The 57,079-nt window shown below is 69.0% G+C and carries 49 protein-coding genes and 1 pseudogene (1 of these 50 cut by a window edge); 34 read left to right on the top strand and 16 right to left on the bottom strand.

Annotated features, from left to right (window positions below):
• The 5 genes from dnaB to rpsF all read right to left on the bottom strand — a co-directional run.
• Positions 1-635 carry the 5' portion of a replicative DNA helicase gene (gene dnaB / locus TBU01S_RS04065; RefSeq protein ID WP_174524505.1) on the bottom strand. It extends 763 nt beyond the left edge of the window, so only the first 635 of its 1,398 coding nucleotides appear in the window; its start codon is at positions 633-635; its stop codon lies off the left edge, out of view.
• A 175-nt stretch (positions 636-810) separates the two neighbouring features.
• A complete protein-coding gene (rplI, locus tag TBU01S_RS04060; protein ID WP_068635351.1) occupies positions 811-1,263 on the bottom strand; it encodes a 50S ribosomal protein L9 in 453 nt (150 codons plus the stop codon).
• Between the two features lie 15 nt (positions 1,264-1,278).
• Complete coding sequence (rpsR, locus tag TBU01S_RS04055; protein ID WP_002933051.1) at positions 1,279-1,554, bottom strand: 30S ribosomal protein S18; 276 nt, start codon at positions 1,552-1,554, stop codon at positions 1,279-1,281.
• A gap of 1 nt (position 1,555) precedes the next feature.
• A complete protein-coding gene (gene priB / locus TBU01S_RS04050; RefSeq protein ID WP_068635350.1) occupies positions 1,556-1,870 on the bottom strand; it encodes a primosomal replication protein N in 315 nt (104 codons plus the stop codon).
• Between the two features lies 1 nt (position 1,871).
• Positions 1,872-2,258 carry a 30S ribosomal protein S6 gene (gene rpsF / locus TBU01S_RS04045; protein ID WP_068635349.1) on the bottom strand — a complete coding sequence of 129 codons (387 nt, stop codon included), beginning with the start codon at positions 2,256-2,258 and terminating at the stop codon, positions 1,872-1,874.
• Positions 2,259-2,479: 221 nt separating this feature from the next.
• Here rpsF and TBU01S_RS04040 point away from each other — a divergent pair, with 221 nt between their 5' ends.
• Positions 2,480-2,815, top strand: a complete 336-nt coding sequence (locus TBU01S_RS04040; RefSeq protein ID WP_068635348.1) for a hypothetical protein — start codon at positions 2,480-2,482, stop codon at positions 2,813-2,815.
• Between the two features lie 21 nt (positions 2,816-2,836).
• Here TBU01S_RS04040 and hrpA read toward each other — a convergent pair whose 3' ends face one another.
• Positions 2,837-7,075, bottom strand: coding sequence for an ATP-dependent RNA helicase HrpA (gene hrpA, locus TBU01S_RS04035; RefSeq protein WP_083953455.1), 4,239 nt, complete (start codon positions 7,073-7,075; stop codon positions 2,837-2,839).
• 112 nt (positions 7,076-7,187) lie between these two features.
• Between hrpA and TBU01S_RS04030 the strand changes: the two genes are divergently transcribed.
• From TBU01S_RS04030 to TBU01S_RS03980, 11 genes are all read left to right on the top strand, one after another.
• A complete protein-coding gene (locus TBU01S_RS04030) occupies positions 7,188-7,709 on the top strand; it encodes a DUF2478 domain-containing protein (protein ID WP_068635347.1) in 522 nt (173 codons plus the stop codon).
• 1 nt (position 7,710) lies between these two features.
• Positions 7,711-7,965, top strand: coding sequence for a YkgJ family cysteine cluster protein (locus TBU01S_RS04025; protein WP_068635346.1), 255 nt, complete (start codon positions 7,711-7,713; stop codon positions 7,963-7,965).
• 69 nt (positions 7,966-8,034) lie between these two features.
• Positions 8,035-8,859, top strand: coding sequence for an undecaprenyl-diphosphate phosphatase (locus TBU01S_RS04020; RefSeq protein ID WP_068635345.1), 825 nt, complete (start codon positions 8,035-8,037; stop codon positions 8,857-8,859).
• Between the two features lie 13 nt (positions 8,860-8,872).
• On the top strand, positions 8,873-9,460 hold the full coding sequence (locus TBU01S_RS04015) for a YqiA/YcfP family alpha/beta fold hydrolase (RefSeq protein ID WP_068635344.1): 588 nt from the start codon (positions 8,873-8,875) through the stop codon (positions 9,458-9,460).
• A 144-nt stretch (positions 9,461-9,604) separates the two neighbouring features.
• Positions 9,605-10,471: an EamA family transporter RarD gene (gene rarD, locus TBU01S_RS04010; RefSeq protein ID WP_068635363.1), complete on the top strand. Its 867-nt coding sequence runs from the start codon at positions 9,605-9,607 to the stop codon at positions 10,469-10,471.
• Between the two features lie 104 nt (positions 10,472-10,575).
• The gene (locus TBU01S_RS04005) at positions 10,576-12,489 is read left to right on the top strand and encodes a ribonuclease catalytic domain-containing protein (protein ID WP_068635343.1); all 1,914 of its coding nucleotides are present in this window, start codon (positions 10,576-10,578) and stop codon (positions 12,487-12,489) included.
• Positions 12,490-12,498: 9 nt separating this feature from the next.
• Entirely contained in the window at positions 12,499-13,389 is an 891-nt protein-coding gene (locus tag TBU01S_RS04000) for an energy transducer TonB (RefSeq protein ID WP_068635342.1), read from the top strand.
• Between the two features lie 10 nt (positions 13,390-13,399).
• Positions 13,400-14,233, top strand: a complete 834-nt coding sequence (gene aroE, locus TBU01S_RS03995; protein WP_068635341.1) for a shikimate dehydrogenase — start codon at positions 13,400-13,402, stop codon at positions 14,231-14,233.
• Between the two features lie 7 nt (positions 14,234-14,240).
• Positions 14,241-14,942, top strand: coding sequence for a monofunctional biosynthetic peptidoglycan transglycosylase (gene mtgA / locus TBU01S_RS03990; protein ID WP_068635340.1), 702 nt, complete (start codon positions 14,241-14,243; stop codon positions 14,940-14,942).
• Positions 14,943-15,068: 126 nt separating this feature from the next.
• On the top strand, positions 15,069-16,511 hold the full coding sequence (mgtE, locus tag TBU01S_RS03985) for a magnesium transporter (RefSeq protein ID WP_068635339.1): 1,443 nt from the start codon (positions 15,069-15,071) through the stop codon (positions 16,509-16,511).
• An 86-nt stretch (positions 16,512-16,597) separates the two neighbouring features.
• On the top strand, positions 16,598-17,014 hold the full coding sequence (locus TBU01S_RS03980) for a PAS domain S-box protein (RefSeq protein ID WP_068635338.1): 417 nt from the start codon (positions 16,598-16,600) through the stop codon (positions 17,012-17,014).
• Here TBU01S_RS03980 and hemL read toward each other — a convergent pair.
• The 3 genes from hemL to thiD form a co-directional block, all read right to left on the bottom strand.
• Complete coding sequence (gene hemL, locus TBU01S_RS03975; protein ID WP_068635337.1) at positions 17,011-18,294, bottom strand: glutamate-1-semialdehyde 2,1-aminomutase; 1,284 nt, start codon at positions 18,292-18,294, stop codon at positions 17,011-17,013. The genes TBU01S_RS03980 and hemL overlap by 4 nt on opposite strands.
• Positions 18,295-18,454: 160 nt before the next feature.
• Positions 18,455-19,087 (bottom strand): thiamine phosphate synthase, encoded by a 633-nt coding sequence (gene thiE, locus TBU01S_RS03970; RefSeq protein ID WP_068635336.1) that lies wholly within the window; start codon positions 19,085-19,087, stop codon positions 18,455-18,457.
• Positions 19,080-19,937 (bottom strand): bifunctional hydroxymethylpyrimidine kinase/phosphomethylpyrimidine kinase, encoded by an 858-nt coding sequence (gene thiD, locus TBU01S_RS03965; protein WP_174524504.1) that lies wholly within the window; start codon positions 19,935-19,937, stop codon positions 19,080-19,082. Before thiD ends, thiE begins: the two co-directional genes overlap by 8 nt.
• A 113-nt stretch (positions 19,938-20,050) precedes the next feature.
• On the opposite strand from thiD, the gene TBU01S_RS03960 reads away from it, so the two are divergent.
• The 7 genes from TBU01S_RS03960 (at position 20,051) to TBU01S_RS03930 (ending at position 35,272) form a co-directional block, all read left to right on the top strand.
• Entirely contained in the window at positions 20,051-20,203 is a 153-nt protein-coding gene (locus TBU01S_RS03960) for a rubredoxin (RefSeq protein ID WP_439654539.1), read from the top strand.
• A 43-nt stretch (positions 20,204-20,246) separates the two neighbouring features.
• Positions 20,247-20,636, top strand: coding sequence for a twitching motility response regulator PilG (pilG, locus tag TBU01S_RS03955; protein WP_068635334.1), 390 nt, complete (start codon positions 20,247-20,249; stop codon positions 20,634-20,636).
• Between the two features lie 25 nt (positions 20,637-20,661).
• The gene (locus TBU01S_RS03950; RefSeq protein ID WP_068635333.1) at positions 20,662-21,027 is read left to right on the top strand and encodes a response regulator; all 366 of its coding nucleotides are present in this window, start codon (positions 20,662-20,664) and stop codon (positions 21,025-21,027) included.
• Between the two features lie 7 nt (positions 21,028-21,034).
• Positions 21,035-21,547, top strand: a complete 513-nt coding sequence (locus TBU01S_RS03945) for a chemotaxis protein CheW (protein ID WP_068635332.1) — start codon at positions 21,035-21,037, stop codon at positions 21,545-21,547.
• A 58-nt stretch (positions 21,548-21,605) separates the two neighbouring features.
• On the top strand, positions 21,606-23,687 hold the full coding sequence (locus TBU01S_RS03940; RefSeq protein ID WP_068635331.1) for a methyl-accepting chemotaxis protein: 2,082 nt from the start codon (positions 21,606-21,608) through the stop codon (positions 23,685-23,687).
• Positions 23,688-23,721: 34 nt separating this feature from the next.
• Positions 23,722-29,349, top strand: a complete 5,628-nt coding sequence (locus TBU01S_RS03935; protein ID WP_068635330.1) for a hybrid sensor histidine kinase/response regulator — start codon at positions 23,722-23,724, stop codon at positions 29,347-29,349.
• A 202-nt stretch (positions 29,350-29,551) separates the two neighbouring features.
• A complete protein-coding gene (locus TBU01S_RS03930; RefSeq protein WP_068635329.1) occupies positions 29,552-35,272 on the top strand; it encodes a DUF7379 domain-containing protein in 5,721 nt (1,906 codons plus the stop codon).
• A 16-nt stretch (positions 35,273-35,288) separates the two neighbouring features.
• Here TBU01S_RS03930 and TBU01S_RS03925 read toward each other — a convergent pair whose 3' ends face one another.
• Together TBU01S_RS03925 and TBU01S_RS03920 are read right to left on the bottom strand one after the other, a co-directional pair.
• Entirely contained in the window at positions 35,289-36,464 is a 1,176-nt protein-coding gene (locus TBU01S_RS03925; RefSeq protein ID WP_068635361.1) for a MalY/PatB family protein, read from the bottom strand.
• A 68-nt stretch (positions 36,465-36,532) separates the two neighbouring features.
• The gene (locus tag TBU01S_RS03920) at positions 36,533-37,972 is read right to left on the bottom strand and encodes a cryptochrome/photolyase family protein (protein WP_068635360.1); all 1,440 of its coding nucleotides are present in this window, start codon (positions 37,970-37,972) and stop codon (positions 36,533-36,535) included.
• 133 nt (positions 37,973-38,105) lie between these two features.
• On the opposite strand from TBU01S_RS03920, the gene TBU01S_RS03915 reads away from it, so the two are divergent.
• The 6 genes from TBU01S_RS03915 to TBU01S_RS03890 all read left to right on the top strand — a co-directional run bounded on the left by TBU01S_RS03915 (position 38,106) and on the right by TBU01S_RS03890 (position 42,698).
• Positions 38,106-38,681, top strand: coding sequence for a YqgE/AlgH family protein (locus TBU01S_RS03915; RefSeq protein ID WP_068635359.1), 576 nt, complete (start codon positions 38,106-38,108; stop codon positions 38,679-38,681).
• A complete protein-coding gene (ruvX, locus tag TBU01S_RS03910; protein WP_068635328.1) occupies positions 38,674-39,150 on the top strand; it encodes a Holliday junction resolvase RuvX in 477 nt (158 codons plus the stop codon). Before TBU01S_RS03915 ends, ruvX begins: the two co-directional genes overlap by 8 nt.
• Entirely contained in the window at positions 39,131-39,634 is a 504-nt protein-coding gene (pyrR, locus tag TBU01S_RS03905; protein WP_068635327.1) for a bifunctional pyr operon transcriptional regulator/uracil phosphoribosyltransferase PyrR, read from the top strand. The genes ruvX and pyrR overlap by 20 nt, the downstream gene beginning before the upstream one ends.
• A gap of 71 nt (positions 39,635-39,705) precedes the next feature.
• Positions 39,706-40,665, top strand: a complete 960-nt coding sequence (locus TBU01S_RS03900; RefSeq protein WP_068635326.1) for an aspartate carbamoyltransferase catalytic subunit — start codon at positions 39,706-39,708, stop codon at positions 40,663-40,665.
• 32 nt (positions 40,666-40,697) lie between these two features.
• Positions 40,698-41,975, top strand: coding sequence for a dihydroorotase (locus tag TBU01S_RS03895; RefSeq protein ID WP_068635325.1), 1,278 nt, complete (start codon positions 40,698-40,700; stop codon positions 41,973-41,975).
• 141 nt (positions 41,976-42,116) lie between these two features.
• Positions 42,117-42,698, top strand: coding sequence for a Uma2 family endonuclease (locus TBU01S_RS03890; RefSeq protein WP_068635324.1), 582 nt, complete (start codon positions 42,117-42,119; stop codon positions 42,696-42,698).
• Between the two features lie 13 nt (positions 42,699-42,711).
• Here the strand turns inward: TBU01S_RS03890 and TBU01S_RS03885 are convergent, their stop codons facing one another.
• The 3 genes from TBU01S_RS03885 to TBU01S_RS03875 form a co-directional block, all read right to left on the bottom strand.
• The gene (locus TBU01S_RS03885; RefSeq protein WP_068635323.1) at positions 42,712-43,293 is read right to left on the bottom strand and encodes a YggT family protein; all 582 of its coding nucleotides are present in this window, start codon (positions 43,291-43,293) and stop codon (positions 42,712-42,714) included.
• A 6-nt stretch (positions 43,294-43,299) separates the two neighbouring features.
• Complete coding sequence (proC, locus tag TBU01S_RS03880) at positions 43,300-44,124, bottom strand: pyrroline-5-carboxylate reductase (protein ID WP_068635322.1); 825 nt, start codon at positions 44,122-44,124, stop codon at positions 43,300-43,302.
• A gap of 67 nt (positions 44,125-44,191) precedes the next feature.
• On the bottom strand, positions 44,192-44,917 hold the full coding sequence (locus TBU01S_RS03875; protein ID WP_068635321.1) for a YggS family pyridoxal phosphate-dependent enzyme: 726 nt from the start codon (positions 44,915-44,917) through the stop codon (positions 44,192-44,194).
• A 92-nt stretch (positions 44,918-45,009) separates the two neighbouring features.
• On the opposite strand from TBU01S_RS03875, the gene TBU01S_RS03870 reads away from it, so the two are divergent.
• The gene (locus tag TBU01S_RS03870; RefSeq protein WP_068635320.1) at positions 45,010-46,053 is read left to right on the top strand and encodes a type IV pilus twitching motility protein PilT; all 1,044 of its coding nucleotides are present in this window, start codon (positions 45,010-45,012) and stop codon (positions 46,051-46,053) included.
• A gap of 76 nt (positions 46,054-46,129) precedes the next feature.
• Positions 46,130-47,263, top strand: coding sequence for a PilT/PilU family type 4a pilus ATPase (locus tag TBU01S_RS03865; RefSeq protein WP_068635319.1), 1,134 nt, complete (start codon positions 46,130-46,132; stop codon positions 47,261-47,263).
• 3 nt (positions 47,264-47,266) lie between these two features.
• Here TBU01S_RS03865 and TBU01S_RS03860 read toward each other — a convergent pair whose 3' ends face one another.
• Entirely contained in the window at positions 47,267-48,436 is a 1,170-nt protein-coding gene (locus TBU01S_RS03860) for a THUMP domain-containing class I SAM-dependent RNA methyltransferase (RefSeq protein WP_068635318.1), read from the bottom strand.
• A gap of 267 nt (positions 48,437-48,703) precedes the next feature.
• Here TBU01S_RS03860 and TBU01S_RS03855 point away from each other — a divergent pair, with 267 nt between their 5' ends.
• From TBU01S_RS03855 to TBU01S_RS03835, 5 genes and pseudogenes are all read left to right on the top strand, one after another.
• Positions 48,704-50,311 (top strand): FecR domain-containing protein, encoded by a 1,608-nt coding sequence (locus tag TBU01S_RS03855; protein ID WP_088178832.1) that lies wholly within the window; start codon positions 48,704-48,706, stop codon positions 50,309-50,311.
• Positions 50,312-50,455: 144 nt separating this feature from the next.
• Positions 50,456-53,332 (top strand): EAL domain-containing protein, encoded by a 2,877-nt coding sequence (locus TBU01S_RS03850; protein ID WP_245650845.1) that lies wholly within the window; start codon positions 50,456-50,458, stop codon positions 53,330-53,332.
• 81 nt (positions 53,333-53,413) lie between these two features.
• Positions 53,414-54,073 (top strand): molybdenum cofactor guanylyltransferase MobA, encoded by a 660-nt coding sequence (gene mobA / locus TBU01S_RS03845; RefSeq protein ID WP_068635316.1) that lies wholly within the window; start codon positions 53,414-53,416, stop codon positions 54,071-54,073.
• Positions 54,070-55,410, top strand: a complete 1,341-nt coding sequence (gene gorA / locus TBU01S_RS03840; RefSeq protein WP_068635315.1) for a glutathione-disulfide reductase — start codon at positions 54,070-54,072, stop codon at positions 55,408-55,410. Before mobA ends, gorA begins: the two co-directional genes overlap by 4 nt.
• A 13-nt stretch (positions 55,411-55,423) precedes the next feature.
• Positions 55,424-55,627, top strand: a pseudogene (locus tag TBU01S_RS03835) (hypothetical protein); the annotation flags it as partial.
• Between the two features lie 155 nt (positions 55,628-55,782).
• Here TBU01S_RS03835 and TBU01S_RS03830 read toward each other — a convergent pair.
• Complete coding sequence (locus TBU01S_RS03830; RefSeq protein WP_068635313.1) at positions 55,783-56,016, bottom strand: thioredoxin family protein; 234 nt, start codon at positions 56,014-56,016, stop codon at positions 55,783-55,785.
• A gap of 121 nt (positions 56,017-56,137) precedes the next feature.
• Between TBU01S_RS03830 and TBU01S_RS03825 the strand changes: the two genes are divergently transcribed.
• Complete coding sequence (locus TBU01S_RS03825) at positions 56,138-56,686, top strand: MarR family winged helix-turn-helix transcriptional regulator (protein ID WP_068635312.1); 549 nt, start codon at positions 56,138-56,140, stop codon at positions 56,684-56,686.
• Positions 56,668-56,901, top strand: coding sequence for a type II toxin-antitoxin system VapB family antitoxin (gene vapB, locus TBU01S_RS03820; protein WP_068635311.1), 234 nt, complete (start codon positions 56,668-56,670; stop codon positions 56,899-56,901). Before TBU01S_RS03825 ends, vapB begins: the two co-directional genes overlap by 19 nt.
• The last annotated feature ends 178 nt before the right edge of the window (positions 56,902-57,079 follow it).

Below are 57,079 nucleotides of genomic sequence, written 5' to 3'. Positions count from 1 at the left end.
TCCAGATCCACCAGCCCGGTCGGCACCCCGGTGACTTCGGACGGATTGTCGCGATCGTAGAGCTCCTGCACCCGATCGACGACCTGCTTGAGGATGGGCTGGATCGACACGAAACCGCTGGCATGGCGCGCGCCGGCTTCGGCGATCTCGAACACCTTGGCCTCGGCCTCGTCGAGCAGGGCCTTGGCATCCTTGCCCGACGGGCTCAGCGCGCTCGCGGCGATCTCGTCCCCCACCGCCACCAGCTTGCGCAGGATCGCCCGCTCGCGGACGATCTCGGCATAGCGCCGGATATTCGCTGCCGACGGCGTGTTGTTGGCGATTTCCGCGAGATAGGCGAGCCCACCCGCCTGCTCGGCCTCGCCGCTCTTTTCCAGCGACTCGTAGACCGTGACGACGTCGGCCGGCCGACCCTGATCGATCAGCCTGGTGATGTGCCGATAGATGCGGCGATGGTCGTCCCGGTAGAAATCCGCCTCGTTCGCCAGGTCGGCGACGCGCTCCCAGGCCTGGTTGTCGAGCAGGATGCCGCCAATCAGCGACTGCTCCGCCTCGAGCGAATGGGGCGGAAGCTTGATGTGCGCGATCTGGGGATCGGGCAGGTAATCAGGGAAACCGGAAGACGAAGAACTCATCACGAACACCCTTGGGGAGCAGCATCCCGCATTCTAGTTAGAAGGGGCATACGGTGCTGCGCCCACATTGGAGCCCGGTGCCGCAGCAGCACCAGGCACAAACACTGCACCAGGAAGCAAAAAGGGCCGCCTCGGAAGGCAGCCCTTTTCATCTGCGTACGAAAACTCGCAGGAATTACTGCTGGTCGCCGACCACTGCAACGGTGATGGTGGCCACGACGTCGGCGTGCAGGCCGACTTCGAGCTGGACTTCACCGACTTGCTTCAGCGGGCCTTCCGGCATGCGGATGGAGGCACGATCGATTTCGAAACCCTGGGTGCCCAGCGCTTCGGCGACGTCGGCGTTGCCGACCGAACCGAACAGGCGGCCGTCCATGCCGGCCTTGCGGGTGACCTGGACCGACACGCCTTCCAGCTTGCCGGCCAGTTCCTGGGCGGCGGCCAGCTTTTCGGCCTGGACGCGCTCGAGTTCGGCGCGGCGGGCTTCGAACTCGGCCATGTTGGCTTCGGTGGCGCGCTTGGCCTTGCCTTGCGGAATCAGGTAGTTGCGGGCGTAGCCGTCCTTGACCTTGACCACGTCACCCAGGGCACCGAGGTTGACGACCTTTTCGAGAAGAATGATCTGCATGTGTTCGCTCCTCTCTTACTGGTGCAGGTCGGTGTAAGGCATCAGGGCCAGGAAGCGGGCACGCTTGACGGCGACCGACAGCTGGCGCTGGTAGCCCGCCTTGGTGCCAGTGATGCGCGCCGGCATGATCTTGGCGTTTTCGGTGATGAAGTCTTTCAGGATATCCACATCCTTGTAGTCGACTTCTTCGATCTTCTCGGCGGTGAAGCGGCAGAACTTGCGGCGCTTGAACAGACCACGGCCGCCGCGATCATCCTTCTTCTTGAACTTGGACTTGGGCTTGAAAGCCATTTCAGTTTCCTTCCAGAAATTCGATTGTATTCAGGTGCAGCACCGGGCTTCGACTGCGCAGGCTCCTCGCCGCGAGGAAGCCGCTGATCCGCACCGCCGCCCCGGGTTTCGCCGCTGCCAGCACGCCGGCGAGATCGCCGACCGCCACCGCCTGCATCTCGACCGAAACGTCGCGGGCCAGGCCCGCCTCGATCTGCTTCGATTCATGTGCCAGCACACAGCTTGCAACCGGCACACCTGCAGGGGTTCGACGCAAGGGCAGCAACTCTGCCAGACGCGCGTCGAGGCGCAGTTCGTTCAACCCGGGATCAGGCAACTCAGGCGGCAGCCGCTTCGCTGTCGGCCGGCTTGGCTTCTTCGGTCGAAGTGGTCAGCGAGCGCGACTTTTCTTCCTTCATCATCGGCGAAGGCGTGGTGACGGCCTTCTTCATCTTGATGATGAGGTGGCGCAGCACGGCATCGTTGAACTTGAAGGCGTGCTCGAGTTCGGCCAGCGTTTCGCCGTCGCACTCGATGTTCATCAGCACGTAGTGGGCCTTGTGCACCTTCTGGATCGGGTAGGCCATCTGGCGGCGGCCCCAGTCTTCCAGGCGGTGGATCTGGCCGTTGCGGCCGGTCACGAGCGTCTTGTAGCGCTCGACCATCGCCGGCACCTGCTCGGACTGGTCCGGGTGGACGATGAAGACGATTTCATAATGTCGCATGCAAACTCCTTGCGGTTGGTTGTTGCAGCTCCCCGGCATGCGGTCCGGTGGAGCAAGGAAAGCCCGGCAGTCTAACAAGAACGTCTGAAAAATCAAAGCCCGGATGCCATTCCTTCCTCGCAAGACTGCTTACACTCTGCCGCAGCGCACGAATCGCCGCCTCGACTAGCATCCGGTCATCGAACGACATCATTCACGCAAGGGCACAGACGAGGCAGACCATGAATCCCACTCCCTTCACTCGCAGGATCCTTGCCGCCCTGATCTGTGGCGGCATTCTCGCCGCTGCGGCACCGGCGATGGCAGGCGGCCACGATCGCGGCTGGCACCAGAAGAAGCATCACCACGCGCAGCATCGCGGCTGGGACAAGCGCACCGTGTATCGCGAGAAGGTCATCATCCGCGAACGCCCGCGCCATTTCCGCGAACGCGAGGTGCACCACCACCATCACTACGCGCCGCCCTACCGCGAACGCAGCTATGGCTATGCCTACGGCCGTGCGCCCGCGGTGGTGATCGGCTTCGACGTTCCGCCGATCGTCATCCCGCTGCGCTGAGGGCACGCCGGCCGGCCCCGTTCAGCGCGGCCGGCTGTCCCAGATCTTCTGCAGGCGCTTGACCGATACCGGCATCGGCGTGCGCAATTCCTGCGCGTACAAGCCCACGCGCAGTTCTTCCAGCAGCCAGCGGAACTCCTCCTGCGCCGGGTCTTCCACACCGGCGCGGCGGCGCGCCTGGCGCTCCCGCTCCCAGGCCTGCGCCAGGCCTTTCCATTCGGCCATCGACTGCGCGTCACGCGCCGGATTGTTGCGGAGTTTGTCCAGCCGCACCGAAGCGCCTTTCAGATAGCGCGGGAAATGCGCCAGCCGCTCCCACGGGAACGCCAGCAGGAAATCCTTCGGCAGCAGCGCCGCCAGTTGCGCCTGGATGTCCGCCACCGCGTCGGGGAAGGTCTTCAAACCTGCCAGACGCTTCTGCAAGGCCGCGTGTTCGGCCAGCAATTGCCCGGTCAGGCGCATGAACTCCTGCGCGACCAGGCTGACACGGGGCTTGGCCTCGGCGCAGCGCCGCGTGAAGCCATCGGCACTGGCCGGCAAGGGTTCGAGCAGGCAGCAGCGGGCCAGCGTCGCTTCGACCAGGCGCGCCTTCAATTCGTTTTCGGTGCCGAAATTCATGTATTGCAAAGCCAGCTCGCGCAGCCCGGGCAGGCGCTCGACCGCCTTCACCTGATCCTTCAGGTTGAGCGCGAACAGCCGCGCCAGGCCGCGCCGATGCACGCGCGCCGCTTCCTCCGGAGTGTCGTAGGGGCGCAGCGACACGCTGTCGCCGTCGTCGTACAGGGCAGGGAAACCGATCACTTCCCGCCCGGCGACGCGCACCTCCAGCAACTCGGGCAGATCACCGAAAGACCAGGCGGTGAAGCCGGAGAGGCTTGGCACCGGGGTTTCGGCCACCGGCACAGAGCTCTCCTGCCCGGCGCGCCCCTGCTCCTCCGTCTTGCCCACCCGATCCTTCGCTGACGCAGCCGTTCGCGCCTCGCCGCCCGTCCGGCCAGCCGCAACATGCTGTGCAGTTTTTCCGCCCCCGGCCATGCCCGCCCCGGATAGCGCCTCCGCCATCGCGCCGCCGATCCTCGCCGCCGAAAACCGTGCCGCCACCTGGTCGCGGAAGCGCGCACGCAGTTCCATCAGGTTGCGCGACTGCCCCATCACCCGGCCGTGCTCATCGACGACGCGGAAGTTCATGAAGCAGTGCGGCTTCAGGTTCTCCGGCCGGAAGCTCTCGAGCGGCAGCTTCAACTGCACGCGCTCCTCGACGAAACGCTGCAGCATCTTCAGCAAGGGCTCGCCGGTATCGAACTCGCCCGCTTCGCAGGCCGCCATGAAGGCCGCCGCGCTGTCGGCCACCGGCTGCAGGCGGTGGCGGTGCTTCTGCGGCACGGTCTTCATCAGCGCCGCGACCTTTTCCTCCAGCAGGCCGGGCACCAGCCATTCGCAGCGGCTGGCGGGAATCTGGTTCAGCATCGCCAGCGGCACCGTCAGCGTCACGCCGTCGTCGGCCTCGCCCGGCTGGTGCAGATAGGCCAGCTTGAGCTTCTGGCCGAGCACTTCCATCGCCGCCGGGAAGCGGTCGGTGGTGACGCCTTCGGCTTCGTGCCGCATCAACTGCTCGCGCGACAGGTGCAGCAGCTTCGGCTCGGCCTTCTCCGCTTTCTTGCGCCAGGCTTCGAAACCGGCGACGTCGCAGACTTCCCCCGGCAGCTTGCTGTCGTAGAAAGCTTCGATCAGCGCCTCATCCACCAGCACGTCGGGACGGCGCGACTTGTGTTCCAGGCGCTCGATTTCCGCCACCAGGCGCTGGTTGTGGGCCAGGAAAGCCATGCTGCGCGCGGCGCCGTCGGCGATCTCGCCCTGCACCAGGCCTTCGCGGATGAAGAATTCGCGGCACAGCGCCGGGTCGATGTCGCGGTAGGCGATGACGCGGCGCGGATAGATCACCAGGCCGTACAGCGTGCCGCGCTCCCAGGCCCGCACCGCGCCGGAGGTCTTCGACCAGTGCGGCTCGAACACCTGCCGCCGCAGCAAGTGGGCACCGACCTCCTCGACCCATTCCGGCTCGATGCGGGCGATGCAGCGGCCGAACAGGCGCGAGGTCTCGACCTGCTCCGCCGCCATGATCCACTTGCCGGCCTTCTTCGCCAGCGCCGAGCCGGGATGCGGCCAGAACTTGATGCCGCGCGCACCGAGATAGGCGCCGGCCTGTTGCCCCGAAGCATCCTCGATCCGGCAGCCGACGTTGCCGAGCAGGCCGGCGAGCAGCGCCTTGTGGATGGCTTCGTAATTGGCCGGCTGGTCGTTTTCCTTCCAGCCGTGCTCGGCGCCCAGCGCATGCAGCTGGGCGAACACGTCGCGCCACTCGCGCATCCGCATGGGGTTCAGGAAGTGCTTCTTGCACCAGGCTTTCTGCTTGCTGGACGATTCGTGGCGCTGCACTTCGTCCCAGGCCTTCCACAGCTGCCAGTACCACAGGAACTCGGACTTCTGGTCCTGCTCGCCGCCGCGGAAACGGGCATGGGCCTGGTCGGCCGCGCCTGGGCTGTCCTGCGGGCGCTCGCGCGGGTCCTGCACCGACAGCGCGGCGGCGATCACCAGCACTTCGGCCAGCGCGCCGCGGTCGCGCGCGGCCAGGATCATGCGGCCGATGCGCGGATCGAGCGGCAGCTTCGCCAGCTCGATGCCGCTCGGCGTCAGCCTGCGTTCATCGTCGTCGGTGACCGCACCGAGTTCGGCGAGCAGCGCGTAACCGTCGCCGATCAGGCGCGAGCCGGGCGCGTCGATGAAGGGGAAATCCTCCACCGCGCCGAGCTTCAGCGATTTCATGCGCAGGATCACGCCGGCCAGCGAGGAACGCAGGATCTCGGGATCGGTGTGCGCTTGGCGGCGCTTGAAGTCGTCCTCGTCGTAGAGGCGGAAGCAGATGCCGTCCATGACCCGGCCGCAGCGGCCGGCACGCTGCTGCGCCGCCGACTGGGCGATCTTCTCGATCTGCAGTTGCTCGACCTTGTTGCGCGCCGAATAGCGCTTGACCCGCGCCAGGCCGGTATCGACCACGTAGCGGATGCCGGGCACGGTCAGCGAAGTTTCGGCGACGTTGGTCGACAGCACCACCCTGCGCCCGTTGGACGGCGAAAACACCCGCGCCTGCTCCTGCGCCGACTGGCGCGCGAACAGCGGCAGGATTTCGGTGCCGGGCAGGTGATGTGCCTTTCTCAGCGCCTCGGCGGCCTCGCGGATCTCGCGCTCGCCGGGCAGGAAGACCAGCACGTCGCCCGGGCCGCAGCGCTGCGCCTCATCGACCGCATCGACCAGCGCATCCAGCAGATCGCGGTCGCGGCTCCTGCCGCCATCCTCCCGGCGCCGCTCGCCACGCTCCCCCCTCGTTGCAGCCGGGCGCGCCGCCGTGGCGGCATCCCCGTCGCTTTCCACCGGCCGGTAGCGCAGCTCGATCGGATACAGGCGGCCAGAGACCTCGATCACCGGCGCGGGCCGGCCGGCGGCAGCGGCGAAATGCCTGGCGAAGCGTTCCGCATCCAGCGTCGCCGAGGTCACGATCAGCTTCAGGTCGGGCCGGCGCGGCAGCAGCGTCTTCAGGTAGCCGAGCAGGAAGTCGATGTTCAGGCTGCGCTCGTGCGCCTCGTCGATGATCAGGGTGTCGTAGGCGGCGAGCAGCGGGTCGGTCTGCGTCTCGGCGAGCAGGATGCCGTCGGTCATCAGCTTGACGTGGCTGCGCTCGCCGGTCCTGTCGGTGAAGCGGATCTTGTAGCCCACCGCCTGGCCCAGCGGGCTGTTCAGTTCCTGTGCGATGCGGCTCGCGGTGGCGCGCGCCGCCAGCCGGCGCGGCTGGGTGTGGCCGATCAGGCCGGCCACGCCGCGCCCCAGCGTCATCGCGATCTTGGGCAACTGGGTGGTCTTGCCCGAGCCGGTTTCGCCGCAGACGATGATGACCTGGTGCTCGGCCATCGCCGCCGCGATCTCGTCGCGCCGCGCCGACACCGGCAGTTCGGGCGGGAAGTCCGGCACCGGCAGGGCGGCGCGGCGGGCGGCGAAGGCAGCGCGCGAGCGCTCCAGCAGGGCATCCAGATCGGCCTGCAGGCGGGCATGCCGCTCCTGCGCCTTCGGCTCTGCGCCCGGACCGCGTGCCAGCTCGCGGCTCAGCCGCCGCAGGCGCGGGCGGTCGGCGCTGAGGCAGTCGCCGAAAGCCTCGCCGGGCTTGCGTACTTCGGACGGGCGGCGTGCGCCCCGGTGTTCAGCCCTCATGGATGGACGGTCGTTTTCATCAGGCCGCGCATTATCCCCCGCATCGCCCCCTGCGGGCACGGCGGTGCGACAATGGCGGGGTTTCCGTTCGCCTTCAGCCTCCGTGCCGACCATGACCGCCCGTCCGCTCGCCGCCATCGTCTATGCTCCCACCGACAACATCGAGCTGCTGCTCGCCGAAGCGGTCCGCCGCCTCGCCTCGCGCGGCGTGAAGCTGGGCGGCGTGCTGCAGCACGACATCGCCGACGCCCATGCCACGTCCTGTGGCATGGAGCTCGAGAATCTCGAGACCGGCGAGCGCATCCCGCTGACGCTGGAGCCGGACAACAGCAATTCGGCATCCTGCCGCCTCGACCCCGATGCGCTGGCGCGCGGCGCGGTCGCGGTGCGCGGCGCACTCGGCCGCGGCGCCCAGCTCATCGTCATCAACAAGTTCGCTGCGCAGGAAGTGTCGGGCGCCGGCCTGCGCGACGAGGTCGGCGAATCCATGCTCGCCGGCGTGCCCCTGCTGACCGCGGTGGGAGAGCGCTTCCTCGACGAATGGGCGGCTTTCACCGGCGGCGAATACACCCGCCTGAAGCCCGCGCTCGACGACATCCTGGCGTGGTGGGACGCCGTGCGGGCCGGAGCCTGAGGTGCAGTGCCGCGCCGGCTGCGCTGCCTGCTGCATCGCGCCATCGATCACGTCGCCGATTCCCGGCATGGAAAACGGCAAGCCCGCCGGCATGCGCTGCATCCAGCTCGACGGCGACGACCGCTGCCGCCTGTTCGGCGACCCGCGCCGCCCCGCGGTATGCGGCAGCCTGCAGCCATCGCTCGAGATGTGCGGCAACGGCCGGGCGCATGCACTGCGCTTTCTCGACCGCCTCGAAGCGATGACATCGCCGTGACCCCGGCCGCACTGCAACATTCCCGGCGGTATAATCGCGCGCTCCCTCCCCAGCCCCTCCCGCAGCCGCATGGATCTCCCTCTTCTCCTCGTCGCGCTCATCCTCGGCATCGTCGAAGGCCTCACCGAATTCCTGCCGGTGTCGTCCACCGGCCACCTGATCATCGTCGGCGACCTGCTCGGCTACAACGACGACACCAGCAAGGTGTTCAAGATCGTCATCCAGCTGGCCGCGATCCTCGCCGTGTGCTGGGACTATCGCGAACGCCTGATCAAGGTCGCCGTCGGCCTGCCCACGGAGCCGGCCGCGCAGCGCTTCGTCGGCATGCTGTTCATCGCCTTCCTGCCGGCCGCGGTGCTCGGCCTGATGTTCCATTCCACGATCAAGGGCCTGCTGTTCAACCCGATCACGGTCGCCACCGCGCTGGTGGTCGGCGGCCTGATCATCCTCTACGTGGAAAAGCGCGCCTACCATCCGCGCATCAACGACGTGGACGAGATGGGCTGGGGCGACGCCCTCAAGGTCGGCTTCGCCCAGGCGCTGGCGATGATCCCCGGCACTTCGCGCTCGGGCGCGACCATCATGGGCGGCGTGGTCTTCGGCCTGTCGCGCAAGACGGCGGCGGAGTTCTCCTTCTTCCTCGCCATCCCGACGATGTTCGCCGCCACCGCCTACGACCTGTACAAGAACTGGGACCTGCTGCGGCTGGAAGACCTGCCGGTGTTCGCGGTCGGCTTCGTCGCCTCCTTCGTCGCCGGCATGTGGGCGGTGAAGAGCTTCATCAAGTTCATCTCCAACCACACTTTCATCGCCTTCGCCTGGTACCGCATCGCCTTCGGCCTGTTCGTGCTGGCGACCTGGTATTTCGGCTGGGTGGAATGGTCGGAAATCTGACGGAGACAGCGTGATGATCGTCTACCTGCACGGCTTCCGCTCGGCACCGGCCTCGATCAAGGCCCGGGCGCTGAAGGCGCGCATGATCGAATGCGGACTCGGCGAGTACTTCTGGTGCGAGCAGTTGCCGGTGTCGCCGCGCGCGGCGATCGCGCTGGCCGAAAGCGCCATCGAGCGCGCCCGGGCGGCCGGCCTGACACCGACCGTGGCCGGCAGCTCGCTCGGCGGCTACTACGCCACCTGGCTCGCCGAACGCCACGGCCTGCGCGCGGTGCTGGTCAATCCGGCAGTGGTCGCGCCGCTGTCGCTGGAGGCCTACGTCGGCATCCAGGACAACCTCTACACCGGCGAGCGCTTCGAATTCACCCACGGCCACATCGACGAACTACGCGCGCTCGAAGTGCCCGCCATCACCCGGCCCGAGCGCTACTGGCTGCTCGCCGAAACCGGCGACGAAGTGCTCGACTACCGCCATGCGGTGGAGAAGTACGCCGGCGCCCGCCAGACGGTGCTCGAAGGCGGCGACCACGGCTTCTCGCGCTGGAACGACTACCTCGACGCCGTCATCGACTTCGCCGGCCTCGGCGGCGCCCCGCGCTGATCACGGCTTCACCGCACCGGCGCGCACCCTGACTGCTGTCGCACAACGCCCCACCTGATTTTCGTACGAACGCCCGGCGCCCTCTTCTCCCTTCCGGCACTCATGAACACCTCCGCCATCGAGCAGGCCGAACGGCGCCGCGGCATGCTGGCCGCGCTGGCTGCATTCTCCATCTGGGGCCTGTCGCCGCTGTACTTCAGGGCCGTCGGCAGCATCCCGCCCTTCGAGATCGTCGCCCACCGCATCCTGTGGTCGCTGGCCTTCCTTGCCGGCCTGCTCGCCTTCCTGCCCTTCACCGGCGGCTTCGCGCGCGTCCGCGAAGTCTGCCGCCAGCCGCGCCTGCTCGGCCTGCTGGCGCTCACCGCGCTGCTCACCGGCAGCAACTGGCTGGTGTTCATCTGGTCGATCGACGCCGGCCGCCTGCTCGAAGCCACGCTCGGCTACTTCATCAACCCGCTGGTCAGCATCGCCCTCGGCGCCGCCATCCTCGGCGAGCGCCTGCGCCCGCTGCAGCGCGTCGCGGTGGCGATCGCGATCGCCGGCGTAGCCTGGCGGGTGTGGCAGCTCGGCAGCCTGCCGTGGATCTCGCTCTATCTGGCCGGCACCTTCGGCCTGTACGGCCTGCTGCGCAAACGCGCGCCGATCGAAGCCGTCAGCGGGCTGTTCATCGAAACGCTGCTGGTCGCGCCGCTGGCGCTCGCCGGCCTGGCCTGGATGCATGCCGGCGGCACGCTCGGCTTCGGCAGCGGCGCCGCCGCCGACTGGCTGCTGCCCCTGAGCGGCATCATCACCGCGCTGCCGCTGATGCTGTTCACCGCCGGTGCGCGCCGCCTGCCGCTGGCGACCATCGGCTTCATGCAATACCTCGCCCCCAGCCTCGGCTTCATCATCGCGATCAGGATCTTCCGCGAGCCTTTCGATGCCGGCCAGTTGATCGGCTTCCTGCTGATCTGGATCGCGCTCGCGGTCTATTCGGTGGACATGGTGCGCGCCGCGCGCCGGCCGCGCTGACGCCCCCCGTGCAACCGCCGCGCCGCACGGCGGTCGACACGGCTTTAGGGCAAGCCGCCCGAATCCAGTAAACTACGCAGCTTGCTTTTTTCAGGCGGATGCCGATGTTCGTGCTGTATGAAGAGGACGGGGCCTTCAAGGCCGGCACGATCCTCGCCGACAACCAAGCCACGCTGCAGGTCGAGAACACCCACGGCAAGCGGGTGAAGCTCAAGCGTGCCAACGTGCTGCTCGAATTCCGCGAGCCCGGGCCCGCCGACCTGCTGAGCCGCGCCGAAGCCGGCGCCGAGGAGCTCGACATCGAGTTCCTGTGGGAAGTGTGCGGCGACGACGAGTTCGCCTTCGCCGATTTCGCCGCCGAATACCAGGGCCATCCGCCCAGCGCGGTCGAAGCCGCCACCCTCCTGCTGCGCCTGCATTCGGCGCCGATCTGGTTCCATCGCAAGGGCAAGGGGCGCTTCCGCAAGGCACCGGCCGAGATCCTGCAGGCGGCGCTCGCCGGCCTGGAGAAGAAGCGCCAGCAGGCCGCGCTGATCGAGCACATGCGCGCCGAACTGGTCGAGGGCCGGCTGCCGCCCGAGCTGGCGGCGCTGCTGCCGCAGGCGCTGTACCGCCCCGACCGCAACCGCAACGAGATCAAGGCGCTGGAAGCCGCCTGCGTCGATACCGGGCTGTCGGCCGCACGCCTGCTGCTCAAGTGCGGCGCGCTGGGCTCGAGCTACGACTTCCACTACAAACGCTTCCTGTTCGAGCATTTCCCCGACGGCGCCGATTTCCCCGCCTTCGCCCCGGCGGTGCTGCCGGCCGGGCTGCCGCGCGCCGAGGTCGCCGCGTTCTCGATCGACGACGCCTCGACCACCGAGATCGACGACGCCTTCTCGGTCGTGCCGCGTGCCGAAGGCGGCTGGCGCATCGGCATCCACATCGCCGCGCCGGCGCTGGGCTTCGCCCGCGGCACCGAGCTCGACGCCGTCGCCCGCCGCCGCCTGTCGACCGTCTACATGCCCGGCGGCAAGATCACCATGCTGCCCGACGAAGTGGTGCAGACCTTCACGCTGAGCGAAGGCCGCGACTGCCCGGCAGTGTCGCTGTACCTCGACATCACCCCCGGCCTCGCCATCGTCGGCGAGGAAAGCCGGGTCGAGATGGTGCCCATCGTCGCCAACCTGCGCCATCACGACATCGAGCCGCTGTTCAACGACGACACCGTGCACGGCGACGGCCCGGACTTTCCGTGGAAGCGCGAGCTGACGCTGCTGTGGGATCTGGCAACGGTGCTCGAAGCCGGCCGCGGCAAGGCCGGCGGCAACGAGGACCGCATCGACTTCGGCTTCAGCGTGGACTGGAACCAGGACACCGCCGACGGCCCCGGCTTCGTCAGCATCGGCCGGCGCCTGCGCGGCTCGCCGATGGACAAGCTGGTCGCCGAGTTGATGATCCATGCCAACGTCACCTGGGGCCGCCTGCTCGACGAAGCCGGCGTGCCCGGCCTGTACCGCGCCCAGGGCGGCGGCAAGGTGCGCATGACCACCGTCGCGGCGCCGCACGAAGGGCTGGGCGTGGAGTGCTACGCCTGGTCCAGCTCGCCGCTGCGGCGCTACGTCGACCTGGTCAACCAGTGGCAGATCATTGCCGTGCTGCAGGGCACCGAGCCGGCCTTCGCGCCGAAGTCGGCCGACCTGATGGCGGCGCTGCGCGACTTCGAGCTGACCTATGCCGAATACGCCGAATTCCAGCGCGGCATGGAGCGCTACTGGTGCCTGCGCTGGCTGCGCCAGCACGGCCGCGGCGAAGTCGACGCCACGGTGCTGCGCGAGAACGTCGTACGCCTGAACGAAATTCCGCTGGTGTTCCGGGTGCCGTCGATGCCGCTGCAACTGCCGGGCAGCCAGGTACGGCTGGTGGTGGAGGGCACCGACCTGCTCGATATCGAGGTCGACGCGCGCTTCCTGCGCACCCTGGCCGAACCCGAGCAGCAGGACGAAAGCCAGACCGCGGACGCCTTCGGCCCGCTCTGAGCCCCGGCGATGGCACAGGCCCTCAGCGCTCGCACACCAACGGCCGCCGCCCTGCGCAAGGGCAATCGCCTGCTGGCCGGGGCCTTCGCCGTTTCGCTGGCGGTGCACGCCCTGCTGCTGAGCCTGCAGTTCCGCATGCCGGACGCCAAGCCGGCGGCCAGGGATCCGGGGCTGGCCGTGGTGCTGGTCAACGCCCGCCATGCCCGGGCGCCGGAAAAAGCCGACGTGCTGGCGCAGGCCAACGTCGATGCCGGCGGCACCTCTGAACAGGAAGCCCGCCCCACCTCGCCGCTGCCGCCCCAGCCGGCGCAGCGCGAAGGCGACGCCCTGGTCGAAGCCAAGCAGCGCACGCAGGAACCGGTGCGCGAGCAGAAGCAGGTCATCACCCGCGAGAAATCCCCCGCCAAGGTCGCTGCCGCGCCGGCCAAGGCCGAACAGCCCGCCCCGGCACCGCAGCCCAGCGGCCTGGATCTGCTCGACAGCGCCGCCGCGATCGCCCGCCTCGAAGCGGAGATCGACCGCAAGCTGGACGAAATCGCCAAGCGCCCGCGCAGGACCAGCATCGGCTCCAAGGCCAGGGAATACCGTTTCGCCCAGTACGTCGAGGACTGGCGCCTGAAGGTCGAGCGCGTCGGCACGCTGAACTATCCGGAAGCCGCACGCGGCCGCCTCTACGGCAGCCTGCTGCTGAGGGTGTCGATCAAGGCCGACGGCAGCGTCGAGGAAGTCGTCGTCAATCGCAGCTCCGGGCACAGGCTGCTGGATGACGCCGCCGTGCGCATCGTGCGGATGGCCGCCCCCTACGCCCCCTTCCCGCCCGACATCCGCCGGGATACGGACATCATCGAAATCACCCGCACCTGGACCTTCACCAACAACAATCAGGTTCGCGCCAACTGAGACATCCGCCATGGACCGCTACGCCGTCATCGGCCATCCGATCGCCCACAGCAAGTCGCCGCAGATCCACGCCGCCTTCGCCCGCCAGACCGGGCAGGACATGAGCTACGAGGCCATCCTGGCACCGCTCGACGGCTTCGCCGCCACGGTGCAGGCCTTTCGCGACGGCGGCGGCCGCGGCATGAACGTGACCGTGCCCTTCAAGCTCGAGGCCTTCGCCCTCGCCGACCGCCTCACGGCGCGCGCGCAGGCCGCCGGCGCAGTCAATACGCTGGCCTTCGGCGACGACGGCATCCTCGGCGACAACACCGACGGCGCCGGCCTGGTGCGCGACCTGACGGCCAACCTCGGCTGCACGCTCACGGGCCGGCAAGTGCTGCTGCTGGGTGCGGGCGGCGCCGCACGCGGTGCGCTGCTGCCGCTGCTGGCCGCGGGCCCGGCGGCGCTGACGATCGCCAACCGCACGCTCGCCAAGGCCGAAGCGCTCGCCGCCGCCTTCCTGCCCAACGCGGCAGCGACACGGCTGTCCGCCTGCGGCTTCGACGAACTGGCCGGCCGGCGTTTCGATCTCGTCATCAACGCCACCGCCGCCAGCCTGGCCGACGAAGCGCCGCCGCTGCCGCCCGGCCTGTATGCCGACGGTGCCTTGGCCTACGACATGATGTACGGCCGCGGCGACACGCCGTTCATGGCCGCAGCCCGTGCCGACGGCGCCGCAGGCGTGGCCGACGGCTTGGGCATGCTGGTCGAGCAGGCGGCCGAAAGCTTCACGCTGTGGCGCGGCCTGCGCCCGGACGGCGCCACCGTCCTCGCCGAGCTGCGGCGCCGGCTCGGCGCCGGCTGAAACCGGCATGCCCACCCGGCCCGGCTGGCTCGGAGTGCTCTGGCGCGGGCTGCTCGTGCTCGCGCTGCTGTTGCTGTTCTGGCAACTCGTGCTGTTGACCCAGGTCATCTGGTGGAGCCGCTTCGATCCGGGCAGCACCAGCTTCATGCGCATGCGGCTGGCCGAACTGCGCGAATCCGATCCCGAAGCCACGCTGCGCCACCAGTGGGTCGATTACGAACGCATTTCCATCCACCTGAAGCGCGCCGTGGTCGCCGCCGAGGACGACCGCTTCCTGGACCATGGCGGCTTCGACTGGACGGGCATCCAGCGTGCGCTGGAAAGGAACGAGCAGCGCGGCCGCCTCGCTGCCGGCGGCTCGACGATCTCCCAGCAGCTCGCCAAGAACCTGTTCCTGTCGCCATCGAAGAGCTGGCTGCGCAAGGGCCAGGAAGCCGTGCTGACGGTGATGATCGAGACCACCTGGGACAAGCGCCGCATCCTCGAGGTCTACCTGAACGTGGTCGAATGGGGCAACGGCATCTTCGGCGCCGAAGCGGCAGCGCAACGCTACTACGGCACCTCGGCGGCGAACCTGGGGCCGGCGCAGGCCGCCCGGCTGGCGGTGATGCTGCCCAACCCCCGGCGCTACGAGCACAACTACGGCCCCCGCCTGGCCGCCCACGCCAACCGCATCCAACGCCGCATGCAGGCCTCGCAAGTCCCCTGAGCGGCATTCCCTCGCCGCCATTCGTTGCAATGCAGCAAATTTTCCACGCGACGGTGTACAAGGGTCGCAAGCGTCACATCAAGCCCGTAGAATCCAGGGTTCCGTCCCCCCAGCCGGCAGCCCCCCATGACGCAGGAAGAGGAACTCCATCCCGACGACGTCCAGCAGCACCTGCGCGAAGTGCAGGAGCTGCTCGCACGCCAGAAAGTCGTCGAAGACCTCGTCCACCGCCAGGACATGCCGCGCCACGAACTGGTCGAGACGCTGGTGCACAAGCAGCACGAAGCCGCGCTGCAGACCAAGCTGGACGAACTGCACAACGCCGACATCGCCTACATCCTGGAGGCGCTGCCGCTGGAGGAGCGCCTCTACGTCTGGGATCTGGTCAAGGCCGAGCGCAACGGCGAGATCCTGCTCGAAGTCTCGGACGCGGTGCGCGAATCGCTGATCGAGACGATGGCGCCCGAAGAGCTGAAGGCCGCCGCCGAATCGCTCGACGCCGACGAACTCGCCGACCTCGCGCCCGACCTGCCGCCGGAAGTCATCCAGGACGTCTTCCAGTCGCTCGACACCGAAGGCCGCGAGCAGCTGCGCACGGCGATGTCCTATCCCGAGGACTCGGTCGGCGCACTGATGGACTTCGACATGGTGACGGTGCGCGAGGACGTCAGCCTCGAAGTCGTGCTGCGCTACCTGCGCCGCTTCGACGACCTGCCCGACCACACCGACAAGCTCTTCGTCGTCGATCGCGAAGACCACCTGAAGGGCATCCTGACCCTCGAGACGCTGCTGATCAGCGACCCGGAGCTGGAGGTCGCCGAAGTGATGCGCTCTGAAACGGTGATCAGCTTCACCCCCGAAGACGAGGCCGACGACGCCGCCCAGGCTTTCGAGCGCTACGACCTGGTTTCCGCACCGGTTGTCGATGGCGAGAAGCGCGTGATCGGCCGCCTGACCGTGGCCGACGTGGTCGACTACATCCGCGAGGAGTCCGAGGCGGAAATCCTGAGCAATGCCGGCCTGCGCGAAGAGGAGGACATCTTCGCCTCGGTGTGGGATTCGGTGAAGAACCGCTGGGCCTGGCTGGCGATCAACCTGGTCACGGCCTTCGTCGCCTCGCGCGTGATCGGCCTGTTCGAGGATTCGATCGAGAAGCTGGTGGCGCTGGCCACGCTGATGCCGATCGTCGCCGGCATCGGCGGCAATTCGGGCAACCAGACGACGACGATGATCGTGCGCGCGATCGCGATGGGCCAGGTCGAGCAGTCCGCCATGCAGCGCCTGCTGAAGAAGGAACTGGGCGTGGCGCTGATCAACGGCGTAGTATGGGGCGGGCTGCTGGGCCTGCTGGCATGGTGGCTGTACGATAGCGTTTCGCTGGGCGCCGTGATGACCGGCGCGATGACGCTGAACCTGCTGCTGGCAGCCAGCGCCGGCGTTCTGATCCCGATGCTGCGCCAGCGTCTGGGCGCCGACCCGGCGATCGGCGGCTCGGTGATGATCACCGCGCTCACCGATTCGGGCGGTTTCTTCATTTTCCTGGGGCTGGCGACGCTGTTCCTGCTCTGAGCGGCCATGCCCGCCAGCGCGGCCCCATCGGGAGCAATCCCCTGCGGGAGGTGTCCCGCCCGCAGCGAACAGGAGCTCGACCCGCCATGAATGACGATCCGAATCCCGCCGGCCTCCACCGCCTGATCACCGGGCAGATGGCGGACGCCCTGATCTATGCCGACCGCAACGGCATCATCCGCGTCTGGAACAGCGCCGCCGAGGCGCTGTTCGGCTTTCCGGCCGCCGCAGCCATCGGCCAGAGCCTGGACCTGATCATCCCGGAACGGCTGCGCGCGGCGCACTGGACCGGCTTCGACCGCGCACTGGCGAACGGCGCCACCCGCCTCGGCCGCCGCGCGATGCTGACCCGCGCACAGAACCAGGCGGGCGAAACGATCTACGTGGAAATGAGCTTCGCCGTCGTCGCCGATCCGGCAACGGGCGTGCTCGGCTCGGTGGCGGTGGCCCGCGACGGCACCGCCCGCCGTGAACTGGAGCTCGCCCGGCGCGCGGCTTCCTAAGCCAGCGCCGCGAACACCTCGCGCGCCGTCGCCACGGTCGCGTCGATCTCGGCCTCGCCGTGCGCGGCCGACACGAAGCCGGCTTCGAAGGCGGACGGCGCGAAATAGTGGCCGGCGTCCAGCATGGCGTGGAAGAAACGGCTGAAGCGATCCTTGTCCGCCGCCATCACTTCGGCGAAGGAAGCCGGCACCTTGTCGGCGAAATACACGCCGAACATGCCGCCGACCGAATCGGCGCTGAACGTCACGCCCGCCGCCCGCGCCGCAGCGCTCAAGCCATCGGCCAGGCGCCTGGCGCTGGCCGTCAGGCCCTCGTAGAAACCCGGCTCGCGCGTCAGCTTCAGCGACACCAGGCCCGCCGCCACCGCCACCGGGCTGCCCGACAGCGTGCCGGCCTGGTACACCGCGCCCAGCGGCGCGATCTTTTCCATGATGTCGCGGCGGCCGCCGAAGGCCCCTACCGGCATGCCGCCGCCGATCACCTTGCCCAGCGTGGTCAGGTCGGGCGTGATGCCGTACAGGCCTTGCACGCCCTGCGGGCCGACGCGGAAGCCGGTCATGACCTCGTCGAAGATCAGCACCGCGCCATACTGCGTGCACACCCGGCGCAGGCCTTCGAGGAAGCCGGGGCGGGGCTTGATCAGGTTCATGTTGCCGGCCACCGGCTCGACGATGACGGCAGCGATCTCGCCGCCGCGGGCCTTGAACACATCCTCGACCTGCTGCAGGTCGTTGAAGTCGAGCACGATGGTGTGCTTGGCGAAGTCGGCCGGCACGCCGCCCGAGGACGGGTTGCCGAAAGTCAGCAGGCCCGAGCCGGCCTTCACCAGCAGGCTGTCGGCATGGCCATGGTAGCAGCCCTCGAACTTGACGATCGCGTCGCGGCCGGTGAAGCCGCGCGCGAGGCGGATCGCGCTCATCGTCGCCTCGGTGCCGGAACTGACCAGGCGCACCATGTCGACCGAAGGCAGCAGCGCACAGATCAGTTCGGCCATCTCGATCTCGCCTTCGGTCGGCGCGCCGAAGGACAGGCCTTTCAGCGCCGCCTCGCGCACCGCCTCGACGATCGCCGGGTGGGCGTGGCCGGCGATGGCCGGCCCCCAGGAGCCGACGTAGTCGATGTAGGCCTTGCCGTCGGCATCCCATACGCGCGCGCCCTCCGCCCGTTCGAGGAAGCGCGGCGTGCCGCCGACCGAGCGGAAGGCACGGACCGGCGAATTGACGCCGCCGGGAATGGTCTGCTGGGCACGCTGGAAGAGGGTTTCGTTACGACTGGTCATGGTGCGATCTATCCTGGACTGCATTCGGAAAGGCGCCATTGTCGCGCCCACAGCCCCCCCGGTCCACCACACGGATCAAGAACGCCCTCCCTTGCCGCGGCTTCGCGCACCGGCGCGGCGACGGCAGAAAAGGCGAGCAGCGGGCGAGCGGCGCCGAAAATCAGGGCGAGACGAACAAGGCCCGGTAGGCGGCGGCCCGCGCCGCCGGGTCGGGCGCCGCGAATACGTCGCCGATCACCGCGATCAGGTCCGCGCCGGCGGCGACCACTGCGGCGGCGTTGCCCAGCGTGATGCCGCCGATCGCCGCCACCGGCAAGCCCAGCTCCGCCTTCGCCTGGCCGAGCAGCGAGAACGGCGCGGGCGGCGCGGAAGGCTTGGTGGAGGACGGGAACATGGCGCCGAAAGCGACGTAGTCCACGCCGGCGGCAGCGCCGGCGCGGGCGCGCGACAGGTCGGCGTAGCAGGTCACGCCCAGAATGCAGCCGCTGCCGAGCGCCCGCCGGGCGGCGGCGGGATCGCCGTCGTCGCGGCCGAGATGGACGCCGTCGGCACCGACTTCGAGCGCCAGCGCGAGATCGTCGTTGATGATCAACGGCACGCCCGCCGCACGGCACAGCTCCCGCAGCGCCGCGGCCTGCGTGCGCCGCTGCGCCGCTGCGGCGAGCTTGTTGCGGTATTGCAGCAGTGCCGGCCGGCCGGCCAGCACCTGCGCGGCCAGGGCGACGAGCCGCTCGTCGTCGGTTTCGTCGGGCGTCACCGCATACAGGCCGCGCAAGGCCATGCTCTCACTCATCGCCCTCTCCATCGTTGCCGCTCTTGCCGCGCGCCCAGAAGAAACGGTCGGGCAACGCCCGTCCCATGCCGGCCCGGTAGGCATGGCGCAGCGCCTGCTGGGTGAACTCCTGCGCTTCGCGCACCGCCTCGGGCAGGGCCATGCCGTGCGCCAGCGCCGCCGCAGCGGCGGCCGCCAGCGTGGTGCCGGCGCCGAGGAAGCGCCCGCCGAGACGCGGCCAGACGTCGGTGCGCAAGCTACCTTCTTGCCCGAGCAGGCGATTGACGACCTCGGGCGCGTGCTCGCCGCCGCCGGTCAACAGGATGTATTCGGTGCCGCAGTCGAGCACCCGTTCGATGGCATCGTCGAGCCCCGGCAGTTCGTCGCTGTCGTCGCCGCCATCGGCGACGCCGGCCAGGCGGCACAGCTCGTGCCGGCCGACCACCAGCAGCGTGGTCTGCGGCAGCACCAGGTCGGCCAGCGCCGCGGCCATTTCGTCGCCGGCCTCGCCCAGGTCGCCGGCGGCATACAGCGCCGGCTCGACCACCAGCGGCAGGCCGGGGTAGTCGGACAGTACCTCGGCGATGGCGAGGGCATTGTCGACGCTGCCGCAGAAGCCGAGCTTGAAGCCTTCGACCGGGATGTCCTCGAGCACCGCACGCGCCTGCGCGACGACGATCTCGACATCCTGCGGCCATATTTCGTCGGCGCTGCGCGTATCCCGCAAAAGGGCCGCGGTCTGCACCGGCAGGGGGTGGCATCCCATGCTCGACAGGGTCAGCACGTCGGCCGCGAGGCCGCTGCCGGCCGTCGCATCTCCCGCACCGAAACACAGCACGGCCGGCGGCAAGTCCGGAATTTCAATCGGCATGGGTGAGAAGTCCGCCACGGAAGCGGCATTTAGGAATGGGTTAAGATGCGCCTGATTTTACCCTCAGCCTCAACCTGGGTCGAACCATGGCCGACACTGCTTACAAGACCTGGATGTGCCGGATCTGCGGCTTCATCTACGACGAAGCCGCGGGCCTGCCGGACGAAGGCATCCCGCCCGGCACCCGCTGGGAGGACATTCCGGCCGACTGGACCTGCCCCGACTGCCAGGCCGGCAAGGACGATTTCGAACTGATCGAGATCTGAGCCCCCGGCCCCTCGGCACGATGAACAACCAAGGATGACTTGAATGGACATTGCCGGACTGAAAGTCATGGTCATCGACGACAGCAACACCATCCGCCGCAGCGCCGAAATCTTCCTCGGCCAGGCCGGATGCGAAGTCCTGCTCGCCGAAGACGGCTTCGACGCCCTGGCCAAGATCACCGACCACAAGCCAGACGTGATCTTCGTCGACATCATGATGCCCCGGCTGGACGGCTACCAGACCTGCGCGCTGATCAAGAAGAACGCGCGCCTGACTTCCACCCCGGTGATCATGCTGTCGTCCCGCGACGGCCTGTTCGATCGCGCCCGCGGCCGCATGGTGGGCTCGGACGAATACCTCACCAAACCTTTCACCAAGGACAGCCTGCTCAAGGCCGTCTCGACCCACGCCCGCCGTGACGCGGCGCGCTGAATCCCTTTTCCGCAGGACTTCGACAATGCCGATCAGCACGATTCTCGTGGTGGACGACTCCCCCACCGAACGCCTGGCCCTGCAGGAGCTGCTGTCCCGCGAGGGCTACAAGGTCCTGACCGCCGAATCCGGCGAACAGGCCGTGGAGCGCAGCAAGGCCGACAAGCCCGATCTGATCCTGATGGACGTCGTCATGCCCGGCATGAACGGCTACCAGGCCACCCGCACCATCTCGCGCCACGAGAGCACGCGCAGCATCCCGATCATCCTGTGCACCAGCAAGGGCCAGGAGACCGACAAGATCTGGGGCATGCGCCAGGGTGCCCTGGCCTACCTGGTCAAGCCGGTCGACCACGACGAACTGCTCGCCCGCATCCGGGCCATCGGCTGAGGCGGCCATGGCCAGACGAAGCAGCCTGCGCGAATTCCAGGAACGCCTCGCCCGCCGCCTCGCCGAAGCCCGCACGGCCGACCGCCGCGGCCTGCTCGGCTTCCAGGCGGGCAGCGAGAACTGGCTGATCGACCTCGCCGAGGCCGGCGAGATCCTGCCGCCGCCGCCGCTGGCCGCGGTACCGCTGACGCAGCCCTGGTACCGCGGCCTGGCCAATGTGCGCGGCACGCTGTACGGCGTCGTGGACCTGGCCAGCTTCCACGGCCAGGCGCCGACACCCCTCGGCGGGCGCTCGCGCCTGCTGCTGGCGGGCACCCGGCTCGGCATCCACAGTGCGCTGCTGGTGACGGCGTCGGCCGGCCTGCGCAGCGCCGACGATTTCGAGGCCGACCCTGGCGCTGGCGACGCGCGCCCCTGGGTCGGCAAGCGCCTGCGCGACGCCCGGGGCCATCCCTGGCTGCAGCTCGACGCCGCCAGACTGCTGGCAGCCCCCCGCTTCCTGGACGCCTCGGTCGAATGAATCCTCCGGCCTTCCGCCCGACTCCCGCTTACCCCACGCACATGGTGGAGCACGCAACATGGCATTGAAACTCTTCGGCAAGAAAACGGCCTCCGCAGACAACGACAGCGCGACCATCATGGAGTCGCCGCCGGCCCGCAAGGCGGAGCAGCCGCCGGCCGGCACGACGGGGATGCGCAACTACGGCATCCTGTTCGGCATCTTCGCCCTCGCCACCGCCGGCCTGGTGGTGTTCCAGCAGCGCGAATCGGCCAACGCCACGCTGCAGATCAGCGCCTCGAGCGAAATCCAGATGCTGTCGCAGCGTATCGCCAAGTCGGCCCAGCTCGCGCTGCGCGGCGACAACGCTGCCTTCGCCGAACTCGGCAGCAGCCGCGACCGCTTCGCCACGCTGCTGCAGGCGCTCGAACAGGGCGGCAGCATCGACGCCACCAGCATTCCGCCGGTGACGGCCTCGCTCCGCCCGCAGGTCGAAGCGCTGAGCGCCGCCTGGCAGGGCACCGAGCGCAACGCCGCCCAGTTGCTGTCGCAGCGCCAGAGCCTGGTCACGCTCGGCAGCGCCGTCGCCACGATCACCAAGGATGACGCCGCGCTGCTGGAGCAGAGCGAAAGGATCGCTCGCCAGCTCGGCGCCGACGGCGCCGCGGCAGGCCCGGCCAGCCGCAGCATGATGCTGAGCCAGCGCATCGCCAAGAATGCCAACGCCCTGCTGGTGGGCGACAGCATCGAGCCGGAAGTCGCCTTCGTCCTCGGCCGCGACATCGAAACCCTGCGCAGCGAGATCGACGCGCTCGCGCAGCTCGCCGGCGACGGCGAGCTGCGCGACAGCGTCGCCGCGCTCGCCGCCGCGGCCACGCCCACCTTCGAAGCCGCCGGCGAGATCCTCGGCAACATCCAGAAATCCGTGCAGGCCAAGCAGGCCGGCAGCCGCATCTTCGGCGACTCGGTGCCACTGCTCGCCCGCAGCACCGAACTGACCGAGGGGCTCAAGCAGGCCCACGGCGGCCTCGGCTTGCTCCACGCCCTGATCGCCGCCAGCGCGCTCGCCAGCGTGCTGGCGCTGCTGGCGATGGCCCGCGCCTACCGCAGCGACATGGCCCGGCGCCGCGCCGCCGCCGAGCAGCAGCGCCAGGACGCCGAGAACGAGCGCAACCTCACCCAGCAGGCCATCCTGCGGCTGATGAACGAAATGGGCGACCTCGCCGACGGCGACCTCACCGTGCGCGCCACCGTCACCGAGGACATCACCGGCGCCATCGCCGACTCGGTCAATTACACCGTCGAAGAGCTGTCGGTGCTGGTCAGCCGCATCAACGACGCCGCCACCCGCGTGACCTCGGCCACCGAAGCCGCGCAGCGCACCTCGCGCGAACTGCTCGGCGCCACCGAACGCCAGTCGCGCGAAATCGAGGAAGCCGGCGCCACCGTGCAGCGCATGGCGCAATCGATGACCGACTCGTCCGAGCGCGCACTGCAGTCCGCGCAGGTGGCGAGGCGTTCGCTGGATGCCGCGCGCAAGGGCGCGAACGCGGTGGAAAACACCATCCGCGGCATGAACGGCATCCGTGGCCAGATCCAGGAAACCTCGAAGCGCATCAAGCGCCTGGGCGAATCCTCGCAGGAGATCGGCGAGATCGTCGAGCTGATCTCGGACATCACCGAGCAGACCAACGTGCTCGCGCTCAACGCCGCCATCCAGGCCGCCTCGGCCGGCGAAGCGGGCCGGGGCTTCACCGTCGTCGCGGAAGAAGTGCAGCGCCTGGCCGAACGCTCGGCGGAAGCGACCAAGCAGATCGCCGCGATCGTCAAGACCATCCAGACCGACACCCAGGACGCGGTGGGCGCGATGGAAAACGCCACCCGCGACGTCGTCGCCGGCACCCAGCTGTCCGACGCCGCCGGCCAGGCACTGTCCGAGATCGACCAAGTCTCGCTCGAAGCCGCCCGCCTGATCGAGCGGATCTCGACCGACACCCAGGAACAGGCCGCCACCGCCAGCCGCGTCGCCGAGACGATGAAGAACATCCTCACCGTCACCGAGCAGACCACTTTCGGCACCCAGCAGACCGCGGTGTCGATCGGCCAGCTCGCCGATCTCGCCGTCGAACTGAAGGGCTCGGTCTCGGGCTTCAAGGTCTGAGCCCCATCACCGCGGCAAGCACGGAACGCAAGCCATGACACAAGCCACCGAGACGGATCTGGGGCCGCTGACCTGGGTCAAGGGCGAGATCGACGCCGCGCTGCAGCGCGCCGCCGACGCCCTGGCCGAAGCCCACGGCGCCGAGGACGCCGCCGCCCGCCTGCAGTTCGCGCAGACCCATCTGCACCAGGTCCGCGGCGCGCTGTCCATCATCGGCCTCGACGGCCCGACCCAGTTCGCCGACGGCATCGAGCAGTTCCTCGGCCAGATGTCGCGCGGCGAATGCCCGACCGACCCCGGGCATCTGTCGCTGGCCTCGCGCGCCGTCGCCAGCCTGGGCAACTATCTCGAGGAAATCGCCCACGGCGCCGCCGACCAGGCACTCAGGCTGGCTCCTCTGTACGAGGAGATCGCCGCCGCCCGCGGCCTGCCGCTGCCTTGTGCCGCCGACCTCTTCCACCCCGACCTGTCGCGCCGGCCGCCGCGGCGGGAAAAGGCGCCGCCCGCGCTCGATGCCACCGTTGCCCAGGCCGCACTGCGCCATGCGCGCTCGCGCTTCGAACGCGGCCTGCTCGAATGGCTGCGCGGCGACGCACGCAAGGGCGCACAGGTGATGCGCGACGCCATCGCCACCGTCGAAGTCCTGCAGCCGACACCGGCCCAGCGCAGCCTGTGGTGGGCCGCGCTGGCCTTCTACGACGGCCTGATCGACGGCAGCCAGCGGATCGACACGCCGCTCAAGCGCCTGTGCGCCCAGATCGACGCACAGTTCCGCCGCCTGCTCGGCGGCACCCCGACCGTACCCGACCGCCTGTTGCGCGACATCCTCTACCGCGTCGCGACGATGCCGGCGAACACCCCCCAGCAACAGGCGGTGCGCGCCTGCTGGCAGCTCGACGCCCTGCTGCCGCCGGATGGCGCCACCGTCAGCGACATTCCCGTCGGCCCGCTGCTCCGGACCCTGCGGCAAGCGCTGGACGGCGTACGTGCGCAGTGGGATGAATTCTGCGGCGGCACCGCCATCGCCCTGGCCGCGTTCGACGAGAAACTGGCCGCGCTCGCGCGCGCCGCTCGGCCGCTCGGCCGCCCGGCCACGCAAGGCCTGCTCGACGGCCTGCGGCAAACGGCGCAGTGGCTGCGCCGCGACCCGCTGCAGCACTCCGATGCGCTGGCGCTCGAAGTCGCCACTGCGCTGCTGCTGCTCGAAACCGATTTCGGCGAGCACATCCCGGACACCGGCCTGGCCGCGCAGATGGACCAGCGCCTGGCACGGCTGCAAGCCCTGCAGCGCGGCGAAACACCAGCCGCCGACCTTGCCGTCACCGGCCTCGGCGGCGCCCGCGAAAACCAGGAGAAGCAGGCGCTCGCCCAGCTCTGCCACGAGATGCGCGCCAGCCTCGCCCAGGTCGAACAGGCGCTGGACGACTATTTCCGCAACCAGGCCAGGCACGAACCGCTCGCCCAGCTTCACCGGCCGCTGCAGCAGATCGTCGGTGCCCTGGGCCTGCTCGGCGAAACCCGCGCGCTCGAACTGGTGCGTGACGCCGGCGCCCGCATCGCCCACCTCGCCAAGGCCCCGTCCGAGGCCGACCTCGGCACCTTCGAAACCCTGGCTCATCAGCTGTCGGCGCTCGGCTTCTATCTCGAAGCCCTGCCGCTCGGCACCGCCAGGCTGGACGAACTGCTCGACCCCGAACATCGGCGCACGTCCGATTCAGGCCCGGAAACGGACACGAAAGACGACGCCGTGGCGCCGCCATCCATCGAGATGCAGCCGGCCCCGCCGACCGAGGCGCCTGCCGTGCCGCCATCCACCGCCGGCGCGGCCCAAGCGGACGGCAGCGGCCTGCCCGGCCCATCGCCTGCCTCGCCCGCGCAGCAGGCAGCCGAAGCGATCCCCGCCAGCGCAGCGCAGCCGCCGGCAGTTGCCGGCCTCGCCGCCGACAGCACGCTGGACGAGGCCTCGCTCGAAGAACTGGAAGCACTGGTGCCGCCCGAACCCGCGCCGCTCGAGGCCGCGGCGGCCCCCGCCATCCCGCCCCCTTCGCTGCCCGGCAGCGACGCCGAGATCGATGCGGAACTGCTGTGCATCTTCATCGAGGAAGCGACCGAAGTCCTCGCCACCATCGGCGAGCAGCTCGAACTCGCCCGCAGCGAGCCGCGGCAACTCGAACACCTGACCACGATCCGGCGCGGCTTCCACACCCTCAAGGGCAGCGGCCGCATGGTCGGGCTGAGCGCCCTGGGCGAAACCGCCTGGGGCATGGAACAGACGCTGAACCGCTGGCTGCAGCTCGACTGGCCGCTGACGCCCGCCGTGCTGCACCTCATCGACGCGGCACACCAGGTGTTCTCGGCCTGGGTCGAAGTGCTCCGCGACGGCAGCGGCGCCATCCCGGACACGCAGGCCCTGCTTGCCGAAGCCGAGCGCCTGCGCAACGGCGAAACGGCGATCGTCGAACCTGCGGACATCGAAGCGCCCCGGCCCGACGGCCTTGCCGCCGCGGACGACGGCCCCGAATTCCCCGCTCTCGACCTGTCGGCTGACGGCGAAATCCTGCCGCTGCCAGCGGCAGACACGGCCGAAGCCGAAGCCGAAGCCGAAGCCGAAGCCGAAGCCGAAGCCGAAGCCGAAGCCGAAGCCGAAGCCGAAGCCGAAGCCGAAGCCGAAGCCGAAGCCGAAGCCGGCAGCGATGATGCTGTGCCGGATGCCACCCCGGCAATGGCGATCGCAGCGTCCGCAGCCGGCCTGCCGGAAACCGATGCCGCGGAAGCCCTCGATCTTCTGCCGCAGCAGGATACGGCGCCGCTCGAGGCCTCGGCCGCGCCCTCTGCGACCGAGGCCGCGCCCCAGCCTGCCGCCGAAGAACGCGACGAAGCGCCGCAGCCCGCGGCCGATGTCGTCCGCATCGGCGACGTCGACATCTCGCCCGCACTGTTCGCGCTCTACCAGGCCGAGGCGCTGCAGCACATCGCCACGCTGGAGCAGGAAATCGCCCAGCTTTCGCGGCACCCGGAGGAATCGCCGAGCGAGGCCGCACTGCGCGCCGCCCACACCCTGGCCGGCATCTCGGGCACGGCACAACTGCCGCCCCCGCGGGAACTGGCGCGCGCACTCGAAAGTGCGCTTGGCCGCCTGCGCGACCAGGGCAGGACGACGGCCGACGACGAACTGGCCCTGCTCCGCGACGCCGCCGGCATGCTGCGGACGATGCTGGCCGAGATCGGCATGCAGACGATGCCTGCCCGCGCGGAAGCCCTGGCGATCGAGCTGGAGGCATGCGGTTATGCCCGCGCCGCGCCGAAAGCCGACGATGTCGCCGGGCCTGCTGCCGAAGCGGTTCCGGTACCGGCCCCGGCGCCCGAACCCCGCAACACGCCGGCGGCAAGCCTGCTGCTGCCGCCGCAGGACGAACTCGACCCGCAACTGCTGCCGATCTTCCTCGAGGAAGCCGCCGATCTGTTCGGCACGCTGCATGCCGCGCTGCGCGACTGGCAGGCCGTCCCCGGCGCCGCGCAGCCGCCCGCGACCATCGCCCGCCTGCTGCATTCGCTGAAAGGCAGCGCGCGCATGGCCGGCGCGATGACGCTGGGCAGCCATCTGCACGAGCTCGAATCCCGCCTCGAAGACGGCCTGGCCGACAAGGCCGACGCCCGGACGCTGGCCGACGACCTGGCCCTCGGCCTCGATGCCGCCGAACAGATGATCGACGGCATCGCCGGCCTGCAGACCGACGCACCGGCGCAGCCGGCGGCGGACATCCCGACCGCCGCGAGCGCAGCGGCCGCGCCTGCGCCCGCCCCCGCTGCCGAAGCCGAGCCCATCGCCGCGGCGACGCTGCGCGTGCGGGCGGAGCAGGTCGACCGTTTCGTCAACCAGGCCGGCGAAATCGGCATCGCGCGCACCCGCATCGAAGGCGAACTGCGCACGCTGCGCCGCTCGCTGCACGATCTCACCGAGAACGTCATCCGCCTGCGCAACCAGTTGCGCGAAGTCGAGATCCAGGCCGAAGTGCAGATGCAGTCGCGCATCGCCCAGGCCGAATCGCAGCACGGCGAATTCGATCCGCTGGAAATGGACCGCTACACGCGCCTGCAGGAACTGACGCGGATGATGGCCGAGAGCGTCAACGACGTGACGACCGTGCAGCAGACCCTGCTGCAAGACCTCGACGGCGCCGACCTCGCGCTCGGCAGCCAGGCGCGCACCGCCCGCGAGTTGCAGCAAGGCCTGATGCGCGTGCGCATGCTGCCTTTCGACAGCCTCGCCGACCGCCTCTACCGCGTCGTGCGCCAGAGCGCGAAGGAGCTCGGCAAGCGCGCCAGGCTCGACATCCGCGGCGGCCGCATCGAGATCGACCGCAGCGTGCTGGAACAGATGGCGGCACCGCTCGAACACCTGCTGCGCAACGCCGTCGCCCACGGCATCGAGGCGCCGCAGCAACGCCACGACGCGGGCAAGCCCGAGATCGGCCAGGTCGTGCTGAGCGCGACCCAGGAAGGCAACGAGATCGCCATCGAACTCAGCGACGACGGCCGCGGCCTCGACTTCGAGCGCATCGCCGAGCGCGCCCGCGCCGGCGGCCTGATCGGCGCCGACGAGCACCCCGACGCCAGGCGCCTGACCAACCTGATCTTCCTGTCCGGCTTCAGCACCGCCCGGCAGGTGTCGGAAGTGTCCGGCCGCGGCGTCGGCATGGACGTGGTCAAGTCGCAGACCGCCGCGGTCGGCGGCCGCATCGACGTCAGCAGCCAGGCCGGCCGGGGCACCAGCGTCCGCATCCACCTGCCGCTGACGCTGGCGGTGACGCAGGCCCTGCTGGTGCAGGCCTGCGGCCGTACCTGGGCAATCCCGTCGAACCTGGTGGCGCAGGCCATGGAGCTGAAGCCCGACGCCCTGCGCCGCGTGCAGGCCGAACATGGCATCGACTGGCAGGGCGAGCGCTACGCCTACCGCTACCTGCCGCGCCTGCTCGGCGATCGCGACTCCCGGCCGGAAGAGCAGCGCTACAACTGGCTGCTGCTGCTGCGCGCCGGCGCCCAGACGCTGGCGCTGCACGTCGACAGCCTGCAGGGCAACCAGGAAATCGTCGTCAAGAACGCCGGCCCGCAGCTCGCCCGCATCGTCGGCATGGCCGGTGCCACGATCCTCGCCGACGGCGAGATCGCGCTGATCCTGAACCCGGTGGCGCTCGCCAGCCGCAGCCTGGGCAGCGAGAGCGGCGAAAGCGACGAGAGCGAAGCGGGCATCCGGACCGAAGCCCCGCCCGCGCTGGTGCGCCAGCCCACGGTGATGGTGGTCGACGACTCGCTGACGGTACGCCGCGTCACCGGCCGCCTGCTGGAACGCGAAGGCTACCGCGTGATCACCGCCAAGGACGGCGTCGATGCGCTGGAGCAACTGGTCGACATCCTGCCCGACGTCGTGCTGTCTGACATCGAGATGCCGCGCATGGACGGCTTCGACCTGGTCCGCAACCTCCGCGCCGACGAACGCACCCGCGCACTGCCGGTGATCATGATCACCTCCCGCCTGGCCGACAAGCACCGCCGCTACGCCGAGGAAATCGGCGCCAACCACTACCTGGGCAAGCCCTACCAGGAAGAGGAACTGCTCGCGCTGCTGGCGGGCTACACGCAGGCGCAGGCCGAAACCGCCTGAGGTTTCGTGGGCTTCCGCCCGGTGGCGCCGGGCGGAAGCCCACGGCACGCCCCGCCGTCGTGCGCCAAGGATCGTGCAGCGATTTCGCACGGACCTGCTATTCTCGAATCGGATGGCGTTCGATGAACGTCGTCATACGGCGTGCTTGCCCCACCCCTGAACAGTCGCGCCCCTCTCCTCTCCGCCACGAGGATCTTCCACCATGTCCGACGCCAGCCCCCGCGAAATCACCTTCCTGATTCCGGGCCAGCGCCCGGCATCCCGCAGCGGCGACATCGCCGCCGCAGCGGCCCCGGCGGACCTGCCCGGCCGCCGCAAGGACTTCGTTCAACTGGCCACGCGCCGCGACGGCGGACCGATGCTGCGCACCAGCGCCACCATCGGCGAGGACGTGGTCGTGCTGCACATCGAAGGTGGACCGGAACTGGTGCTGCATCCGCTGACGGCGCGCGACCTGCTGCTGGCGCAGGCCGACGGACAGCCGCTGAAACGCGGCGAGAAGGGAGAGGCGGACTATCCCGATGTGGTGCCGGTGCCGGCCGAACTGCAATGGCGCGGGCTGGAAAAGGCGGCGGTTTCGCGCGGCCCGGGCTTCCTGGGAAAGGTACTGCTGCGGGCAGTGGAGATCGTGACCGGCCTGTTCTCCGATCGCGATGCGGCCAGACAGGCCGCCAGGACCATCGCGCAGCGGATCGACGGCGGCGTCACGCCCGGCGTCTACAAGCTGGCTCGCGAGCGGCTCGGCAAGCTCGAAAAGGGCAAGGCGCTCGCCCGCATCGAGGCGCCGGCGCCCGGCCAGCCCGTGCTGGTGCTGCTGCACGGCACTTTCGTCGACACCGCCAGCACCTTCGGCAAGCTATGGGAGCATCACCCGGCACGGGTGGGCGAACTGTTCGCCCACTACGCCGGCCAGGTCTATGCGCTGGACCACGCGACGCTGGGCGAGGGCCCGGTCGGCAATGCGCTGCAACTGGTCCGGGCGCTGCCCAAGGGCGTGCCGCTCAAGCTGCATCTGGTCTCGCATTCGCGCGGCGGCCTGGTGGCCGAAGTGCTGGCGCGCATGGCAACCGCGCGTGAGGTCACCGATGCGGACCGTGAGATCTTCAAGGACGAGAAGCACCGCGATCAGCTCGTACAGCTGGAGGCCCTGGCCAAGGCGCTGGCCGAACGCGAGGTGACGATCGAGCGCGTGGTGCGCGTGGCCTGCCCGGCTCGCGGCACGCTGCTGGCATCGCGCCGGCTGGACGCCTACCTGTCGATAGTGCGCTGGTCCTTGAAGCTGGCCGGCATACCGGTGTTGCCGGCACTGACGGATTTCCTGGCTGCCGTCGCACGCGAGCGCTTCGATCCGGAGACGCTGCCCGGCCTGTACGCGATGACGCCGGAGAATCCGCTGGTCCAGTGGCTCAACGATGCCCAGACGCTGGTTCCGGGCAAGCTGCGCGTGGTGGCCGGCGACATCGAGGGCGATTCGGTGCTGAGCTGGCTCAAGACCCTGCTGGCCGATGCCTTCTACTGGACCGACAACGACATCGTGGTCCAGACCAGTTCGATGTACGGCGGCTCGCCGCGCAACGAGGGCGCGAGCTATCTGCTCGACAAGAGCGCGGACGCCACCCATTTCAACTACTTCCGCAACAAGCTCACTGCCGACGCCATCGTCGATGGGCTGCTGCGCGACGCGCCCGCGGGCTTCGCGCCGATCGGCCCGCTGTCGTGGAAGGGCGAAAGCGCGGACGGGCGCCGCGCCGCAATGCGCAGCCAGTCCGTGCCGATGCCGGAGCGGCCGGCGGCGTTCCTGCTGCCGGGCATCCTGGGCAGCCACATCCAGGTCGATGGCAAGCGCGTCTGGCTGAGTTGGCGCGTGCTCGGCGGCCTGCTGCGGCTGGCCTACGAACCGGGGCAGCACAACATTCGCGACGATGGGCCACTCGGCAATTTCTACGACGAGTTGATCGACTACCTCGAACAGAGCCACGAGGTGATCCCCTTCGGCTTCGACTGGCGCCGGCCGCTGGAGGAAGAGGCACGCCGGCTCGGCCAGCGCGTCGCCGCGGCGCTGGACGCACGCGCGGCCAGCGGGCAGCCGGTGCGCTTCGTCGCGCATTCCATGGGCGGGCTGCTGGTGCGTACCATGATGCTGGAGTGCCCGGAGGTCTGGCAGCGCGTGTGCCTGCACGAAGGCGGGCGCCTGCTGATGCTGGGCACGCCGAACGGCGGTTCCTGGGCGCCGATGCAGGTGCTGTCCGGCGACGACAATTTCGGCAACCTGCTGGCCAGCGTGGGCGCACCCTTCCGCGATCGCAAGGCGCGCCAGGCCATGGCGGAGTTTCCGGGCTTCCTGCAGTTGCAGGCGGGCCTGACGGATCCCCGGCTGGAACTGTCGAAAGCAGAAACCTGGAAGAAGCTGGCAGACGAAGACCTGCGGCGCGTACGCGAGGCCAGCCTGTGGCACGACGTCGGCCTGCAGCTCGGCGCTTACGAATGGGGCGTGCCGACGAAGGACGTTCTGGATCAGGCCGTCGCACTGCGGCAGCGGCTGGACGAGCAGCGCGACAGGGACTTGCGGCGCTGGGCCGATCGCCTGCTGCTGGTCGTGGGGCAGTCGCGCTACACCCCCGATGGCTATGAATGGGCGAACGACGGCCTCGTTTACCTCGACCTCCGCGACGGCGGCGACGGCCGGGTGACGCTGACATCGGCGAGGCTGCCGCAGGTACGGACCTGGACGCTGGATGTCGAGCACGGCAAGCTGCCCTCGCACCGCAGATCTTTCGAGGCCTTCCGCGAACTGCTGGAGAAAGGCGATACCTCACAGCTGAAGCTGCTGACGACCGAGACCCGGCGCGACGGCAGCCGGGAAGAGGCGCTCGAAACCGTATCGCACGTGCGCAGCCGCCCTTCGCGCGGCCGCCTGGCCGGCGAGCGCCCGGCCGATTCGATGGACGCGGTGTTCGCACTGACGCAAAGGCAGCAGGACGACACGGCCGCACGCCAGGCAGCGCCCGCACTTCGCGTCACGGTGCTCAACGCCAACCTGGCTTTCGTGCGCCAGCCGCTGCTGGTGGGACACTACACGGCATCGCGGCTGTCGGGCGCCGAAGTGGCGGTGAACGCGCTGGTGGGCGGCGTGATGGAGGATGCGCTGTCGGTCGGCCGCTATCCGCAGACGATCGGGGCGGCGCAGATCTTCCTGAACCACGCGGCGCCGCAGCACGATGCCCTGCTGCCCCAGCCCGAGGGCGTGATCGTGGTCGGCCTCGGCGCCGAAGGCAATCTGACCGAAGCGACGCTGGCCGAGTCGGTCTGCCAGGGCGTGCTGGCCTGGGCCGAACGCCAGGCCGAAGCCGACCAGGGTCCTGCCGGCATCGAACTGGCAGCCGTGCTGATCGGCAGCGGCGGCATCGGCATCCAGCCGGGCAACTCGGCGCGCGCCATCGCCCATGGCGTGCGCGCCGCCAACAGCCGCATCGCGCAGTTGAACCAGCGCCGCAGGCGCACGGCCTGGCCGCACGTCGCCCATCTGCAGTTGGTCGAGCTCTACCTGGAGCGCGCCGCCGAAGCCTGGCGCGGGCTGCAGGTGCATGCCACGGCGAGGCCGGGCGAGCTCGACATCACGCCGACGGTCGAAACCGGCACCGCATCCCTGCGCCGGCAGGTGGATTCGGCCTACCGCGGGGCTGCATACGACTTCATCTCCATCACCTCGATGGGTGGCCGCCCGGACCACCAGACCGCTGCCGCGCAGCAAGCCGCCGAGCCGCTGGGCAGCACCGACATCCAGTTCCGCCTGGACACGAAGCGGGCACGCACCGAAGTACGGGCACTGAGCTCGCAGCCACGCCTGCTGCAGGAGATGCTGCGCCGGGCCTCGAACGACCACCAGTGCGGACCGCAGATCGGGCGCACCCTGTTCCAGCTGCTGGTACCGCTGGAGATCGAGCCCTTCCTGGCCGGGCGCAGCCAGATGGTGCTGGAGGTGGACAAGGGCACGGCCGTCGTCCCCTGGGAACTGCTGGACACCGCGCCGGAACGCGGCCGGGAGCACGAGCACATGCCCTGGGGCATCCGCAGCCGGCTGATCCGCAAGCTCAGGACCAGCAGCTACCGCGATGCGGTGCGCGACACCGGCCGTGAAGACCATGTGCTGGTCGTCGGCGAACCGAAATGCGATCCGGCACGCTACGGCCGGCTCGAAGGCGCGCTGAACGAGTCCCGTGCCGTCAGCAAGCTGATGAAGAGCCGGCGCGGCGTCGGGGCGGACCATACCTTCGATCTGCTGGGCGGGCATGATGCGACGACGATCATCAATGCGCTGATGTCCCACCCCTACCGGATCGTGCACGTGGCAGGCCATGGCGAGCCCGGCGCCGAAGGCGGCGTGGTGCTGTCCGAAGGCACGGTGCTGGGACCGCGCGAAATCAGGCAGATGCGCGCAGTGCCGGAACTGGTGTTCGTCAACTGCTGCCATCTGGCGGCACTGCCCGCACAGCAATTCGCCCAGGCGCCGGACCCGTTCAACCGCAGCGACTTCGCCGCCAGCACGGCCGAGGCACTGATCGAAATCGGCGTGCGCTGCGTGGTGGCAGCGGGCTGGGCAGTGGACGACGAGCCGGCCCAGCTGTTTGCGGAAACCTTCTACCAGGCCTTGCTGGACCGCAGGACTTTCATGGAAGCCGTCGGCAATGCGCGCGAGGCGACCTGGCGCAGCCATCCCGGCAGCAACACCTGGGCGGCCTACCAATGCTACGGCGACCCGGAATGGCGCCTGCGCAGCCCGAACGACGACGATGCCGCACAACCCGCAGCGACCACGGATGTGCAGAGCGAATACAGCGGCATCGCCTCGGCGACGGGCCTGAAAATCGCGCTGGAGAAGATCGCCACCGATGCCCGATATGGCCAGGGCGACCGCAGCGTGCTGCAGGAGCACGTGCGTCACCTTGCTGCACGCTTCGGCGCCGGCTGGGGGCGGAGCATCGGATCGGTGGCCGAGGCGCTCGGCGCCGCATGCATCGAGACCGGGCTCGTCGATGAAGGCATCGAATGGTATGAGCATGCACTGACCATCGAAGACGGCAGCGCCTCGCTCAGGGCTGCCGAACAACTGGCCAACCAGCGCGCGCGGCAGGCCTGGAAGCGCGTTTCAAAGCTGAATGTCGACGCCGGTACGCCAAAGTCGAAACAGGGCAGAATCCGCAAGGAGCTCGACGACAAGTTCGAATCCGCTCGCGATGAGATCACGAACGCACGGCATGCGCTCGAAACCCTGGTGAAGTTGAAGCCGACGATCGAACGCCATTCATTGATCGGCTCGGCCTGCAAACGCCTTGCCATGGTCGAGCGCAAGGCATGCGGAATCGCGCAGGCATGGCTGGAAGCGGCCGGCAAGGACGAAGCCGCGAACAAGGATGTGCAGCAGCAACTGACTGCTTGCCAGGCGGCTGAGGACAAAGCGCTGGAAGCGATGGCAACTGCCTACAAGCGCGGCAAGGAACTTGCCCTCGAACAGGGTCACCAGCAGTTCTTCTATCCCGCAATCAACTACATCGCGGCCGTGCTGGTATGCCCGCAAAGGCCCGGCAAGACAGGGTTCCCGGCCGAGGACGTGGCGGCCGTGCGCCAGTCACTGGACGAGCAGCTCGCACGCAAGGCCGATTTCTGGCTGGTGGCCAGCCGCATCGAACTCGACCTGTATCTCGCCATGGCCGAAGGCCGGCTGCAGCAGGCGCTGCCGCAGATCGAAGCGCTGTTCCAGGATCTTTACAGCCGCGTGCCCTCGCCCAACGCATGGGCGACGCTATATGACCAGGAGAAATTCGTGGTCGAACGTTGGTGCGCCCGGCACGGCGATGCAAAAGGCGACATCGAGGCAAGCAAGCGTCTGCTGCAACTTCTGCAGCAACACGCGGAAGGCAGATGATGCAGCCGCTTCGTCGTTACCTCGTGAGCGCCGCCGCCATCCGCCGCAGTGCCTCGTCCAGCGTCGCGCGCGGGCAGCCGAAGTTCAGCCGCAGCCAGCCGGGTGCGCCGAAGGGACGGCCGTCCGACAGGCCGACGCCGGCGGCCTCGAAGAAGGCGGCGGGGTCGTCGATGCCGCGCGCGGCCATCAGGCCGCGGCAGTCGATCCAGGCCAGGTAGGTGGCTTCGGGCGAGGTCATCGCCAGGCCCGGCATCGCCGTCGCCGCTTCCAGCACGCGGGCGCGGTTGCCGCGCAGGTAGTCGAGCAGCGCGGCGCGCCACGGTCCGCCGTCGCGGTAGGCGGCTTCGGTCGCCACCATGCCCAGCACGTTGGCGTGCGGGATCAGGCCGCGCATCGCATGCCGGTAGCGGCGGCGCAGCACGGCGTCCGGGATGACCGCGAAGGCGCAGTACAGCGCGGGAATGTTCCAGGTCTTGGACGGCGCCATCAGCGTGATCGTGCGCCGCGCGGTGGCCTGGTCCAGCGCGGCGATGGGGCGGTGCGGGCGTTCGCCGTCGAGCACCAGGCCGCAGTGGATCTCGTCCGAGCAGATCAGCAGATCCCGGCGCTCGGCGAAATCGGCCAGCCGGCGCAGTTCATCGGTGTCGAACACGCGGCCGACCGGGTTGTGCGGCGAGCACAGCAGCAGCATGCGGCTGCGCGCGTCCGCTGCACGCTCCAGCGCCTCCCAGTCCCATTGCCAGCGGCCGTCGCGCAGCACCAGTTCGCAGCGCTGCAGCACACGGCCGGTGTTGGCCGGCGCGGACAGGAAGGGAGGGTACACCGGCGTGGCGGTCAGCACGCCGTCGCCCGGCTCGCCGGCCAGCAGGCAGGCGAGGTTGAAGCCCGTCACCACGCCAGGCAGCCACACCAGCCAGTCGGGCTCGATCGTCCAGCCATGGTCGCGCTGCAGGCCCTCGACCACCGCCTGCTCCAGCGAAGGCCAGGCATCGGTATAGCCGAACACGCCATGGTCGAGCCGTCGGCGCAGGGCTTCGACGACGGCGGGCGGCGCGGCGAAATCCATGTCCGCCACCCACAGCGGCAGCACGTCGCGGCCGGCGTAGCGGCCCCACTTCTCGCCCGGCATGCAGCGGCGATCGATGATGCGGTCGAAGTCGAACGGGACGGCGGAATGGTCTGGGGCGTTCATGGTCGGCAGGCAGTCGGGAACAGGGTTCTGCATTGTCCCGCAACTGAACGATGTATCCAGTGTTTCGATCAGGCCTTCAACACGCCGAAGCGCTTCAGCGTGCGCTCGCGCGCCGCCGCATGGTCGACGACCGGCGCGGGGTAGTCGACGCCGATCCGGGTGCGGCACGCATTCTGGTCGACGCCGCCCATGGTCCATGGCGCATGGATGAAGGCATCGGGCACGCGCGCCAGTTCCGGCAGGTAGCGGCGGATGAAGCGCCCCCCCGGGTCGAACTTCTGCGATTGCGTCACCGGATTGAAGATGCGGAAGTACGGCTGCGCGTCGCAGCCGGTCGACGCGGCCCACTGCCAGCCACCATTGTTGGCGGCGAGGTCGTAGTCGTTCAGGTGTACGGCGAAATGGCGCTCGCCCAGGCGCCAGTCGATGCCGAGGTCCTTGCTCAGGAAAGAGGCGACGATCATGCGCAGACGGTTGTGCATGTAGCCGGTCTGCGCCAGTTGCCGCATCGCGGCGTCGACGATCGGGTAGCCGGTGCGCGCCTCGGCCCAGGCGGCGAACAGCGCGGGCGCGTCGTCCCACGCCACGTCGTCGTATTCGGGCCGGAAGGCCCGCGCCACCACACGCGGGTGATGCCACAGGATCTGGTGGTAGAAATCGCGCCAGATCAGCTCGCCCAGCCAGGCTTGCGCCCCTTCACCGCCATGGCGCCAGGCGTGCGCGGCGAGCGGGCGGATCGACACGGTGCCGAAGCGCAGATGGACCGACAGGTAGCTGACGCCCTTGATCGCCGGAAAATCCCGCGCCTGCGCATAGCGTCCGATGCGCGCGGCGAAGTCCTCGAACAGCCTGCGCCCGCCGCTCATGCCCGTCGGCATCCGCAGCTCGGCAAGGCCGGCCGGCTCGAAACCGATGCCGGCGAGGCCAGGCAGCGCTTCGCCCGCGGGTTTGGGCGCCAGGCGGTGCGCATGGCGCTCCACCGGATAGGGCTTCACCTGGAAATCGTCGACCGCCTTCAGCCACGCGTTCCGGTACGGGGTGAACACGCTGAAAGGCTTGCCGGCCTGGGTCAGCACCTCGCCGCGCTCGAAGACCACCTGGTCCTTGAAGTCCTCGTAGCCGATGCCGGCCTCGGCCAGCCGCTGCGCCACCCGGCTGTCGCGCACGATCGCGTCCGGCTCATAGTCGCGATTGACGAAGACCTTGTCCACACCCAGCTCCACCGCGAGACGCGGGATCTCGTCCTCGGCGCATCCATGGCGCACGATGATGCCCGCGCCCTGTCCGCCGGCCGCGCGCGACATGGCGTCGAGCGCGGCATCCAGCTCGGCGAGGCTGGCATGGATGAACTCGACGCGACGGTCGCGGCGCGACGGCAAGGTGTCGAGGATGGCGGTATCGAACACGAAGGCGCAATGCACGCGGCCGGCGAAACGCAGCGCCCGATACAGCGCGGCGTGATCGAAGCTGCGCAGGTCGCGGCGAAACCAGACGAGGGCTGAATTCATCATTGCGATCCGGATGGACGGGAAGCGATTATCGGCTCACCCGGCCGTTTCTGCGATGCAGGCCCGCAGCAGAGCCGGAATCGCGGCCGGCATCCTTTCCTCGCCACACAAGAACGCGGGCGAAGTGCGTAAAATGGCAGGCATGGAAACCCCCACGGCCAACTTCACGCATCACTTCCTGATCGCCATGCCCCACATGGCCGATCCCCATTTCGCCCGCGCGCTGACCTACATCGCCGAGCACAACGAGCAGGGCGCGCTGGGCATCATCGTCAACCGCCCGATCGACATGACGCTGGCCACGCTGTTCGAACGCATCGAGGTGCCGCTCGAAGCCGAAGGCTTCGACACCCAGCCGGTGTATTTCGGCGGGCCGGTGCAGACCGATCGCGGCTTCGTGCTGCACCGGCCGCTCGGCGACTGGCACTCGACGCTGAAGGTCAGCGACGAGGTCGGCCTCACCAGCAGCCGTGACGTGCTGCAGGCCATCGGCGCCCAAGGCGAGCCGCGCGAAGTGCTGGTCACGCTCGGCTACGCCGGCTGGACACCCGGCCAGCTGGAACAGGAACTGATGGACAACGCCTGGCTGACGGTGCCGGCGGACATGTCGATCGTGTTCGAGCTGCCGCCCGAAGAACGCCTGGCTGCCGCGATGCAGAAGCTGGGTGTCGATTTCGCCAACCTCAGCGAGGTCGCGGGGCATGCCTGACGCGGCATCCGCCGCCCTGCCTTCCCTGCCCGCACGCGGCACCCTGCTCGGCTTCGATTTCGGCCTGGCACGCATCGGCGTGGCCAGCGGCGAACTCGAAACCGGCCAGGCCAGCGCGCTGGCCACGCTGCACGACGAATCCAACGAAGCCCGCTTCAAGGCCATCGCCAGGCTGATCGCCGAATGGCGGCCGGTGGCGCTGGTGGTCGGCATTCCCGTCCATCTCGACGGCAGCGAACACGAGCTTACCGCCCGTTGCCGCCGCTTCGCCAACCAGTTGCACGGCCGCTTCAACCTGCCGGTCTTCCCCGCCGACGAACGCCTGTCCTCGGTCGCCGCCGAGTCGGAACTCTGCCGCGCCGGCCTCGAGGGCTGGCGCGAACGCAAGGCGGTGCTCGACGCCGCCGCCGCCCGGATCATCCTGCAAACCTTCCTGGACGCCCATCGCCATGAACATTCTCGATGCTGAAGCCCTGTGCCGGCAGCTCGCCGAGCAGATCCGCCCCCACGTCACGCCGGCCACCGCGCTGGTCGGCATCTACACCGGCGGCCTGTGGCTGGCCGAACGCCTGCACAAGGAACTCGGCATCAACCCGCCGCTGGGCGCGATCGACGTTTCCTTCTACCGCGACGACTACGGCAGCAAGGGCCTGCACGCCAAACCGCAGCGCACCGAGATCCCGTTCAGCGTCGAGAGCGCGCACATCATCCTGGTCGATGACGTGCTCTACACCGGCCGCACCACCCGCGCCGCGCTGAACGGCCTGTTCGATTTCGGCCGCCCGGCCAGGATCGAGCTGGCGGTGCTGGTCGACCGCGGCAGCCGCGAACTGCCGATCGCCGCCCGCTACTGCGCCCACACCCTGCCCGACGCCCTGCCGCGCGACCAGAACCTGGAGCTGCAGCGCGACGAGGCCGGCAAGCTCACGCTGGAGCTGACCCAGCTCGCCTGATGCCCGAGCTGCCGTGACACGCTTCCGACAAAAACTCCCCATCGCCAATCGCTGATTCCGAGGCAAGCCCGATGCGCAACCCCCAGCTCAACAAGCACGGCGAACTTCAGCATCTGCTGACGCTCGACGGTCTCCCCCGCGACATCATCACCGCCATCCTCGACACCGCCGCGCCCTTCACCGAAGTGGCCGAGCGCGAGGTCAAGAAGCTGCCGCTGCTGCGCGGCAAGAGCGTGTTCAACCTGTTCTTCGAGAACTCGACGCGCACCCGCACCACCTTCGAGATCGCCGCCAAGCGCCTGTCGGCCGACGTGGTGAACCTGAACATCAACACCAGTTCGGCCTCGAAGGGCGAGAGCCTGCTCGACACCGTCGACAACCTGTGCGCGATGCAGGCCGACATGTTCGTCGTCCGCCACGCCGCCAGCGGCGCGCCGATGCTGATCGCCCAGCACCTGCAGGCCACCGGCCGCGACCACATCCATGTCGTCAATGCCGGCGACGGCCGCCATGCGCACCCGACACAAGGCCTGCTGGACATGTACACCATCCGCCACTTCAAGCAGGATTTCGCCAACCTGACCGTGGCCATCGTCGGCGACGTGCTGCACTCGCGCGTCGCGCGCAGCCAGATCGCCGCGCTGACCACGCTCGGCGTGCCGGAAGTGCGCGTGATCGGCCCCAGGACCCTGCTGCCGACCGACGTCGAGAAGCTCGGCGTGCGCGTGTTCCACGACATGCGCGAAGGCCTGAAGGGCGTGGACGTGGTGATGATGCTGCGCCTGCAGAACGAACGCATGAACGGCGCCCTGCTGCCCACGCCGCAGGAATACTTCAAGGTCTGGGGCCTGACCGCCGACAAGCTGGCGCTGGCCAGGCCCGACGCCATCGTGCTGCACCCCGGGCCGATGAACCGCGGCGTCGAGATCGATTCGGCCGTGGCCGACGGCGCGCAGGCGGTGATCCTGCCCCAGGTCACTTTCGGCATCGCCGTGCGCATGGCGGTGATGAGCATGCTGGGCAGCCACTGAGCCCCGGACAGAACAGGCACAAGGATTCGCGAATGAACATCCTGATTTCCAACGGCCGCGTCGTCGATCCGGCCAGGCGCACCGACGCGGTGCAGAACGTCTATGTCGCCGGCGGCAAGATCGTCGCCCTCGGCACCGCCCCCGACGGCTTCGTCGCCGAACGCACCCTCGACGCCGGCGGGCTGGTCGTCGCCCCCGGCTTCATCGACCTCGCCGCGCGCCTGCGCGAGCCCGGCTTCGAATACCGCGCCACGCTCGAATCCGAGATGGAAGCGGCGATGGCCGGCGGCGTCACCAGCCTGGCGATCCCGCCCGACACCGACCCCGCGCTGGACGAGCCGGGTCTGGTCGAGATGCTGACCTACCGCGCCAAGAAGCTGAACCGCGCCCACATCTACCCGGTCGGCGCGCTCACGCTCGGCCTCAAGGGCGAGCGCCTGTCCGAGATGGCCGAACTGGTCGAGGCCGGCTGCGTCGCCTTCTCGCAGGCCAACGTGCCCATCGTCGACAACGGCGTGCTGATGCGCGCGATGCAGTACGCCGCCACCTTCGGCTTCCGCGTCTGGCTGCAGCCGCTGGCGCCCTTCCTCGCCCGCGGCGGCAACGCCCACGACGGCGAAGTCGCCACCCGCCTCGGTCTCGCCGGCATGCCGGTGGCGGCCGAGACGGTGGCGCTGTACACCTACCTCGAACTGGCCAAGATCACCGGTGCGCGCTTGCACATCACCCGCCTGTCGTCCGCCGCCGGGCTGGAACTGATCGAGCGCGCACGCGCCGAAGGCATGGACGTGACTTGCGACGTGTCGATCAACCATGTGCACCTGTGCGACATGGACATCGGCTACTTCGATTCCAACTGCCACCTGATCCCGCCGCTGCGCAGCCAGCGCGACCGCGAAGCGCTGTGCAGGGGACTGGCCGACGGCCGCATCGATGCGCTGTGCTCGGACCACACGCCGGTGGACGACGACGGCAAGCAGACGCCCTTCGCCGAATCCGAACCCGGTGCCACCGGCCTCGAACTGCTGCTGCCGCTGACGCTGAAATGGGCGGAGCGCGCCGGCCTGCCGCTGCTCGACGGCCTCGCCCGCATCACCTCGGATGCGGCGAAGATCATCGGCATCACCAAGGCCGGCCACCTGTCGCCGGGCGCGCGCGCCGACGTCTGCGTGTTCGACCCCGCCGCCCACGTCACCATCGCCCACGACACGCTGAAGAGCCAGGGCAAGAACACGCCCTTCCTCGGCATGGAACTGCCGGGCAAGGTGCGCTATACGCTGGTCGAAGGCCAGGTGATGTACGAGGGCTGAACGGGTAGGATGGGTAGAGCGAAGCGAAACCCATCATTCACGGCGGAGGCCTTCCCTGTTTTGATGGGTTTCGCCTGACGGCTCTACCCATCCTACCTATTTTCTGCAGCCCCATCCGCAGCGATACATGAGGAGTACGACATGGGCCTGGCTCTGCGCGACGATCAGACTTACACCTACGCCGATTACCTGACGTGGCCGGACGACGTTCGCTACGAATTGATCGATGGCGTCGCCTACGCGATGTCGCCAGCACCGCTGCGGGTGCATCAGGAATTCCTGCTGCAAATTGCAGGCCAGGCGCATAGTGCGCTGGACGGCAAACCCTGCCGCCCCTTCATCGCGCCCTTCGACGTGCGCCTGCCGCGCGGCGACGAGGCCGACCGCGATGTCGACACCGTGGTTCAGCCCGATCTCGTCGTGGTCTGCGACCGCGCCAAGCTCGACGAGCGCGGCTGCCGCGGCGCGCCGGACTGGGTGGTCGAAGTCCTGTCGCCCTCGACCGCCGGCCACGACCTCATCATCAAGCGCCAGCTGTACGAGCGCGCCGGCGTGCGCGAATACTGGCTGGTGCATCCGGTCGACCACGTCGTCACCGTCTATCGCCTTCAGGACGGCGCCTTCGGCGCACCCGACATCCACGAGTTGAAGGAAACGCTCGCCGTCGGCGTGCTGCCCGAAATCGTCATCGACTGGGAGCGCGTGCTGCGCAACGTGGGCTGAAGCCTGTTGCGGTTCAGCCGCCGAACAGCAGCGGCGCGAAGTTGCCGCGCATGCCTCCGAGCAGCATCAGCACGATCTGCAGCACCAGCAGCAGGATCAGCGGTGACAGATCGACGTTGGCGATCATCGGTACGATGCGGCGGAAGGGGCGCAGGAAAGGTTCCGCCAGCGCATGCAGCAGCGGCGCCAGCGGCGCATGCGGGCTGACCCATGACAGCACTGCCGAGCCGAGCACGACCGCGAACAGCAGATACACCATCATGCGGACCAGCTCGATCAGGCCCACGCCCCACAGGCCCAGCAGCACCGAACCCATGTTGCCGCTGAACACCGCGCCGCGCAGGCTCAGTTCGATGGCGACCAGCAGCACCTGCACGACCCAGGCCGGCAACAGGCTGGCCATGTCCAGCCCGAACAGGCCGGGCACGAAGCGGCGCAGCGGCCGCACCAGCCAGTCGGTGGTGGAAACGACGAACTGGCCGATCTGGTTGCGGAAGGAAATGCGCTGCCACTGCATGTAGAAGCGTGCCAGCAGCATCAGCGTCAGGAAGCCGCCGGCAGCGTCGATGACCAGCAGCAGGATGTTGGCGAGCATCGTGGATCAGTCCTTGCCGAGTTCGGCACCCAGTTCCTGTCCGCGCGCCCGCGCCGCGCCGACCGCCTTGACCAGCGCGCCGTGCCAGCCGGACTCGGCCAGGCTGTTCAGCGCCGCCGCGGTGGTGCCGCCCTTGGAAGTCACCTTCTCGCGCAGTACCGCGGGCGAATCCTCCGAACCGGCCGCCAGCCTGGCCGCGCCGAGCACGGTGTCGATCGCCAGCCGGCGCGCATCGGCCTCGTCGAAGCCGAGCGCACGCCCGGCGTCTTCCAGCGCCTCGATGAAATGGAACACATAGGCCGGGCCGCTGCCGGAAATCGCCGTCACCGCGTCCATCTGGTCTTCGGAGTCGGCCCACACCACGCTGCCGACCGCGGCCAGGATGCGCTCGGCAGCCTCGCGGCCGTCGGCATCGACGCTCGGATCGGCATACAGCCCGGTGACGCCGGCGCCGATCAGCGCCGGCGTGTTGGGCATGCAGCGCACCAGCCGGGAATACGGCTGGCCCGGCGCGCCCAGCCAGCGGCCGAGGTCGGCCAGGCGCAGGCCGGCAGCGACGCTGATGACGAGCTGGCCGTTCAGCTTGCCGGCGATCGGCGCCAGCGCGGCCTTCATCTGCTGCGGCTTCACCGCCAGCATCAGCACGTCGCAGTCCAGCGCGGTCGCATCGAAAGAGTCCACCGCGCGCAGGCCGAAACGTTCGGCCTGCCGCGCACGCGTCTCGGCACCGAGGTCGACGACCTGGATGCCTGCCGCGTCGAAGCCGCGCTCGATCATGCCGCCGATCAGGGCCGTCGCCATGTTGCCGCCGCCCAGGAAAGTGATCTTCATGCTGTCCTTCTCTCTGTGAATGCCGGGCCAGACGCCCGGCTGCCATGCAATGAATCCGCCCGCCGGCTCACGCCTGCGCCGCCGGCCGCGTGCGCTCGCCGAAAATCGCCGTGCCCACGCGCACCATCGTCGCACCTTCGGCCACCGCCGGCTCGACGTCGTGCGACATGCCCATCGACAAGGTGTCGAGCACCAGCCCTTCGTCCGCCAGTTCCGCCTTCAGCGCGCGCAGCAGCGCGAAGCGCGAGCGCAGCAAGGCTGCGTCGTCGGTCGGCTCGGGAATGCACATCAACCCGCGCAGCCGCAGGCGCGGCAGCGCGGCCACCGCCTTGGCCAGCGCCGCGGCCTCGTCCGGCGCGACGCCGCTCTTGCTGTCCTCGCCGCTGACATTGACCTGGATGCAGACGTTCAGCGGCGGCAGATGCACGTCGCGCTGCGCCGACAGGCGCTCGGCGATCTTCAGCCGGTCGATGCTGTGCACCCAGTCGAAGGCATTTGCCACCGGCCTCGTCTTGTTGCTCTGCAGCGGGCCGATGAAATGCCATTCGAGCGGCCCGTCCAGCCCCTCCTTCGGCATCGACCCGCGCAGCGCCTCGACCTTGGCGACGCCTTCCTGCACGTAGTTCTCGCCGAAGGCGCGCTGGCCCGCGGCGGCGGCTTCGCGCACCGCGTCGGCCGGCCAGGTCTTGCTGACGGCGAGCAGCCGGACCGAAGCCGGATCGCGCCCGGCCGCCTTCGCCGCCGCTGCAACGCGGGCCTGCACGGCCCGCAGGCGCTGCTCGATTGTCGTCATGTCCGTGGTCTACTTCCTCTGGCTGAAGCGGCGAAAAGTATAACATTCCGCACCGATCGATCTTTTTGGGCGCCGCCCTCCCAGGAAACACGATGGACATCACCGAACTGCTCGCCTTCGCCGTCAAGAACAAGGCTTCCGACCTGCACCTTTCGGCCGGCCTGCCGCCGATGATCCGCGTCCATGGCGACGTGCGCCGCATCAACCTGCCGCCGATGGAGCACAAGGACGTGCACGCCATGGTGTACGACATCATGAACGACGGCCAGCGCAAGCAGTTCGAGGAAACCTGGGAGTGCGACTTCTCCTTCGCCGTGCCCAACCTCGCCCGCTTCCGCGTCAACGCCTTCAACCAGAACCGCGGCGCCGGCGCGGTGTTCCGGGCCATTCCGTCCAAGGTGCTGACGCTCGAGGAGCTGAACTGCCCGAAGATCTTCAAGGAGATCGCCGACACCCCGCGCGGCATCGTGCTGGTCACCGGCCCCACCGGCTCGGGCAAGTCGACCACGCTGGCGGCGATGATCGACTACATCAACGAGAACGAGTACGGCCACATCCTGACCGTCGAGGACCCGATCGAATTCGTGCATGAATCCAAGCGCTGCCTGATCAACCAGCGCGAGGTGCACCGCGACACGATGTCCTTCAACAACGCCCTGCGCGCCTCGCTGCGCGAAGACCCGGACGTGATCCTGGTGGGCGAAATGCGCGACCTCGAAACCATCCGCCTGGCGCTGACCGCGGCCGAGACCGGCCACCTGGTGTTCGGCACCCTGCACACCTCGTCGGCGGCCAAGACCATCGACCGTATCGTCGACGTCTTCCCCGCGGCCGAGAAGGACATGGTGCGCTCGATGCTGTCCGAATCGCTGCGCGCGGTGATCTCGCAGACCCTGCTCAAGACCAAGGACGGCCAGGGCCGCGTCGCCGCGCACGAGATCATGATCGGCACCCCGGCGATCCGCAACCTGATCCGCGAGAACAAGATCGCGCAGATGTACTCGTCGATCCAGACCGGCCAGAACGTCGGCATGCAGACGCTGGACCAGTGCCTGGCCGACCTGGTGCGGCGCAACATCGTATCGCCGGTCGAAGCGCGCCTGCGCGCCCAGAACAAGGACAGCATCGCCGGCTGAACGCAGGCTGCCATCCCGCCTTCACGCCTCCCGCCCCCCAAACCTCGCACCAGACTCCGCAGGAGACCACGCCCCGATGGAACGCGACCAGGCACTCAAGTTCATGCACGACCTGCTGCGGCTGATGCTGCAGAAGAACGGTTCCGACCTGTTCCTCACCGTCGGCTTCCCGCCGGCGATCAAGATCGACGGCCGCATCACGCCGCAATCCAACCAGGCGATGCAGCCCCAGCACACCGCCGAACTCGCGCGCGCGATCATGAACGACCGCCAGGCGGCCGAATTCGAGGCCACCAAGGAATGCAACTTCGGTATCTCGCCGGCTGGCATCGGCCGCTTCCGCGCCAACGCCTTCGTGCAGCAGGGCAGGGTCGGGCTGGTGCTGCGCACCATCCCGCAGCGCATTCCCAGCCTGGAAGAACTGGGCATGCCCGCGGTACTGAACGACGTGGCGATGAGCAAGCGCGGCCTGGTGGTGTTCGTCGGCGGCACCGGCACCGGCAAGACGACTTCGCTCGCCGCCATGGTCGATTACCGCAACGAGAACAGCTACGGCCACATCATCACGGTCGAGGATCCGATCGAATTCGTGCACCCGCACAAGAGCTGCATCGTCACCCAGCGCGAGATCGGCATCGACTCCGACTCATGGGAAACCGCACTGAAGAACACCTTGCGCCAGGCGCCGGACGTCATCCTGATGGGCGAGATCCGCGACCGCGAGACCATGGACTACGCCATCGCCTTCGCCGAGACCGGCCACCTGTGCCTGGCCACGCTGCACGCCAACAGCGCCAACCAGGCGATCGACCGCATCATCAACTTCTTCCCCGAAGAGCGCCGCCAGCAACTGCTGATGGACCTGTCGCTGAACCTGCGCGCGATGATCTCGCAGCGGCTGCTGCCGCTGAAGGAACGCAAGGGCCGCGTGCCGGCGGTGGAAGTGATGCTGAACTCGCCGCTGATCGCCGACCTGATCTTCAAGGGCAACATCCCCGAGATCAAGGAGATCATGAAGCGTTCGCGCGAAATCGGCATGCAGACTTTCGACCAGGCGCTGTTCGACCTCTACGAGGCCGGCAGGATCACCTACGAAGACGCGCTGCGCAACGCCGACTCCATCAACGACCTGCGCCTGCAGATCAAGCTCCACAGCAAGCTCGGCGAACAGCCGAGCGGCAGCGGCCTGCAGGACCTCGGCCTGGTCTGAGGCTCAGCCACCCTGCTCCGGCGCGCGGTCCTTGCGCCGGTTGCTGCCGGCGACCATGCGGTACTCGTACAGCCGGCACTCCAGCGCACCGTTGAACAAAGGCGTGCGCTTGCTGGCCTTCAGGCCGATCAGCTTCGGCATCGCCGGATCGGCGCTGAAGAAATGGCAGCGCCAGCCGCCCCAGCGCTGCTTGAGCGCATCGCCCAGGCGCGGGTAGAAGGCGGCCAGTTCCTCGGCCTCGCCGATGCGCACGCCATAAGGCGGGTTCGCCACCATCACGCCTTCGGGCGCGGGCGGCGTGCGCTCCAGCAGGTCGGCGCGGTCCAGCGTCACACACTTCGCCAGCCCGCCCGCATCCAGATTCACCCGCGTGCGCCGCACCCACTCGCCGACAATGTCCGAACCGAAGATCGGCAGCGCGCGCGGCGCCTGCCGCCTCGATTCGGCGGCACGGCGCACCGCCGCCCAGCCGGCACGGTCGTGGTGGCGGAACTTCTCGAAGCCGAAGCCGCGCCCCAGCCCCGGCGCGATGTCGAGCGCCATCATCGCCGCCTCGATCAGGAAAGTGCCGCTGCCGCACATCGGATCGAGCAGCACTTCGCCCGGCGTCCAGCCGGACAGGCGCAGGATGCCGGCGGCCAGGTTCTCCTTCAGCGGCGCCTCGACCGCGGCGGGCTTGAAGCCGCGCTTGTACAGCGGCTCGCCCGAAGTATCGACGTACAGCGTCGCCGTGTCCTCGGTCAGGAAGAGATGGATGCGCACCGCCGGATTCGCCGTATCGACGCTCGGTCGCCGGCCGCTGACGGTGCGAAAGTGGTCGCACACCGCGTCCTTGACCCGCAGCGTGATGAACTCCAGGCTCTTCAGCGGCGACTTGCGCGCCGTGACGTAGATGCGGATCGTGTCGTCGGCGGTGAACCACTTCGCCCAGGTCACGCTGTAGGCGAGCTTGTAGATGTCGATCTCGGCCCGGTAGCGGCCCTGCGCCACCCGCCACAGCACGCGCGTGGCGAGCCGGCTTTCCAGGTTGGCGCGATGGCAGGCCGCCCAGTCGCCCTGCCAGGCCACCCCGCCATGCACCGTCTGCACGCCTTTCGCGCCGAACGATTGCAGTTCGTCGGCGAGCAGGGCTTCGAGGCCTCGCGGACAGGGTGAAAAGAAGGCTTCGGCCATTGCGGGCTCCGGGCAGAGAGGGGACCGCATTGTACCGCCCGCCGCGAGCCCGCCGGACGGAATGCCTCATGTCCGGCGCCGCGAACGCCGCATGGGCGGGAAATATGCATTTCGGTGTTTTCCGTGCATCTCGGCCCCCGCGTGAGGCTATTATTCAAAATGTAAGCAAAACGCCGGGCGACAGCGACCATCGCATCGTCCACTGTCGCGAGGACCGCCATGGACATCAGACCTCTGCAGCAATCGCCTGCCCCGCGGACAGCCCGGATGTCATCCTTGCTGCTCGGCCTCGCCCTGCTCGGCCACTGCGCAGCCGCCCAGGCACGGCAGGATTTCGACTACATCGTCCAGCCCGGCGACAACCCGTGGAACATCACCACGCGTTATCTCAAGCACATCAACTATTGGCCGCGGATCCAGGATTACAACCAGATCCTCCAGCCGACCAGGATCCCGCCCGGCACCCGGCTGCGCATGCCGTTCGCGTGGATGCGGGCCGAAGCCGTGCCGGCGCGCGTGCTCGACGTGCTCGGCACCGTCGAGCACGACAGCGGTGGCCGGACAGGCCCCCTCTCGCCCGGCATGACACTCTCCGCCGGCGCCCTGATCCGCACCGGCCATGACGGCAGCGTGACGCTGCAGCTCCCGGACGGCAGCCGCAGCCTGATCGAAGCCAACTCCGAACTTCAGATCCGCACGCTGCATCGCCTGCAGGCTTCGGACGGGCAACTGGTCGGCATCGCACTGAAGCACGGCCGCATCGACAACAGCGTGCAGTCCGTCCGGCACAATGGCGGCCGCTACACCATCGAGACACCCGCTGCGGTGGCCGCCGTCCGCGGCACCGAATTCCGTGTCGCGGCGCTGGCCGACGGCATGCTGGCGGAAACGCTCAGCGGCGAGGTCTCGCTGCGCAACCATCGCGGCGAAACCCGCCTCGGCACCGCCACGGGCGCGTATGCAGCCGCAGGCAAGGCGCCCGGGCAGGCCGTCCGCCTGCTGCCTGCGCCGGGCTTGGAAGCCGTGCCCGGCGTCATCGACCGCCTGCCCTTCCGCCTGCCGATCGAAGCCGTCGCAGGTGCGGTGCAGTACCGCACCCAGATCTCTCCGCAGCAGAACTTCACCGCGCTCGCTTCGGACCTCGTCGGCGACGAGGCCGCGCTGCTCGGCAGTGCCGCGCTGGCCGATGGCCGCTACCACGTGCGCGTGCGCGCGATCGACAGCCGCGGCCTGGAGGGCTTGAGCGCCGAGCGCGAGATCGTCGTCGATGCGCGCCCGGAACCGCCCTTCCCCAGCCAGCCTGCAGCAGGCGGCTTCGCCGTGGAAGAAAACGTCGCCTTCCGCTGGGCTCGCGTCCCCGATGCCCGGGCCTACCATTTCCAGCTCGCCACCGACAGCGGCTTCGGTACGCCGGTCGTCGCGCACGAAGGACTCGACGGCACCGAACTCGTTCTCGACCACGGCCTGCCCGCCGGCGATTACTTCTGGCGCATTGCCGTCAGCACGGCGGCCGAAGGCCGCGGGCCGTGGTCCGACCCCCAGCCCTTCCGGCGCCCGCCAGCCGGCCCCTCCGCCACAGAGGCCGAAGTGGACGGCGACACGCTCCGGCTGCACTGGCGCGCTGGCGGCGAGGGCGACCGCTACCAGGTCCAGCTCAGCCGCAAAGCCGATTTCAACTCGCCCGAGCACGAATTCGACACCACCACCCCCGAAATCGCCCTCCACCAGCCCGAAGCGGGAACCTGGCATGTGCGCATCCGCATCCAGGAACCAGGCAGCCCGCCCGGCCCCTGGGGCCGGCCGCAACAGATCGACGTGCCGCACAGCCGCTGGCAGGCGCTTTTCCTGCTGCTGCCGGTGATTCTCGCCCTATGATCTCCATCACTTCTCCATCCACGGGAAGCGCGCCTCCGCCCGGGGAAAGCGAAGGCGGGGCGCCGCCATGGCTCCAGCTCGATGGATGGCATCGCATGCGCATGATCCCGAACCTCTCAACCGGGGCCGAAGGAGGCTAGCCCAGTGAGCCGCAGCCACCTGGCCGAGGCCTCCGGACGCCATCTGCCATGGGCAGCGGCAGCCATGCTTGCCTGCGTCCTGTCGCTGCTTTCCTGGCAGCCGGCGCAGCGCCTCGACCTGCTCGCCTACGACACGCTCGAACCGCTGTTCCGCGGCAAGGCCCGCACACAGGATGCGGTCGTGATCGCGATCGACGACGCCGCGCTCGACGCGCTCGGACGCTGGCCCTGGAGCCGTGCCGTGCATGCACGGCTGATCGATCGGCTCAGCGCCGCCGGCGTATCCGCCATCGGCATGCCGATCCTGTTTGCCGAACCCTCCGCCGACGACGGGCAACTGGCCGCAGCGATTGCCGCCTCCGGCCGCGTGGTCCTGCCGGTCGCGCCGCGCCAAGCCGGCGATGCCGGCGGCGTGGCCGATCTGCTGCCCACCGCCGAACTCGGCAGCGCCGCGGCCATGCTCGGCCATGTCGATGTGGAACTCGACGCCGATGCCCTGGTGCGCCGTACCTACAGCCGCGCCGGCAGCGGCACGCCGCGCTGGGAAGCGCTTGCCCTGGCGACGCTGCACCTGTCCAGCCCGGCCGGCCACGCCGCCGCCGTTGGGCAGCAGGCACAGAGCGGCGTGCGGGTCCGCAGCACCGCCTCCAGTCCGCTGTGGGTACGCGAAGGCGAGCTCCTGCTGCCCTATCCAGGCCCGGACACCCGGCCGCCCCGCATTTCGTATCACAGCCTACTCGAACGCCCTGAACTGGCCGAACAGTTGCGCGGCAAGGCCGTGTTCGTCGGCCCCACGGCCAACGGCCTCGACGCCAGCCTGCCCACCCCCGACTCCCGCCACAGCCAGCCGATGGCAGCGGTCGAATTCCATGCCCGCGCTTACGACGCCCTGCACGGCGGCCTGGTCTATCGCAGCGCGGGCAGCAGCGCCACCCTGAGCTTCGCCCTGGCCTTGCTGGCGCTTGCCGTCGTCGTCCACGCCCGCATCCAGTCGCCTGTCATCGCCGCCGCCGCAGTGGCCAGCCTCGCGCTGCTTCCGCTCGCCGCCAGCGGCATGACGCTCAATGCCTGGCAGCTGTGGGTTCCGCCCACCCCGGCGCTGGCCAGCCTGCTGTCCGGCAGCCTGCTGTGGTTCGGGCTGTACCTGCAGCGCACTCGCGGCAGGCTGCGCCACGTCCAGCAGGACGCCGACGCCACGCTGCGTTCGATCGCCGACGCGGTATTCACCATCGACGAAAGCACCCGCGTCACGCTGACCAACCCGGTCGCGGAGCGCCTGACCGGGCTGAACCGCGACGAAGCACAGGGCAGCCTGGTCGGCGACCTGGTCCGGGAACATACCGGCCAGACCCCGCAGATCGTCGGCGCCGTACTCGCCTGCCTGCAGAACCGGCAGACGATACGCCTGCCGGAGCCGATCGACTGGCAGGGCCCCGACGGCAGCCACTATGCCCTCAAGCTCACCGCGACCCCGGTCGGCGGTGCCGGCGGCGGCGCAGTGCTGGCGCTCAACGACGTCACCGACGCCATCGCCGCCACCATCCGGCTGCAGCACGAGGCCACCCACGATCTGCTGACCCGGCTGCCCAACCGCGCCCTGCTGCTCGACCGCCTGCGCCTGGCGCTGGCCAACGCGCAGCGCCACAACAGCATGCTGGCGCTGCTGTTCGTCGATCTCGACCGTTTCAAGCGCATCAACGACAGCCTGGGACACGATGCCGGAGACGCGGTGCTGCGGGACGTGGCCGCCCGCCTGCAGGCTTCGGTGCGGGCCGGCGACACCATCGCGCGCTGGGGCGGCGATGAATTCATCATCCTGCTCGACAAGCTGGAGGACCGCAACGCGGTGATCGCCGTGGCGCTCAAGGTGCTCGAAATCCTCGATCGCGAATTCGAAGCCGACGGCAACACCGGCCTGCTGCTGTCATGCAGCATCGGCATCAGCGTCGGACCCGAGGACAGCCCGAATGCCGAAACCCTGCTGTCGATGGCCGACAAGGCCATGTACCGGGGCAAGATCGAAGGCGGCAGCCGCTACACCTTCTACTCGCCGGAGATGAACACCTGGTCGCGCGACCGCCTGGACATGGAAACCGCGCTGCATCATGGTCTGGCCAACCAGGAGTTCGAACTGTTCTACCAGCCGCAGATCGAGATCGCCAGCGGCCGCCTGGCCGGCCTCGAATCGCTGATCCGCTGGCAACGCCCGGGCAAGGGGCGGGTGATGCCGGACGAGTTCATCACCGCCGCGGAAGAATCGGGCATCATCCGCGGCATCGGCGAATGGGCGATCCATGCCGCGATGAGACAGACCGCGCACTGGAACCGCGAAGGACTGCTCACGGTGCCGCTCGCGGTCAACGTATCGGCACGCCAGTTCTCCGACATGGCCATCGTCGACACCATCCGCGAAGGCCTCGCCGACAGCGGGCTCGCGCCGTCGATGCTGAAGGTGGAACTGACCGAATCGACCGCGATGCGCAATCCCGGCTACGCCGCCGAGCTGCTGCACAGCATCCACAACCTGGGCGTCAGCATCGCGGTGGACGATTTCGGCACCGGTTACTCCTCGCTGTCGCTGCTCAAGCGCTTTCCGGTATCGGAGCTGAAGATCGACAGGAGCTTCGTCGGCGACGTCAGCGACCACGACGCCGCCGCCATCGTGCGCGGCACCATCGCACTGGCCCACGGCCTCGGCATGACCGTGGTGGCCGAAGGCGTCGAGACCCAGGCGCAGCTGCGCTTTCTCGCCGACCACGGCTGCGACGTCGTGCAAGGCTACCTGTTCGCCCAGCCCCTGCCGCCGGACGAGATACGCAACTGGCTCAGCGGCCCGCCGCCGCATGCGCTGCACGCCATCAGCCTGCTCGGCAACAAGTGAGCACCCGCGGCGCGGCCTCGCCCTCCTTGCCGGCGAGCCGCTACAATCGGCAGCCTGCCCCGGCACCTCATCACCAGCACGATGTCCCCACCCGCTCCGCGTCCCGCCGACCGCCGCATCACCGGCCTGCTGCTCGCCGGCGGCCAGGGCAGCCGCATGGGCGGCGTCGACAAAGGGCTGGTCGAACTGGCCGGCCGGCCGATGGCGGCACATGTGCTCGAACGCCTGGCGCCGCAGGTCGACGAACTGATCGTCAATGCCAACCGCAACCTCGACGCCTGGCGGGCCTTCGGCCACCCGGTGTTCAGCGATGACATCGGCGGCTTCGGCGGCCCGCTGGCCGGCCTGCATGCCGCGCTGCTGCACGCCCGCCACCCGCTGGTGGCCACCGTGCCCTGCGACTCGCCCTTCCTGCCGGCCGATCTCGTCGACCGCCTGGCCGGCGCACTGCACTCGGCCGGCGCCCAGCTCGCCGTCGCGCGCACTTTCGACCGGCTGCAGCCGGTGTTCTGCCTGTGCCGCCGCGAACTCGCCGGCCCGCTCGCCGACTACCTTCACGGCGGCGGGCGCGGCGTCGCCCGCTGGCACGACACGCTGGACGTGGTAGAAGTGTCCTTCGACGACGAAGCCGCTGCCTTCCGCAACATCAACACCCCCATCGAACTCGCGGAAGCCGGCCGCAGCGTGAGCCTCGACGGCACCCCGGCCATCACCGGCATTCAGCAAAGGAACCCGACATGAAGCAGTACGACTACATCGCAATCGGCGGCGGCAGCGGCGGCGTCGCCAGCGCGCGGCGCGCGGCGGAATACGGCGCCCGCGTGCTGCTGGTCGAAGCCGCGCGCCTCGGCGGCACCTGCGTCAACGTGGGCTGCGTGCCCAAGAAAGTGATGTGGTACGCGTCGAACATCGCCCAGACCCTGCGCGACGCCTCCGGCTATGGTTTCGACGCACCGGCACGCCGCTTCGACTGGAACACGCTGAAGGCCCGCCGCGACGCCTACATCGCCCGCCTCAACGGCATCTACGCCAACATGCTGGACACGGCCGGCGTCGACGTCGTCGAAGGCTTCGCCCGTTTCGTCGACGCCCATACCATCGAAGTCGACGGCCAGCGCTACAGCGCGCCGCACATCGTCATCGCCACCGGCGGCCGCCCGGCAGTGCCGGACATCGCAGGCGCCGAACTCGGCATCGACTCGGATGGCTTCTTCGCCCTCGACCGGCAGCCGCGCCGCGTCGCCGTCGTCGGCGCCGGCTACATCGCGGTGGAACTGGCCGGCGTGTTCAACGGCCTCGGCACCCAGGTCGACATGCTGGTGCGCGGTCCTCACCTGCTGCGCCCCTTCGACGCCATGCTGCGCGACGAACTGGCCGAACAGATGCAGGCCAGCGGCGTGCGCCTGAACTTCGGCGTCCAGCCCGAGGCCGTCAGCCGCCAGGCCGACGGCAGCCTGCGCATAGCCTGCGGCGACGGCAAGGTCTTCGAGGCCGACGCCCTGGTGTGGGCCACCGGCCGCCGCCCCAACACCGACCGCCTGAATCTCGCCGCCGCCGGCCTCGCCGCCGACGACAAGGGCGTCATCCACACCGACGCCTTCCAGAACACCACCGCACCCGGCATCTACGCCATCGGCGACATCACCGGCCAAGCCGAGCTCACGCCGGTCGCCATCGCCGCCGGGCGCAAGCTGGCCGCGCGCCTGTTCCTGAACCAGCCCGACAGCCGGCTCGACTACGACTGCATCCCCACCGTCATCTTCAGCCACCCGCCGATCGGCACCGTCGGCCTCACCGAGGACGAAGCCCGCAAGCGCTTCGCCGAGGTCAAGGTCTACACCACCCGCTTCACCGCCATGTACCACGCGCTGACCGAACACCGCCCCAGGACGGCGATGAAACTGGTGTGCGAAGGCGCCGACGAACGCATCGTCGGCCTGCATGCCATCGGCGACGGCGCCGACGAAATGCTGCAAGGCTTTGCCGTCGCCGTCCGCATGGGCGCACGCAAGGCCGATTTCGATCGCACCATCGCCATCCACCCGACCAGCGCCGAAGAGCTCGTCACGCTGCGCTAGGAGCGCCGGAACCATGCCGATGAGCTACGAACAGCACCTGGACGAAGTCGCCACCCTGCTCTACGAACGCTACGAGCAAAGCGAAGACGCCGCGATCAAGCTGGTCATGGCCGCCCAGGAGGACGATTTCTTCAGCGGCCACGACGACGATCCGTCGATCTGTACCCAGGAACGCGCCGAGGCCGACGCCCGCGCGGTTTACCGCAAATACGGCCAGCCGCGCCCGGCGGCCCCGGCTGGCACGCAGGGGACGCCAGGGCGGCGGCCGAAAAGAAGATGACGCATCAGGGCAAGCCGCCGCCTGCATCCTGCAACCGCCGGACGACATGATCGCGGCCGACTTGCCGCACAGCCTTTTGCAAGCGCTTCCGCCTACTTCAGATCGGCCAGCGAAGCACCAAAGTTGATGTGGAAAGGCTGGCCGTCGATGACCAAGGCCGGAACCGACTGGACGCCGAAGCCCTCTGCTTCGGCAATGCGGGATTTCTGCTCGCCCAGATGCACGACCTCGACGTCGTAGCGCGCGGGGTCGAGCGCAGCGGCAACCTGCTGCTCCGCGGAAATGCAGATCGGGCAACCGGCATGGAAGAACAAAGCCTTGCTCATGATGACGCTCCTTGGGTTTCTGGATGTAATGGATGCAAACATGCATCGACTCGATGCATTTAAAGCATAGGCATCGTACACCCGCTGGTCAAGCAATGCTTCGAGGCGATACATTATTGCCATGACCACCGCCACCCTTTACCTCGAACGCCTGGGCGCGCTGCTCCAGCAATCCTTGCGCGAAGACGCCGCGCGCCACGGCCTGCTGCCGATCCACCTCCAGGTGCTGCAATACCTGGCGCAGGCCAACCGCTACAGCGACCTGCCGATCGCCATCGCCGACTATTTCGGCATCACCCGCGGCACCGTGTCGCAGACCCTGACCGTGCTCGAGCGCAAGGCGCTGGTCGTCAAGCAGGCCGACGCCCGCCACGGCAAGCGCATCCACCTGAAGCTGACGCCCGCCGGCATGGCGGTGCTGCAGAACAGTTGGGCCGAGCGCGTGCAAGGCGCACTCGACATGCACGCCGACGGCGCCGCGCTCGCCGACACCCTGCGCAGCCTCCTCGTCGCGCTGCAGCGCCTCAACGGCCAGCACGCCTTCGGCATCTGCCGGCAATGCGCCCACTTCCGCACCGACGGCGACACCACGCACTGCGGCCTGACCGGCGAAGCGCTGGCCATCGAGCAGACCGGGAAAATATGCCGGGAATGGGCAACGCCCGCCTGAGGGATGGCCGCTCCGAGAACCAGGCCATACGCCTGCCAGTGGGCATGGCTTACGGCGGCGTGCGCGAACTGGAGATTCGCCGTGAAGGCGATGTGATCACCTTGCGCCCCACTCGCCCGAGATGGGAATCCCTGGCCTTGCTGGCCAAGACCGACGCGGATTTCCTCCAGGAGCGGACGGCGGCGGTGGATGATGAAGGCCGGTTCGAGTTGTGAAGACCTGCATGCTCGACACGAACATCTGTTCGTTCATCCTGCGGAGATGCCCGCATCGGTTCTGCAGCGCCTGGCAGCCAGCGGCCGGCATCGCAGACGCCCCCTGGCGGCGACCTCGATCTGCCATCGAACGCCTGCTTTCAAGCTAGAATGAAAGCATCAATTCTGTACAGCCATC

Source organism: Thauera butanivorans NBRC 103042, assembly GCF_001591165.1.
GTDB classification, from domain to species: Bacteria; Pseudomonadota; Gammaproteobacteria; order Burkholderiales; family Rhodocyclaceae; genus Thauera; species Thauera butanivorans.
This window is presented reverse-complemented; position numbering and strand designations above follow the sequence as displayed.

Excerpts from the sequence above, each read along its gene's own strand:
- rplI (WP_068635351.1), bottom strand. The coding sequence starts at position 1,263 with ATGCAGATCATTCTTCTCGAAAAGGTCGTCAACCTCGGTGCCCTGGGT.
- rpsR (WP_002933051.1), bottom strand. The coding sequence starts at position 1,554 with ATGGCTTTCAAGCCCAAGTCCAAGTTCAAGAAGAAGGATGATCGCGGC.
- rpsF (WP_068635349.1), bottom strand. The coding sequence starts at position 2,258 with ATGCGACATTATGAAATCGTCTTCATCGTCCACCCGGACCAGTCCGAG.
- TBU01S_RS04040 (WP_068635348.1), top strand. The coding sequence starts at position 2,480 with ATGAATCCCACTCCCTTCACTCGCAGGATCCTTGCCGCCCTGATCTGT.
- hrpA (WP_083953455.1), bottom strand. The coding sequence starts at position 7,075 with ATGAGGGCTGAACACCGGGGCGCACGCCGCCCGTCCGAAGTACGCAAG.
- TBU01S_RS04030 (WP_068635347.1), top strand. The coding sequence starts at position 7,188 with ATGACCGCCCGTCCGCTCGCCGCCATCGTCTATGCTCCCACCGACAAC.
- TBU01S_RS04020 (WP_068635345.1), top strand. The coding sequence starts at position 8,035 with ATGGATCTCCCTCTTCTCCTCGTCGCGCTCATCCTCGGCATCGTCGAA.
- TBU01S_RS04015 (WP_068635344.1), top strand. The coding sequence starts at position 8,873 with ATGATCGTCTACCTGCACGGCTTCCGCTCGGCACCGGCCTCGATCAAG.
- rarD (WP_068635363.1), top strand. The coding sequence starts at position 9,605 with ATGCTGGCCGCGCTGGCTGCATTCTCCATCTGGGGCCTGTCGCCGCTG.
- TBU01S_RS04005 (WP_068635343.1), top strand. The coding sequence starts at position 10,576 with ATGTTCGTGCTGTATGAAGAGGACGGGGCCTTCAAGGCCGGCACGATC.
- TBU01S_RS04000 (WP_068635342.1), top strand. The coding sequence starts at position 12,499 with ATGGCACAGGCCCTCAGCGCTCGCACACCAACGGCCGCCGCCCTGCGC.
- aroE (WP_068635341.1), top strand. The coding sequence starts at position 13,400 with ATGGACCGCTACGCCGTCATCGGCCATCCGATCGCCCACAGCAAGTCG.
- mtgA (WP_068635340.1), top strand. The coding sequence starts at position 14,241 with ATGCCCACCCGGCCCGGCTGGCTCGGAGTGCTCTGGCGCGGGCTGCTC.
- mgtE (WP_068635339.1), top strand. The coding sequence starts at position 15,069 with ATGACGCAGGAAGAGGAACTCCATCCCGACGACGTCCAGCAGCACCTG.
- TBU01S_RS03980 (WP_068635338.1), top strand. The coding sequence starts at position 16,598 with ATGAATGACGATCCGAATCCCGCCGGCCTCCACCGCCTGATCACCGGG.
- hemL (WP_068635337.1), bottom strand. The coding sequence starts at position 18,294 with ATGACCAGTCGTAACGAAACCCTCTTCCAGCGTGCCCAGCAGACCATT.
- thiE (WP_068635336.1), bottom strand. The coding sequence starts at position 19,087 with ATGAGTGAGAGCATGGCCTTGCGCGGCCTGTATGCGGTGACGCCCGAC.
- thiD (WP_174524504.1), bottom strand. The coding sequence starts at position 19,937 with ATGCCGATTGAAATTCCGGACTTGCCGCCGGCCGTGCTGTGTTTCGGT.
- TBU01S_RS03960 (WP_439654539.1), top strand. The coding sequence starts at position 20,051 with ATGTGCCGGATCTGCGGCTTCATCTACGACGAAGCCGCGGGCCTGCCG.
- pilG (WP_068635334.1), top strand. The coding sequence starts at position 20,247 with ATGGACATTGCCGGACTGAAAGTCATGGTCATCGACGACAGCAACACC.
- TBU01S_RS03950 (WP_068635333.1), top strand. The coding sequence starts at position 20,662 with ATGCCGATCAGCACGATTCTCGTGGTGGACGACTCCCCCACCGAACGC.
- TBU01S_RS03945 (WP_068635332.1), top strand. The coding sequence starts at position 21,035 with ATGGCCAGACGAAGCAGCCTGCGCGAATTCCAGGAACGCCTCGCCCGC.
- TBU01S_RS03940 (WP_068635331.1), top strand. The coding sequence starts at position 21,606 with ATGGCATTGAAACTCTTCGGCAAGAAAACGGCCTCCGCAGACAACGAC.
- TBU01S_RS03935 (WP_068635330.1), top strand. The coding sequence starts at position 23,722 with ATGACACAAGCCACCGAGACGGATCTGGGGCCGCTGACCTGGGTCAAG.
- TBU01S_RS03930 (WP_068635329.1), top strand. The coding sequence starts at position 29,552 with ATGTCCGACGCCAGCCCCCGCGAAATCACCTTCCTGATTCCGGGCCAG.
- TBU01S_RS03925 (WP_068635361.1), bottom strand. The coding sequence starts at position 36,464 with ATGAACGCCCCAGACCATTCCGCCGTCCCGTTCGACTTCGACCGCATC.
- TBU01S_RS03920 (WP_068635360.1), bottom strand. The coding sequence starts at position 37,972 with ATGAATTCAGCCCTCGTCTGGTTTCGCCGCGACCTGCGCAGCTTCGAT.
- TBU01S_RS03915 (WP_068635359.1), top strand. The coding sequence starts at position 38,106 with ATGGCAGGCATGGAAACCCCCACGGCCAACTTCACGCATCACTTCCTG.
- ruvX (WP_068635328.1), top strand. The coding sequence starts at position 38,674 with ATGCCTGACGCGGCATCCGCCGCCCTGCCTTCCCTGCCCGCACGCGGC.
- pyrR (WP_068635327.1), top strand. The coding sequence starts at position 39,131 with ATGAACATTCTCGATGCTGAAGCCCTGTGCCGGCAGCTCGCCGAGCAG.
- TBU01S_RS03900 (WP_068635326.1), top strand. The coding sequence starts at position 39,706 with ATGCGCAACCCCCAGCTCAACAAGCACGGCGAACTTCAGCATCTGCTG.
- TBU01S_RS03895 (WP_068635325.1), top strand. The coding sequence starts at position 40,698 with ATGAACATCCTGATTTCCAACGGCCGCGTCGTCGATCCGGCCAGGCGC.
- TBU01S_RS03890 (WP_068635324.1), top strand. The coding sequence starts at position 42,117 with ATGGGCCTGGCTCTGCGCGACGATCAGACTTACACCTACGCCGATTAC.
- TBU01S_RS03885 (WP_068635323.1), bottom strand. The coding sequence starts at position 43,293 with ATGCTCGCCAACATCCTGCTGCTGGTCATCGACGCTGCCGGCGGCTTC.
- proC (WP_068635322.1), bottom strand. The coding sequence starts at position 44,124 with ATGAAGATCACTTTCCTGGGCGGCGGCAACATGGCGACGGCCCTGATC.
- TBU01S_RS03875 (WP_068635321.1), bottom strand. The coding sequence starts at position 44,917 with ATGACGACAATCGAGCAGCGCCTGCGGGCCGTGCAGGCCCGCGTTGCA.
- TBU01S_RS03870 (WP_068635320.1), top strand. The coding sequence starts at position 45,010 with ATGGACATCACCGAACTGCTCGCCTTCGCCGTCAAGAACAAGGCTTCC.
- TBU01S_RS03865 (WP_068635319.1), top strand. The coding sequence starts at position 46,130 with ATGGAACGCGACCAGGCACTCAAGTTCATGCACGACCTGCTGCGGCTG.
- TBU01S_RS03860 (WP_068635318.1), bottom strand. The coding sequence starts at position 48,436 with ATGGCCGAAGCCTTCTTTTCACCCTGTCCGCGAGGCCTCGAAGCCCTG.
- TBU01S_RS03855 (WP_088178832.1), top strand. The coding sequence starts at position 48,704 with ATGTCATCCTTGCTGCTCGGCCTCGCCCTGCTCGGCCACTGCGCAGCC.
- mobA (WP_068635316.1), top strand. The coding sequence starts at position 53,414 with ATGTCCCCACCCGCTCCGCGTCCCGCCGACCGCCGCATCACCGGCCTG.
- gorA (WP_068635315.1), top strand. The coding sequence starts at position 54,070 with ATGAAGCAGTACGACTACATCGCAATCGGCGGCGGCAGCGGCGGCGTC.
- TBU01S_RS03830 (WP_068635313.1), bottom strand. The coding sequence starts at position 56,016 with ATGAGCAAGGCTTTGTTCTTCCATGCCGGTTGCCCGATCTGCATTTCC.
- TBU01S_RS03825 (WP_068635312.1), top strand. The coding sequence starts at position 56,138 with ATGACCACCGCCACCCTTTACCTCGAACGCCTGGGCGCGCTGCTCCAG.
- vapB (WP_068635311.1), top strand. The coding sequence starts at position 56,668 with ATGGGCAACGCCCGCCTGAGGGATGGCCGCTCCGAGAACCAGGCCATA.